At 69.9% G+C, this 56,637-nt stretch carries 56 protein-coding genes and 1 pseudogene (2 of these 57 running past the window's edge); 28 read left to right on the top strand and 29 right to left on the bottom strand.

Annotated features, from left to right (window positions below):
- From ABD987_RS41085 to ABD987_RS41070, 4 genes are all read right to left on the bottom strand, one after another.
- A protein-coding gene (locus tag ABD987_RS41085; protein ID WP_345407747.1) for a B12-binding domain-containing radical SAM protein crosses the window boundary here: on the bottom strand, window positions 1-1,810 show its 5' portion. It extends 503 nt beyond the left edge of the window; the window shows 1,810 of its 2,313 coding nt (coding positions 1-1,810); its start codon is at window positions 1,808-1,810; the stop codon falls past the left edge of the window.
- Between the two features lie 77 nt (window positions 1,811-1,887).
- The gene (locus ABD987_RS41080; protein WP_160148852.1) at window positions 1,888-2,043 is read right to left on the bottom strand and encodes a hypothetical protein; all 156 of its coding nucleotides are present in this window, start codon (window positions 2,041-2,043) and stop codon (window positions 1,888-1,890) included.
- Window positions 2,043-2,375, bottom strand: coding sequence for a PqqD family protein (locus tag ABD987_RS41075; RefSeq protein ID WP_345407742.1), 333 nt, complete (start codon window positions 2,373-2,375; stop codon window positions 2,043-2,045). Before ABD987_RS41075 ends, ABD987_RS41080 begins: the two co-directional genes overlap by 1 nt.
- A complete protein-coding gene (locus ABD987_RS41070) occupies window positions 2,372-3,391 on the bottom strand; it encodes a radical SAM protein (RefSeq protein ID WP_345407740.1) in 1,020 nt (339 codons plus the stop codon). Before ABD987_RS41070 ends, ABD987_RS41075 begins: the two co-directional genes overlap by 4 nt.
- A 183-nt stretch (window positions 3,392-3,574) precedes the next feature.
- On the opposite strand from ABD987_RS41070, the gene ABD987_RS41065 reads away from it, so the two are divergent.
- Together ABD987_RS41065 and ABD987_RS41060 are read left to right on the top strand one after the other, a co-directional pair.
- Complete coding sequence (locus tag ABD987_RS41065; protein ID WP_345407799.1) at window positions 3,575-4,129, top strand: GNAT family N-acetyltransferase; 555 nt, start codon at window positions 3,575-3,577, stop codon at window positions 4,127-4,129.
- Complete coding sequence (locus ABD987_RS41060) at window positions 4,126-5,010, top strand: SAM-dependent methyltransferase (RefSeq protein WP_345407738.1); 885 nt, start codon at window positions 4,126-4,128, stop codon at window positions 5,008-5,010. Before ABD987_RS41065 ends, ABD987_RS41060 begins: the two co-directional genes overlap by 4 nt.
- A gap of 186 nt (window positions 5,011-5,196) precedes the next feature.
- Here the strand turns inward: ABD987_RS41060 and ABD987_RS41055 are convergent, their stop codons facing one another.
- The 6 genes from ABD987_RS41055 to ABD987_RS41035 form a co-directional block, all read right to left on the bottom strand.
- Window positions 5,197-6,768: a relaxase/mobilization nuclease domain-containing protein gene (locus ABD987_RS41055; RefSeq protein ID WP_345407736.1), complete on the bottom strand. Its 1,572-nt coding sequence runs from the start codon at window positions 6,766-6,768 to the stop codon at window positions 5,197-5,199.
- Window positions 6,765-7,169, bottom strand: coding sequence for a plasmid mobilization relaxosome protein MobC (gene mobC, locus ABD987_RS41050; RefSeq protein ID WP_345407734.1), 405 nt, complete (start codon window positions 7,167-7,169; stop codon window positions 6,765-6,767). The genes ABD987_RS41055 and mobC overlap by 4 nt, the downstream gene beginning before the upstream one ends.
- Before the next feature lie 246 nt (window positions 7,170-7,415).
- Entirely contained in the window at window positions 7,416-8,531 is a 1,116-nt protein-coding gene (locus ABD987_RS41045) for an AAA family ATPase (RefSeq protein ID WP_345407732.1), read from the bottom strand.
- Window positions 8,532-9,060: 529 nt separating this feature from the next.
- Window positions 9,061-9,252, bottom strand: a complete 192-nt coding sequence (locus tag ABD987_RS44685; RefSeq protein ID WP_378273139.1) for a helix-turn-helix domain-containing protein — start codon at window positions 9,250-9,252, stop codon at window positions 9,061-9,063.
- A gap of 37 nt (window positions 9,253-9,289) precedes the next feature.
- Window positions 9,290-10,027 (bottom strand): hypothetical protein, encoded by a 738-nt coding sequence (locus ABD987_RS41040; RefSeq protein WP_345407730.1) that lies wholly within the window; start codon window positions 10,025-10,027, stop codon window positions 9,290-9,292.
- Window positions 10,028-10,095: 68 nt separating this feature from the next.
- Window positions 10,096-11,571, bottom strand: coding sequence for a recombinase family protein (locus ABD987_RS41035; RefSeq protein ID WP_345407728.1), 1,476 nt, complete (start codon window positions 11,569-11,571; stop codon window positions 10,096-10,098).
- Between the two features lie 34 nt (window positions 11,572-11,605).
- On the opposite strand from ABD987_RS41035, the pseudogene ABD987_RS41030 reads away from it, so the two are divergent.
- Window positions 11,606-11,797 (top strand): annotated as a pseudogene (locus ABD987_RS41030) (MBL fold metallo-hydrolase); the annotation flags it as partial.
- Window positions 11,798-11,870: 73 nt separating this feature from the next.
- On the opposite strand, the gene ABD987_RS41025 reads toward ABD987_RS41030, so the two are convergent.
- The 6 genes from ABD987_RS41025 to ABD987_RS41000 form a co-directional block, all read right to left on the bottom strand.
- Entirely contained in the window at window positions 11,871-12,314 is a 444-nt protein-coding gene (locus ABD987_RS41025) for a VOC family protein (protein ID WP_345407726.1), read from the bottom strand.
- A gap of 238 nt (window positions 12,315-12,552) precedes the next feature.
- Window positions 12,553-12,675 (bottom strand): PIN domain-containing protein, encoded by a 123-nt coding sequence (locus ABD987_RS41020; protein WP_345407724.1) that lies wholly within the window; start codon window positions 12,673-12,675, stop codon window positions 12,553-12,555.
- A 119-nt stretch (window positions 12,676-12,794) separates the two neighbouring features.
- A complete protein-coding gene (locus ABD987_RS41015) occupies window positions 12,795-13,055 on the bottom strand; it encodes a type II toxin-antitoxin system Phd/YefM family antitoxin (protein WP_345407797.1) in 261 nt (86 codons plus the stop codon).
- Between the two features lie 159 nt (window positions 13,056-13,214).
- On the bottom strand, window positions 13,215-13,820 hold the full coding sequence (locus ABD987_RS41010) for a GNAT family N-acetyltransferase (protein WP_345407722.1): 606 nt from the start codon (window positions 13,818-13,820) through the stop codon (window positions 13,215-13,217).
- A 44-nt stretch (window positions 13,821-13,864) separates the two neighbouring features.
- Entirely contained in the window at window positions 13,865-14,857 is a 993-nt protein-coding gene (locus ABD987_RS41005) for a serine hydrolase domain-containing protein (protein WP_345407720.1), read from the bottom strand.
- Window positions 14,858-14,946: 89 nt separating this feature from the next.
- On the bottom strand, window positions 14,947-15,357 hold the full coding sequence (locus ABD987_RS41000; RefSeq protein ID WP_345407718.1) for a MarR family winged helix-turn-helix transcriptional regulator: 411 nt from the start codon (window positions 15,355-15,357) through the stop codon (window positions 14,947-14,949).
- 85 nt (window positions 15,358-15,442) lie between these two features.
- Here ABD987_RS41000 and ABD987_RS40995 point away from each other — a divergent pair, with 85 nt between their 5' ends.
- Window positions 15,443-16,900, top strand: a complete 1,458-nt coding sequence (locus ABD987_RS40995; RefSeq protein WP_345407716.1) for an MFS transporter — start codon at window positions 15,443-15,445, stop codon at window positions 16,898-16,900.
- A gap of 139 nt (window positions 16,901-17,039) precedes the next feature.
- Window positions 17,040-17,552 (top strand): hypothetical protein, encoded by a 513-nt coding sequence (locus tag ABD987_RS40990; RefSeq protein ID WP_345407715.1) that lies wholly within the window; start codon window positions 17,040-17,042, stop codon window positions 17,550-17,552.
- 16 nt (window positions 17,553-17,568) lie between these two features.
- On the opposite strand, the gene ABD987_RS40985 is transcribed toward ABD987_RS40990, so the two are convergent.
- Together ABD987_RS40985 and ABD987_RS40980 are read right to left on the bottom strand one after the other, a co-directional pair.
- Window positions 17,569-18,000, bottom strand: coding sequence for a nitroreductase/quinone reductase family protein (locus ABD987_RS40985; RefSeq protein ID WP_345407713.1), 432 nt, complete (start codon window positions 17,998-18,000; stop codon window positions 17,569-17,571).
- Between the two features lie 54 nt (window positions 18,001-18,054).
- On the bottom strand, window positions 18,055-18,858 hold the full coding sequence (locus tag ABD987_RS40980) for a DUF1684 domain-containing protein (protein WP_345407711.1): 804 nt from the start codon (window positions 18,856-18,858) through the stop codon (window positions 18,055-18,057).
- Window positions 18,859-18,997: 139 nt separating this feature from the next.
- Here ABD987_RS40980 and rnhA point away from each other — a divergent pair, with 139 nt between their 5' ends.
- The 4 genes from rnhA (at window position 18,998) to ABD987_RS40960 (ending at window position 23,544) form a co-directional block, all read left to right on the top strand.
- Complete coding sequence (rnhA, locus tag ABD987_RS40975) at window positions 18,998-19,468, top strand: ribonuclease HI (RefSeq protein WP_345407709.1); 471 nt, start codon at window positions 18,998-19,000, stop codon at window positions 19,466-19,468.
- Window positions 19,469-19,645: 177 nt separating this feature from the next.
- A complete protein-coding gene (locus ABD987_RS40970) occupies window positions 19,646-20,275 on the top strand; it encodes a hypothetical protein (RefSeq protein ID WP_345407707.1) in 630 nt (209 codons plus the stop codon).
- Between the two features lie 21 nt (window positions 20,276-20,296).
- Window positions 20,297-20,677: a YchJ family protein gene (locus tag ABD987_RS40965; protein WP_345407705.1), complete on the top strand. Its 381-nt coding sequence runs from the start codon at window positions 20,297-20,299 to the stop codon at window positions 20,675-20,677.
- A 164-nt stretch (window positions 20,678-20,841) separates the two neighbouring features.
- Complete coding sequence (locus ABD987_RS40960; RefSeq protein WP_345407703.1) at window positions 20,842-23,544, top strand: glycoside hydrolase family 2 protein; 2,703 nt, start codon at window positions 20,842-20,844, stop codon at window positions 23,542-23,544.
- A 67-nt stretch (window positions 23,545-23,611) separates the two neighbouring features.
- Here the strand turns inward: ABD987_RS40960 and ABD987_RS40955 are convergent, their stop codons facing one another.
- Complete coding sequence (locus ABD987_RS40955) at window positions 23,612-25,036, bottom strand: carboxylesterase/lipase family protein (protein WP_345407701.1); 1,425 nt, start codon at window positions 25,034-25,036, stop codon at window positions 23,612-23,614.
- Window positions 25,037-25,112: 76 nt separating this feature from the next.
- Between ABD987_RS40955 and ABD987_RS40950 the strand changes: the two genes are divergently transcribed.
- The 3 genes from ABD987_RS40950 to ABD987_RS40940 are packed head-to-tail and all read left to right on the top strand — an operon-like array spanning window position 25,113 to window position 27,993.
- On the top strand, window positions 25,113-25,373 hold the full coding sequence (locus tag ABD987_RS40950; protein ID WP_345407699.1) for a nuclear transport factor 2 family protein: 261 nt from the start codon (window positions 25,113-25,115) through the stop codon (window positions 25,371-25,373).
- Between the two features lie 41 nt (window positions 25,374-25,414).
- Complete coding sequence (locus tag ABD987_RS40945) at window positions 25,415-27,280, top strand: Na+/H+ antiporter (protein WP_345407697.1); 1,866 nt, start codon at window positions 25,415-25,417, stop codon at window positions 27,278-27,280.
- Between the two features lie 38 nt (window positions 27,281-27,318).
- Complete coding sequence (locus ABD987_RS40940) at window positions 27,319-27,993, top strand: histidine phosphatase family protein (RefSeq protein WP_345407695.1); 675 nt, start codon at window positions 27,319-27,321, stop codon at window positions 27,991-27,993.
- Here the strand turns inward: ABD987_RS40940 and ABD987_RS40935 are convergent.
- Entirely contained in the window at window positions 27,990-28,739 is a 750-nt protein-coding gene (locus tag ABD987_RS40935) for an ABC transporter permease (RefSeq protein WP_345407693.1), read from the bottom strand. The two genes, ABD987_RS40940 and ABD987_RS40935, sit on opposite strands and share 4 nt — an antisense overlap.
- A 41-nt stretch (window positions 28,740-28,780) precedes the next feature.
- Window positions 28,781-29,287, bottom strand: coding sequence for an MmpS family transport accessory protein (locus ABD987_RS40930; RefSeq protein ID WP_345407691.1), 507 nt, complete (start codon window positions 29,285-29,287; stop codon window positions 28,781-28,783).
- Between the two features lie 241 nt (window positions 29,288-29,528).
- On the opposite strand from ABD987_RS40930, the gene ABD987_RS40925 reads away from it, so the two are divergent.
- The 3 genes from ABD987_RS40925 (at window position 29,529) to ABD987_RS40915 (ending at window position 32,154) form a co-directional block, all read left to right on the top strand.
- Entirely contained in the window at window positions 29,529-30,506 is a 978-nt protein-coding gene (locus ABD987_RS40925; RefSeq protein ID WP_345407795.1) for a LacI family DNA-binding transcriptional regulator, read from the top strand.
- A gap of 354 nt (window positions 30,507-30,860) precedes the next feature.
- Entirely contained in the window at window positions 30,861-31,442 is a 582-nt protein-coding gene (locus ABD987_RS40920) for a DNA-binding protein (RefSeq protein ID WP_345407689.1), read from the top strand.
- Window positions 31,443-31,497: 55 nt separating this feature from the next.
- Window positions 31,498-32,154, top strand: a complete 657-nt coding sequence (locus tag ABD987_RS40915; RefSeq protein WP_345407687.1) for an RES family NAD+ phosphorylase — start codon at window positions 31,498-31,500, stop codon at window positions 32,152-32,154.
- Between the two features lie 81 nt (window positions 32,155-32,235).
- On the opposite strand, the gene ABD987_RS40910 is transcribed toward ABD987_RS40915, so the two are convergent.
- The gene (locus ABD987_RS40910; protein ID WP_345407685.1) at window positions 32,236-34,194 is read right to left on the bottom strand and encodes a S9 family peptidase; all 1,959 of its coding nucleotides are present in this window, start codon (window positions 34,192-34,194) and stop codon (window positions 32,236-32,238) included.
- A gap of 21 nt (window positions 34,195-34,215) precedes the next feature.
- The gene (locus ABD987_RS40905) at window positions 34,216-35,199 is read right to left on the bottom strand and encodes a TerC family protein (protein WP_345407683.1); all 984 of its coding nucleotides are present in this window, start codon (window positions 35,197-35,199) and stop codon (window positions 34,216-34,218) included.
- 291 nt (window positions 35,200-35,490) lie between these two features.
- Here ABD987_RS40905 and ABD987_RS40900 point away from each other — a divergent pair, with 291 nt between their 5' ends.
- The 3 genes from ABD987_RS40900 (at window position 35,491) to ABD987_RS40890 (ending at window position 39,995) form a co-directional block, all read left to right on the top strand.
- Window positions 35,491-38,358, top strand: a complete 2,868-nt coding sequence (locus tag ABD987_RS40900; protein ID WP_345407681.1) for an alpha/beta fold hydrolase — start codon at window positions 35,491-35,493, stop codon at window positions 38,356-38,358.
- Window positions 38,359-38,378: 20 nt separating this feature from the next.
- Entirely contained in the window at window positions 38,379-39,302 is a 924-nt protein-coding gene (locus tag ABD987_RS40895) for an ABC transporter permease (RefSeq protein ID WP_345407793.1), read from the top strand.
- A gap of 273 nt (window positions 39,303-39,575) precedes the next feature.
- Complete coding sequence (locus ABD987_RS40890) at window positions 39,576-39,995, top strand: hypothetical protein (protein WP_345407679.1); 420 nt, start codon at window positions 39,576-39,578, stop codon at window positions 39,993-39,995.
- 10 nt (window positions 39,996-40,005) lie between these two features.
- Here the strand turns inward: ABD987_RS40890 and ABD987_RS40885 are convergent, their stop codons facing one another.
- On the bottom strand, window positions 40,006-40,524 hold the full coding sequence (locus tag ABD987_RS40885) for an SRPBCC family protein (protein WP_345407677.1): 519 nt from the start codon (window positions 40,522-40,524) through the stop codon (window positions 40,006-40,008).
- A 236-nt stretch (window positions 40,525-40,760) separates the two neighbouring features.
- Between ABD987_RS40885 and ABD987_RS40880 the strand changes: the two genes are divergently transcribed.
- Window positions 40,761-42,179 (top strand): S28 family serine protease, encoded by a 1,419-nt coding sequence (locus ABD987_RS40880; RefSeq protein ID WP_345407675.1) that lies wholly within the window; start codon window positions 40,761-40,763, stop codon window positions 42,177-42,179.
- Window positions 42,180-42,186: 7 nt separating this feature from the next.
- On the opposite strand, the gene ABD987_RS40875 is transcribed toward ABD987_RS40880, so the two are convergent.
- The 4 genes from ABD987_RS40875 to ABD987_RS40860 form a co-directional block, all read right to left on the bottom strand.
- Complete coding sequence (locus ABD987_RS40875; RefSeq protein ID WP_345407673.1) at window positions 42,187-42,588, bottom strand: type II toxin-antitoxin system VapC family toxin; 402 nt, start codon at window positions 42,586-42,588, stop codon at window positions 42,187-42,189.
- The gene (locus tag ABD987_RS40870) at window positions 42,585-42,857 is read right to left on the bottom strand and encodes a type II toxin-antitoxin system VapB family antitoxin (RefSeq protein ID WP_345407671.1); all 273 of its coding nucleotides are present in this window, start codon (window positions 42,855-42,857) and stop codon (window positions 42,585-42,587) included. The genes ABD987_RS40875 and ABD987_RS40870 overlap by 4 nt, the downstream gene beginning before the upstream one ends.
- 36 nt (window positions 42,858-42,893) lie before the next feature.
- Window positions 42,894-45,050, bottom strand: coding sequence for an excinuclease ABC subunit UvrB (gene uvrB / locus ABD987_RS40865; protein ID WP_345407669.1), 2,157 nt, complete (start codon window positions 45,048-45,050; stop codon window positions 42,894-42,896).
- A gap of 69 nt (window positions 45,051-45,119) precedes the next feature.
- Window positions 45,120-46,502 carry a DUF5685 family protein gene (locus ABD987_RS40860; RefSeq protein ID WP_345407791.1) on the bottom strand — a complete coding sequence of 461 codons (1,383 nt, stop codon included), beginning with the start codon at window positions 46,500-46,502 and terminating at the stop codon, window positions 45,120-45,122.
- Window positions 46,503-46,631: 129 nt separating this feature from the next.
- On the opposite strand from ABD987_RS40860, the gene ABD987_RS40855 reads away from it, so the two are divergent.
- The 7 genes from ABD987_RS40855 (at window position 46,632) to ABD987_RS40825 (ending at window position 54,042) form a co-directional block, all read left to right on the top strand.
- Complete coding sequence (locus ABD987_RS40855) at window positions 46,632-47,150, top strand: ribonuclease FAU-1 family protein (protein WP_345407667.1); 519 nt, start codon at window positions 46,632-46,634, stop codon at window positions 47,148-47,150.
- A 141-nt stretch (window positions 47,151-47,291) separates the two neighbouring features.
- The gene (locus tag ABD987_RS40850; RefSeq protein ID WP_345407665.1) at window positions 47,292-48,197 is read left to right on the top strand and encodes an ABC transporter ATP-binding protein; all 906 of its coding nucleotides are present in this window, start codon (window positions 47,292-47,294) and stop codon (window positions 48,195-48,197) included.
- 17 nt (window positions 48,198-48,214) lie between these two features.
- Entirely contained in the window at window positions 48,215-48,958 is a 744-nt protein-coding gene (locus ABD987_RS40845; RefSeq protein ID WP_345407663.1) for an ABC transporter permease, read from the top strand.
- A gap of 2 nt (window positions 48,959-48,960) precedes the next feature.
- Window positions 48,961-50,484, top strand: coding sequence for a glycosyltransferase family 39 protein (locus ABD987_RS40840; RefSeq protein WP_345407662.1), 1,524 nt, complete (start codon window positions 48,961-48,963; stop codon window positions 50,482-50,484).
- Window positions 50,485-50,594: 110 nt separating this feature from the next.
- Window positions 50,595-52,115 (top strand): ArnT family glycosyltransferase, encoded by a 1,521-nt coding sequence (locus tag ABD987_RS40835; protein ID WP_345407660.1) that lies wholly within the window; start codon window positions 50,595-50,597, stop codon window positions 52,113-52,115.
- Window positions 52,112-53,419 carry a sensor histidine kinase gene (locus ABD987_RS40830; protein ID WP_345407658.1) on the top strand — a complete coding sequence of 436 codons (1,308 nt, stop codon included), beginning with the start codon at window positions 52,112-52,114 and terminating at the stop codon, window positions 53,417-53,419. The genes ABD987_RS40835 and ABD987_RS40830 overlap by 4 nt, the downstream gene beginning before the upstream one ends.
- Window positions 53,416-54,042, top strand: a complete 627-nt coding sequence (locus ABD987_RS40825) for a response regulator (protein ID WP_345407656.1) — start codon at window positions 53,416-53,418, stop codon at window positions 54,040-54,042. The genes ABD987_RS40830 and ABD987_RS40825 overlap by 4 nt, the downstream gene beginning before the upstream one ends.
- A 14-nt stretch (window positions 54,043-54,056) precedes the next feature.
- On the opposite strand, the gene coaE is transcribed toward ABD987_RS40825, so the two are convergent.
- The gene (coaE, locus tag ABD987_RS40820) at window positions 54,057-55,244 is read right to left on the bottom strand and encodes a dephospho-CoA kinase (RefSeq protein ID WP_345407654.1); all 1,188 of its coding nucleotides are present in this window, start codon (window positions 55,242-55,244) and stop codon (window positions 54,057-54,059) included.
- 214 nt (window positions 55,245-55,458) lie between these two features.
- On the opposite strand from coaE, the gene ABD987_RS40815 reads away from it, so the two are divergent.
- Window positions 55,459-55,671: a hypothetical protein gene (locus tag ABD987_RS40815; RefSeq protein ID WP_345407652.1), complete on the top strand. Its 213-nt coding sequence runs from the start codon at window positions 55,459-55,461 to the stop codon at window positions 55,669-55,671.
- A gap of 323 nt (window positions 55,672-55,994) precedes the next feature.
- Window positions 55,995-56,637 carry the 5' portion of a TetR/AcrR family transcriptional regulator gene (locus tag ABD987_RS40810; RefSeq protein ID WP_425551101.1) on the top strand. 2 nt of this gene lie beyond the right edge of the window, so the window shows 643 of its 645 coding nt (coding positions 1-643); the start codon lies at window positions 55,995-55,997; the stop codon is cut by the window's right edge — 1 of its three bases falls inside, at window position 56,637.

The following is a 56,637-nucleotide window of genomic DNA, read 5'->3' as shown; positions in this document are numbered from 1 at the left end:
CAGCCAGCCGCAGTGAGGCACCGGGAAGAGGGGCGAACGCCGCCGGGTGCGCGGCCGGACGTCCGGGTGGAACCCCGGTGCGGTGAACGCAACGCAGGAACGCGTACTCCTCGGACTCGCCGACGAGACCCCGGTGATGCAACGGCGCCGAGCGGCCCGTATCAGGCAAGGCGTCGGCCTCGGCGGCGAGCCGCGCGGCCTCGGCGCCGGCCAAACCTGCGCCCGTGAGGTAGTCCACGCTCAGCGCAAGGTCTTCGTGCGGGCCGGGGTGGAGCACGGTCACCCCGTACTGCTCCGGGTGCATGCCGACAGGGGAAAGCAAGTCGAGGATGAATGGCCCGTTCACGCTCGTCGAGTACGGCAAGGCGAACTGCTCTGTCGAGCGGCGCAGCACCCGTTCCACGAATTCGGCGGTGCGGCGGGCCTCTTCCTCCGTTTCGCCGGGAAAACCGGTGATACAGAACAGGTGCACGGGAACACCCGCACCCAGCAGCGCCTCGATGTTCGCCTCGACGTGCTCGACCTTTGTGCCTTTGCGCATCCGGTCGAGCACTCGTTGGTTGTAGGATTCGAGGCCCAGGTCCAGCCGACGGCAGCCGGACGCGTGCAGCTGTGCGGCAAGCTTGTTGTCCAGCCCTGCGGAGAAGCGGGTCTCGCCGTACCAATGCAAGCCGGCGTCCCGGCGCACCAGCTCGGCGCTGACTTCGCGCAGTGTCCGCTGGGTCATGATCTCGTCGACGAACATGAACGACGTCGTACCGTGCCGTCGCGCCAAGTGCTGCATCTCCTCGGCGACGGCGGCGGCGTCCCGGTGGCGGTAGCGGTTGCTGGCGAAGGGAATGGAGCAGAACGCGCAGTCCCAGGCGCAGCTGCGGGAGGCGAGCACGGGCAAGACCGGGCCGGGAGCGAGGTAGGAGCCGAGGTCGTAGTCATCGAAGTCGGGGGCGGGCAGGGTGGCGAGGGAGACGTCGCGGGCTGGGGCGAAGCTCAGTTGTCCGTCAGGGGCCAGGGTGCTTCGGCCGGGGACGGGATGAGTACTGCCTTCGAAGAGGCTTTCGCACAGTGCGACGATCGCGTCCTCGCCCTCGTACAGCACGAAATCGTCGACGAGGTCGAAGAACGGGTGCCGGGTGCGCCACCGGCCCGCCACCCGGGTGATGTAGTTGCCGCCCATCACAATCCGCAGGTCCGGCCGGTGCTCGCGAACCAAAGCGGCCACAGTCATCGCCGGGATCAGCTGAGTGTCGGCGGACACCGAGATGCCGACCAAGCCCAGACTCGGGTCGGCCAACCGCGGTGGGAGCAGTTCCTCGAACGCCCACCGGTAGGGATTGCGATCGGGATCGCCGCTCGCAGCCAGCACCGACGCGCTGGATCGCTCACTGTAGTACTGGCGATTGGACCGCAAGTCGCAGCGGAAGCCCTCGAATGCAGCGGAATGGCACACCAGAGCGTTGCCGATGGTGCGGGTCGCGGCGGCGAAGGCAGCGTGGTCGTGCAGGCTCGCGGTGTCGTGGATCGTGACCCAGGCGTCCTCGATCCCATCGTGCACCGAGGGCAGGAGTAGCCGAGCCTCGTCCACTGCCACAGGGTCGAGGCCCAGGTCGCCGACGCGGTCGTAACGGTCGGCGAGACCGGCCACCGTCTTCGCTGACAGCATCCATCGCAAATGAGTGGCGCTCAGGTCGAAGGCGGTGACCGGCCACCCGCGGTCGCGCAGCACGGCGGTCAACAGCGGCACCGCTAGGTGCGGCGCGTAGACGTTCCACAACGGGGGATTCACCAGCAGCGTGCGTGGACGACGTGCCACGGAAACCTCCGTATGCCTGGAGAAAAAGGGATCATCGGACCCAGCGGGGCGGGCAGCCACGCCGGGCGCCCGTCAGCTCAGGACTCGTCCTCCAACGCGGACATGTCCTTGGGCTCAGGGAACAACGCGTACTTGGAGGTCCGGACCTGGGGGTCCAGGGTGGATACTTCCGGTCGCTCGTTGTCCTCGGCTGCGATCGCCTTGAGCTTTTCGATGTCGATTCGGTTGCGCATCAGTTCGTCACCTCCTCTCCGGCCGGAAGCACTCCGGCGGCATTGCTCGTGTGGACTAGGCCCTTCTGCTCCAGGTCTTCGAGACAGTCCTTAGTGGAGGCGAGGACGTCGTCGCGATCGGGCATGATCTCAGCGATCGCCGCGGAAATCTCCTCGAGGCTGCGGTCTTCGCAGAGTTCGAGCACGAGCCACGAGTACGAGTTGAGCCAGTGGAGCGCGGGCTTGTCCGGGGTGTAGGCCATGACCGCGTGCCACGGCTCGAACGGACGTAGGCGCAATCGCGCGTTCTGCACATACATCGTCTGATGAAGCGATTCGACGGACACGGTCACACTCCCATCATGGTCTGCGGGGCACCGAACGGGAGGTCGACGATCCGGTCCGGCAGCCGTGTCAGGTCGGTGCCGTTGTTCATGTGAGTGCAGTACGGGTCCGGCGCGTCCCAAGCACCCCCGAAGGCGTAGGAGGTGGATCGGCAGCCGCCGGAGCGGTTGCGGTCGTTGGCCGCGCATTCCGGGCAGGCGTCGGCTGCGCTGGCAGCGCGGACCTTCTTGTAGGCCGGGTTGCGCCAAGTATCCATAAAGGACACTTCGCGGATGTTGCCATAGTTGGCGAAGTCGCGCAGGTATGGGCAACCGATGCTGTTGCCGTATGCGTCGACGGCGGCCATCTGCCAGCAGCAGTTGGGGTCATTGGGGTGCCAGGACTGCATGAGCTGCACGCCCGTCGGCACGGAGATCGCTTCGAGCGCGGACATCTGACGGGGCAGCGGCACGGACAGCTTCGTCCAGTTCTTGCGTGCCAGTCCGAGCGGGTAGAGGCGCAGCACACCGAGCTTCTCGGCGCCGGTCGCGGCCGTCAGGTCGGCCAGCATCTGCAGCTGGTCAACGTTGTAGCTGGTCAGGATGGTGGTGATGAAGGTCGAGATCCCGGCCTCGACCAGGTGCCGAACTCCTGCAACGGCGCGATCAAAGGCGCCGGGCAAGCCGACGAGGGTGTCGTGCGTGGCGGCGTCGCCGCCCTCGATATCCACGCATACGACGCCGACACTGGCCGCCTTGAGAGCACGGGCTACTTCGGCGGTCACCAATGTGCCATTGGTGCGAATCATCGTGAATGCGTTGGGGGTGGCGTACTCGACCATGTCGAGGAAGTCCTCGCGTAGAAGGGGCTCGCCGCCCTCGAAGAACACGCTGATGACATTCTGGTCGAACATCTCCTGCATGGAACGCGTGATCTCGTCGAAGGTCAGCTCGACCCCGGTTGGATCACACACGTCGTACGCCATTTCGCTATTGAGGTTGGTGCGCTTCGTGGGTTGCACCCAAAAACTGAACGGCGCAGGCATTTGAATGACCAAAAGAACCCCCTCATTTGTGGATCTCGCGTTCTTTGCTCTGACAAGCGAGCTCAAGTTCTAGCGAGTCCCCCAACGTGCCCTCCGCGATCAAAGCTACTTGCTAGGCTGGCAGCTGGCAAGCATCTTGCCGAGCCGGTGAGAAACGAACTGCGCCCGCGGGCCGAGGGGAGAATGGTGTTACTGAACGTGATGTTGTCCGGCAGTCAACAGGCTCGTGCGCTGGAGTCCGAAGATGGGCCCGCGTTGCAGGATCTGCTGGAAAGGTGTGATGACTACTCCCGCCTGAGTTTCGGAATTCCCACGGGTTCAGCGGATGCGCAGAGTCAATTCCTGGAGGGGCTACAGTACGTTCCTGCGGAGCGCAAGCACCTGTTGGGGTGCTACTCGGGCGACCGATTGGTCGCGGCCGTGGACCTGCTAGAGGACTACCCGGAACACGGGACGGCCGTGCTGGGCATGGTGGTGGTGGAACCCGAGCGGCGCGGTCAGGGGCTGGGCACCGACATTCTGCTCGGCCTGAGCTCGGAGCTGGCCGGGCGGGGCATCAGGCGGCTGCGAGTCGACTGCCACGTCGCCGAGAACACCGAGGCGGTGCGCTGGCTGGAACGGCTGGGTTTCGAAGAGCTGTCTCGCGCCCAGATCACCGTCGCCGCAGGGCAGACCCGCAGCAGGGTGCTGTGGATGGCCGAACTTCCCCTGCGCACCAAGGAGGGCACGGGCTCGTGACCGCCAGATCCGACTACAGCCGCGCCGGGACACCGGCGGCGGCCCCCGTCCCGCCGCTAGACCGTCTGCTCTACTTGCCCGGAGTCACAGCCACGGTCGAGCCTTACTACTTCGACTCACCGCTGTTCGACGACTACGAGCGCGATGTCGAGCGCCGGACCGGCGAGACCGAATGGGACTTCGCCGGCCTCGCCCTGGCGATCGGTGACGGCGCTCGCGTGCTGGAGGTCGGCTGCGGGATGGGGCGTGCCCTGGTCCATTTGGCTGCCACCACCAAAGCGGCCAGCCTGGTCGGGATCGACACCTCGGAACCTGCGCTGCGACGCGCTCGCGCTCGTGCCGACGCGGCCGGGGTTGATCGAGTGGAATTCGTGGTGGGCGACTTCCTCGCCTATAACCCGGGTATCACGTTCGACGCGGTGCTCCTCGCCGACTGCACTCTGAACGGCTTCACCGAAGAGGATGCAGTGGTAGCCCTGCTCGCACAAGTCCGGTCCCTGCTTTCCCCGGAAGGCCGCGTCGCGGTGAGCATTTTCGACGACGGCGCCCCGTTGACGATGGCCCATCTGGACGGTCGCGTGGTCGTGGATTCGTTCACTGATCGCGACGATGTCAACCATCTCATCATCTGGTCGATGCGTTTCGACTCCACCACCGCACTCTTGCACCGCACAGCCGCAGTGCCGAAAGCGGGGGCGACACCAGGCGAGCCGGTCCCTTGCGTCGTGTCGGACATGAACGACCGTATCTGGACGCCGTCGACCCTTTCCCCGCTGTTCGCAGCAGCAGGCCTGTCAGTCGTCGGCAAAGAACCAGCCATTCTCGACTCTGGTGCAGCCGACGGTGCCCCCATGACAACTCTCCTCCTCGCAGTGGCGTAGGCAGGCGTCGCGGTCCTTGTGCGTGCCGAGTGATCTCGGTGGCCGTGCTCTCCGGCGCAGGAGGAGAGCGCGGTGGTCGGTGTCAGGGCATGAATCGGATGATCAGACCGTTCGTGTCGGTTTCTTCGGCGTGGAGGTGCGTGGCGCCGCGGGCGAGGTGCCGGTCGGCCAGCTCCTCCGGAGTGACTATCGAGACCGACCGCGGTGAGTCTCGGCCGGGATTGGACGCACCGGCGTCGCCCGACCGAGCCGTGCACCGTTGTCCTGATGACTGCTTTTCTCGGGCCTGGATGAGGAGGTCGGGTTGTTGGCAGGGCGCGCACCAACGACCGTACCGCTCTCCGCGCCACTAACCTCAGCCTGGACAGCGGGATGGGCACGTAGTTCGTTCCTCGCGGCAGCGATTCGCTCGCGGGCGGCGGCCCGGACGTGGTGTTGCTCGGCGAAGTGGTTCAGCGCCTTGATGATGCCGTAGAGCAGCAGCACGACGGCGGCCAGCACGAACGGGGCGGGGTCCTTGCACACAGCGGCGAGTCGGGCGGCCTTGATGAGCGCTGGCGCGACGACGCCGGGCTGCCGGTGGGCGCGGGGGCGTTGGGCGGCGCGGGTGAGCTGGTCGTGTACGCGGTGCAGGCGTGCGGGCGGGTTCTCGAAGCGGAGCAGCACGACGGTCACGTCTGCGGTGTACTCGACGGCCTGGTGCCAGCGCGCCGGGTCGGTGGAGTCGGCGAGGGCTTGGTGCAGCTCGGTCTCCGCGTAGGCAAGTTCGCGACGGACCGCCCGCGGGCTGGTGTGCCGAGTTTCCTTGCCGGTCGCGAGGGACTGCTTGCCGGTCCACGCTGACAAGGCGATGTTGTCCCATATGGCGGGTGGCTTCTCCCACCGGGCGCGCAGCCGGGGCAGGGATAGGTCGCGGCGCAGGCTGGACCCGGCCAGCCAGAACGGCTCGGCGCCGTCGCCGCGTTCGAGGGCGACCTTGTATCCGGCGACCTGGCCGCCGGAGATGTGCGGCGCGAACAACACCTTCGCACCATCGACCCGCGCCTGCTCAAGCGCCGCAAGGAATGAGCCCTCGCTGTGTGCCTCGGCTGCGGCGTCGCTGACCACCCGGGTCAGCAGTTCCCGATCGGTGGCGCCCGCGGTCTTGGCGCGTTCGAGTTCGGGACGGGAGGTGGCCTTGCGGCCTTCGCCGGCGGGTGCGGTGCGGGTGATGTCGAGGCGTTCTTCCACGGCGTTGCACCATTCCCGCCAGCGGGGCCAGTCGCGGTAGGTGTTGGCGATCCGGCCGTCGCCGCGGACGAGGTTGACCACCAGGTGCACGTGGTCGTTGCCTTCGGCCGAGAGTCCGTGGTGGACCGCGACCCAGCGGCATCCGCCGGTCCCGTCCGGGTCCGGGCCGAAGCCCATGTGGACGATCGCCTCCTCGACCAGCTCGCGCCAGAGCGTGTCGCCGAAGAACCCGGCCCCGGCGTTGCTGTCGGCGGGCGGGACCGACAGCGCGACGTGGTAGACGTGACCGCCGTCCACGTCGACCTCGTGACCGGTCATCGCCGCGTCGATATCCCGGCCAAGCTTGGCCAGCCCGCCGTGCTGTCCGATCAGCTCGGCGAACACGCCGCCCGCGAGCCATTCCGGGTCCCACGCCGCGATCAGATGCGGATGGGTGTGCTCGTTCGCCGCGCCGGGGCCGAACAGGTATCGCAGCAACCCGGTCGTGTCCGTCCCGCGCTTGCCGTTCTGCGGGGCTTTGGCGATCACGGCTGCGGGCGACGCTCGGGGTCGGACGTGTCGATCGCGTCCAGGATCTCTTCGTGCCGCTGCAACGTGGCGCGGAGGTAGCCGAGCGCACCGGCCAGTCCGGGGTCCAGCTCGCCGGTCGCGTTGGCCACCGCGGCGATCTGGTTGAGGTTGACTCCGATCCGGATCAGCCGTGTCTCGACCACGTCGAGCCGTTCGGCCCACCATCGTTGCTGGCGCAGGCTCCACTGCCCGGCCTCGTCTCGCAGACCCGACTCGATCAGGTACCGCGGCAGGCTCAACCCGGCGGCCTCGGCGCGGCGCTCCAGCCGTCGGTAGGTGGGCTCGATGGTTCTGCAGTTGATCCGCTTGTGCGACCCGCCCGGCACTCGCCGCTGCCGTCGCTGAGCATGATCCGCCATGACGCGTTCCCCCTGAAGCGTCAGCGTGGGCCGCCCCCGCGACCCACCAGTGATCGCGACTCTACGTGACGAAAGGCGGGTGGCGCTACGTGGTGTGCGGCCGGAGGCTGCACACCACGTAGCGTTTGGTCAGGACACCGTCAGGTGTCCTGACCTCTAACTTGCTGGCCCCATCCACGGGGCCAGCAGACGCACGTCCACGCCCGTGCGCGGCTTCGTCACGACACTCGCGAGCATCTCGGACAACTACCCATTGTCACGAGCTCGGTCGAAGGGAGCACCAAGGGCGGGAAGGGAGCCGGGAGGATCTGTGCCGCTCTCTTCGCTTCCTTCGGCGCTCCCTTCGCGCTCGGTCGGCCACCGCCAGATCCAACCACCGTGGTAGCTGGACTTGCACGAGAAGATCTCGTACTCCGTATCCTTCGTTCTCTTCTTGGCTCGTTTGAGGACGTCCCAGCTGAATCCTGCTGCCTCGCCATCGGCCTTTATCTCAGTCGAGGGAGCTCCGCCGCCGTGCTCGTCCAGGTATGCCTGTAGCCACTGGAGGGGCTTGTCCCGGTCCTTGTTCTCACCTTGCGGCACGCGTTGCAGCAGTTCGCGCACCGAGGTCGATGTCTCACCGAGCCACGTGAGGCGGCCGACCTTGGTGGTGCCTCCATCGTCAGATTTGACCTGGACCTCTTCCGCGCTGAACGCCAGGGACGGGGTGCCAGCGACCGAGCGGACGTTGGACTTGATCAGTGACAAGACCATCGTTTCTTCCTCCTCGTCCGCGGCGCAGGCCAGGGCCTGGCGTACAACCTGGCTGTAGGCTCCGGCCCCGCCGATCGCGTCCACGGGGTCGACGCCAAAGGTCGCCTTCTTGAAGTGCCCCACCCCGAGGACCGTGGTCGAGGTCGCGTGCGCCAGCGCCTTGAGCCGTTCCAGCTGCGGCCGGACCGAGGAGTTGTCGTTGAGCTGCCCGACCAGCGACGAGTTCAGGGCATCGAGAACAAACAACGCGGGGTTCCACTTCTCGATCTCCGCCCGGACCGCGTCCAGATCGACGTTGATCAGCAGCGGAGAGCCGTCCCCGACCTCACCGTGAACGACATCGACTAAGTGCACGTAGTCCACGTCCCCGCCGGCCGCCACGAACCGAGCCTTGAACATCGACTCCGAATCCTCCGTGATCGAGTAGAGGACATGCCGCTGTTCGCCCTTGCAGTCCCCATCAAGCTGCCCCCTGGTGAGCTTCGCCGCCAAGTCGACGGCAAGGGTGCTCTTGCCGATCCCGGGCTTGCCGACCAGCAGAGTGACCTCGCCGAGCGGCAGGTAGTCGGTCCACAGGTAGCTCGTGGGCAGAATCTCGACCTCCCGCAAGGACCGCGTCCGCACACGACGGCCCCCTGGCTCGGCCGCAGCCTTCTCCTGAGGTGGCTTACTGAACGCGGTCTCGTCGTCCGCCGTGCGCTCGTTCGGGGGACGGTCGGGGGCGCCTGTCCGAGTAGCGGACTCCTCCAGGTATGCGTCCTGCCAGGGCTGGAGGTCAGCTTCGTCGCTGCGTCCTGCAGGAAACTGAGCGGAAACGGGCTGGCCGGTAGTATTGCTGTTGGCTGAACTAGGGATGTGGGCGGCGGCCCCCGGCATGGGGCCGCCGCCTTCGTACGCTTGAGTCAACGCGCCTCCCTCACGCGCTGGGAGTTCCGTCGACACTCACCGGAGCCACCGGCGTCGCGGCCACCGAGGACCGCAGAAATCCGGGCTCGTTGCCGTTCAGTGAACCTTGGCGCTCGCCGCACGATCTGATCGACGTACTCGTCAAGGATGGCGTCGAGTGGCGTGAATCCGGACGTACGCATGGTCGTCCGGCATCGCGGGTTCGGGCTCTTAAGCGATTGCTTGCGTCCCATCACACACCCCGCGTGGTACGACGCACAGCAGCGAACGTTTCGAGATCGGACGCGGAAATCCGCACCAGTCGTCCTATTCGGACGTACGGGAGTTGCCCGGCTCTGATGGCGCGCCGGACGGTGACCTCGGAGACCGATAGGTGTGCCGCTGCCTCCCGTACGGAGAGGTAGGCGGTTGTCTTGTGTGCCACGGTGTGGCCCTTCCTGAACAGGAAGAGCCGCGGCGAGCTAAGTGAGTGAAGCGCTCCCCCAAGGCGCGCCCAGCCCGGCGCGGCCCTCACTGCGGTCAGCGGTGAGGGACGCGAGACGCCCGGGAGCTCGGGTGACACGCGGCTCGGCTAGCACCAGTTGGCCGGGTGGCCGCGTCACGCGCACTGGTGCAGGAGCGGCCACAAGTCGCGCTGCTGCTTCTCCTGCGGCGAAGCTCGTGCTGATCAGCAGGAACAGCAGGAGTAAGGACAACGATGCGGGGAAAATTCGCCGCGCAGCGACGGCCAGGATCGCGAGGAACTTCACCATCAGCAAGGCTGCCTCGGCGTCCTCTACGATCGCCTCCATCTCGACGTTGCTCATGTAGGCATCGGCCGAAAACAGCCCCGACAGGTCCTTCAGTGTCGCCCGGCGCAAGTGCTCCGGCGACACCCTCAGCAGGTCCTCGTGTGAGGTGAAGGGAAGCGCTTCCATTGCACCCAGCAGCTCTCGACGTTTGCGATGGTTGCCAGCAAGTCGGTCAGCCGCGTCGTCGGCGAACTTGAGGACGGCTTCGAAGCCTCCGAGCAGCCCGCGGGGCAACTGCTCTTTGAACTCGCGCTGTTCACGTTCCGTCAGCGATTCGAGAGCAGCGTTGATCGCTCGCGTCGACTGCCGTATCTCATGGACGCTGTACTCGTTGCGCCGAGCGGCAGGGACTATCAGGTCGACCGGCGACTGTTTCCCCTTGCGCTGACTAGTGCTTCGTGCCCCCATATGACCACTGTAGACAGTTCAGGGATAGCCGTCGACCGACAGGAACGACAGTAAGCACGCGGGTACAGTCAGTCAGTAGCCACGTCGTCGTCACGGAAAGTGATCTTCACGGATTCGGGTTTGAAGCCCGGACCGCCTCGGGACCCATAAACCAGTTCCAACTCGAAGCCCATCGCCGCGAGCAGCACTCGACGCTGCGCTGGTTCGAGAGTGCGCCATCGATTCTCGACGTCTGATCCGACCAGCTCCGCCACCAGTGCTGGCGGCACCCCCGTCACCACCTTCTGGGCGTCCTTCTCCAGTTGCGCGAGCCGGGTCCGGTGCCGAGCGGTCGAGCGGTGGAGCTGCTCACGCGTGATCAGGTTGGCGTCATGGTCGTCCATAAGCTGAAGCAGCATGCCGTCGATGACCCTGATCTCCTCGCGCGCCTGCTTCGCGGCGGAGTCGTCTCGACGGAACAGATCACGTGCGTCCGGTCGCGACAGCCGCTTGATCACCACCCGCTCGACCAAGTCGTCCACCCAAGCCTTGCGCCGACCGGTACACCCGTTGTCCTGACACACATACGTCGGGTGACCACTCTTCCGAACAACCCGGAGCTTCCCTTTGCACTTGCCGCAGCGGGCGATCTCAGGCGCGAACGTGAGGTAGTGCTGGCGTGCGCCGTTCCTACTGGTCCTGCGGGACGGATCGCTCAGGAACGTCCGCAGCTCGATCTGCTGCTCCTCCGACACGATCGCCGGCCACTCTGCCGGAAGCACTTGCTCGTCCTCACGGCCCCGATGATGCACTCTCCGGCCGCAGTTCGCCCACCGCATCGCGATCGCACGCACCGATGAGGTGCTCCACGTGTCGGGCCGCCCGTGCTTGGGTTCCCGACCCGCTGCGACCCGCGGAGGGGCGATCTTCCGCTTGTTCAAGTCCTCCGCGATCCGCGTCAAGCTCTCCTTCGCCAAGGCGCGTTCGACGATCTCCTTCACGATCATGGCCTGCTCGGCATGCAGCACGTCCTTGAAGCTGATCCGCTTGCCGCCGCGCCCGAACTCGTTGATCCGCTCCCACCCGTAGAGCACGTGACCGGACGCCTGCCCGGCCTGCGCGCGCTCCAGGGCCGCTGACGCCACCCGCTCGCTCTTCAGCTCCGACTCCAGCGTGTCGGCCTCGCCGAGTTGCGCGGCGAACGACCGACCCATCGGCGTCGTCAGGTCGAGGTCGGTCCCCTTGACCAATGTGATGGACACTCGTCGGCGCGACAGCAGCTCGATCGCCTCCGCGCGCTCGCGGCGGTTCCTCCACAGTCGCGCCAGCTGATAGGCGACGATTCGATCGATCTTGCCCAGCTCGGCGGCTTCGAGCATCGCCTGGTATTCGGGCCGATACTCACCGTGCAGTGCTGAGATGTCGTTGTCGGCGAACTCCGCCGCGACGGTCCAGCCGCGCGCGCTGACCAGCTCGTTCGCCTCTCGGAGCTGCCGCTCAACGCCCTGCTCAAGGCCAAGGACGTCTTCCGAGATCCGCGCGTAGATCGCTACTCGTTCCCCCATGCCGCTAATCCTACGCGGTGTTGACCGCTGATGCGATACTCTGTTCCCGGGCGGGGTGGGCAAGACGGGCTCCCCCGAGAACTTCAAGTCATTGCTCGACGACGTCGAGACGCGGATCTTCGGTGAGCTTCCGGACGACACGTGGTTCTATCCGGGCCACGGCGACGACTCCACGCTCGGCGAGGAGCGTCCGAAGATCTCGGAGTGGCGCGAACGCGGCTGGTGAACAAACATCATCACGAACGGGGCTTCCTATTACCAGGTGGCCCCGTTTGCCATTAGGGCCGTGGCTATCGGCGTCAATTGATATCGAACTCGTTGCCCTCCGGATCCTTCATCCCGACCGCGTAGTGATCGAGCCCCTCGTTGGCCAGGGCGCCGGTGATGGTGGCGCCGAGGCCGGCCAGCCGGTCGGCCTCGGCGTCGACGCGCCGCCGACGAGTCTCGATCGGGTCGGTCCGCGCGCCGCTGGCGTGGATGTCGAAATGCAGCCGGTTCTTGACGACCTTGGGGTCCTGGACCGAGTTGAACCAGATACTCGGGCCGTTGCCTTCCGGGTCGCTGATCCGGTCCGCGCCGTCGCCCAGGTCCTCTTCGGGTATCCCGAGGTCGCGGTAGTAGTCTTTCCAGGTGGCGAAGCCGGTCGGCGGCGGCGCAAGCTGATATCCCAGCGCGACGGCCCAGAACCGGGCCAGGCGGTCCGGATCGGCGCAGTCGATCACTACCTGGAAGCGGACAGGCATCGGGGTTCCTTTCGCTGGGCGCGTCGGCCATCCTGCCAGGTGGCTCGCGGAGTCAGCGCCACTTTGGGTTTTCGCAAACCAACGGCTGATGATCCGCCGTGCGATCAACGGCACCGCCGACAACCATCTCAGCGAGGGAAGCACCGAAGATGCCTGAAAGCCCAGACCGCATTCACCGAACAGTTTGAACGGTCCGAAAACCTAGTTCAACCAGACCAGCAAACAAGGGCACAACCGCTCAGACAGCGATGACTTCGACGATGTTGCCCAGGCCTTTGAAGTCGTCGGCGTTGCAGGCGTAGAGCGGCAGCTCTCGCGAGGAGGCGATGGCAGCACCGAGCTTTTTCGGTACGCCGCACATACGACGGCGTCCTTTGCCGTCGCCACACCCTGATGCAGCTCAGCCACTGCGACTGCGGTGAGCTGTCGAAGTAAGTACAGGTGTCGAGCACACCTGACTCACTACGCTCAGTCACGAGGCTACTCCCACCTGGCGTCAGAGTCCACGCGATCTTCGGTCCCGAAGTGCTCATCAGCTTCCCGCCGCATCTGAGCAGCCTCAACCGCGGGCAACCTTCGATGTCGTTCCACCAACTCCTCAGCAGCAAGGCGACGCCTACGCGGTATCGGCCGCAACTCGGCTACCTCGACACCGTTGCGAGTGACGTGGTAGGTCTCGCCTGCTTCGACGGCGTCCATGACGGCAGCGGAGTTGGTGCGGAACTCCCGCTGAGTGATCACCTTCACGAAGGCAGCGTAGAGCCACAGGTAACTCACCGAGCTACATCCGCCTGTCCGCCACGCCTGGCGACGCGGGAACTCTCAACCCATCGGCGACAGGTCAAATATGTGGCGACAGGCTGTAGCCCGCTGAACATGCGGGCGCGCGGCCCAGGTTCGTCAGCGGCGCGGTGCGCGTCGGAGAGCCCACGTCGTCGGGCCGCCGTCCGGCAGCTCGACCTCGGCGGTCACCTCGAACCCGAGCTTGCGGTAGAACGCGACATTCCCGGCCTCGGAGGTCTCCAGGAACGCCGGCACGCCGGCGGCGTCGGCGGCCGCGAGTCCGGGCTCGACGATCGCGCGCCCCAACCCCTTGCCCTGGTGCGCGGGATGAACGCCGACCGTGGCGAGGAACCACACCGGCTCGGTGGGCCGATGCGGGGTCAACGCCTTCTCGGCGGACGTCGCGGCGAAGGCCCGGTCCCCCGCCAGTGCGGGCATCAGTCCGGCCAGGTCGGCGAAGGCCGCACCGGCGCCGGTCGACTCCGGAGTGGTCCAGACCGCGGCGGCGACCACGTCTGCCGGGCCGTTCGCCACCCACACCCGGCCGTGCGGGAGCCCGATGCGCTCGACGAACAACCGCTGAAGATCCCGTACCCGGCGGACATGGTCATCGGCCGAGATGGTGTGCCTCGTCCACGCGTAGTCGGAGAACGCGGCGGCCAGTGTGTCCGCGACACCGTCGGTATCACCGGGGTCACCCGGGCGGATTCGATTGCCGGTCATCGGACGCGATGCTACCGATTCGTGCCCATGGCCGGACGTCCGGCTCAGCCGAAGGCGGCGAGGACGGCGTCACTGACCTCGGCCAGATGGCGCGACCCCTCCCCGCTGCTCGGCAGCCGGTTCGTCAGGTAGGCCAGCACGAGCTGACGCTCCGGATCCGCCCAGCCGAGGCAACAGTGCGAACCGTTGTGCCCGAACGTGTTCCACCCGCTGCGACGCCCCATCGGATGCGCGCGGGCGGAGCCGGCGCCACCGAGCTGGAAGGCCTGGGACCATCGGATGGGCAACCGCAGCACCCGGTCGACCTCGCCCTCGGCCGACGGCCGACGCGCCTCCGCGACGGTGGCCGGAGCGAAAACACGGACGCCGCCGAGTTCGCCGCCGGAGAGCAACAGCTGGTAGAAGCGGGCCAGATCGCGAGCGGTGCTGGACATCGTCGCGGCCGGGATGACGGCTTCGCGGACCGAGCGGCGGTTGAACACCAGGCCACGCAGTCTCCCGTCGAAGCCACGCGAAGCCACCGGAATGTGTTGCGCCCACAAGGAAGGCGGGGTACCGAGATAGGTGTCGGCCAGCCCGAGCGGGTCCAGCAGTTCCGCACGCATGAACTCGCCCACTTCGGTCCCGGTGACGCGGCGAACCAGTTCGCCGAGCAGGAATCCGTAGCTCAGGACGTGATAAGCGGGCACCTCCCCCGGCCGCCACGCCGGGCGCGCGCGTTCGAGGGACCGGACCGAGCGGCGCCAGTTCGTCGCGACCAGCGCGTCCCCGTGGACGCTGCGGGCGAACGGAACGCCCGACCGGTGCCGCAACACCTGGCGGATCGTGACCGCGTCTTTGCCACGTTGCCCGAACTCGGGCCAGTAGCGCGCCATCGGATCGTCCAGCGCGAGCAGTCCCCGCTCGGCGAGCAGGTGGACGAGCATGGCCACGAACGGCTTACCCGCGGAGAAAAGCAGAAAGGGCGTGTCCGCGGCACAGCCGACCGAGCGATCGAGAACGACTTCGCCCTTGTGCAGCACGCAGAGCTGAGCCACCGCCCCGCGCGTACAGACGCGATCAAGGATCACCCGGGTCGAGACACTCGTCGGCTCGGGCGGCAATCCCGCTTCGCCCGCCACGGCGCTCAGTCGTCGGCGGGGGTGCAGACGACGCAGTCGCCGTCGCCGATGGTCTCCTGGAGCACCGCGCGATGTGTCGGCTTGGCTTCCTGGTAGCGCTGCGCGCCCGCCTCGGTGAGGGTCACGAAGATCCCCCGGCGGTCCATCTCGCACAGCGCCCGCTGCACGAGCCCTTCGCGTTCGAGCCGCGCCACGAGCCGGGAAGTCGCGCTCTGGCTGAGGTGCACGGCCTCGGTCAGGTCCGCGGACCGGCACTTGTGGTCACAGGTGGCGAGGCGTTCGAGCGCTTCGAACTCACTGACCCCGATGCCATGGCGCTCCTGGAGCGCGACCTCAAGGGCGTTACACACGGCGGCGTGGCGGGCCAGCAGCCCGTGCCACTGCTGCACCAAGCCTCGTTCGACGACATCGCTCACGACGTGAAGATAGCATGCAGGTTAATGTGATGCAAACACATTAAATGTGTTGTCATTAGATGCGTGCGCATGTAGTGTCCGGATCATGAGTTCTTCCGCGCACCTGTCCACCTCTTCGACGCGGTGGGACGCACGTCTCTGGGGTGTCCTGCTCACCGTCTCCACCGTCGTCGGTCTCGACGCGCTCGACGTCTCGATGGTCGGCGTCGCGCTGCCCTCGATCCGGGCCGACCTCGGCCTTTCCACCAGCGCGCTGCAATGGGTCGTCAGCGGCTACGTCCTCGGCTACGGCGGGCTTCTGCTCCTCGGCGGGCGCACCGCCGACCTGCTCGGCAGGCGCAAGGTCTTCCTGGTGGCCGTTGCCGTCTTCGCGGTCGCGTCGCTGCTCGGCGGCGTGGTCGACGACGGCGCGCTGCTGATCGCGAGCCGGTTCATCAAGGGCCTGGCCGCGGCCTTCACCGCGCCTGCCGCACTGTCCATCATCACCACGACCTTCCAGGAAGGCCCGGCCCGCAACCGCGCGATCAGCATCTTCGCGGTGTTCGGCGCCAGCGGTTACTCGGCAGGGCTCGTCTTCTCCGGGCTGCTGACCGAGGTCGGCTGGCGGTGGACGTTCCTGCTCCCGGTGCCGATCGCGCTCGCGGCACTCGCCGCCGCGATCAAGGTGATCCCGGCCTACGAGCGGGACGCTTCCGGCGGGGGCTACGACTTCCCGGGTGCCATCACCGGGGCCGCCGGTTCGCTGCTGCTGGTGTTCACCGTGGTCGAGGCGCCCGAGGTCGGCTGGGCCGCCCCGCGCACGTTGATCGGCTTCGCCGTCGCGGCCGCCTTGATCATCACATTCGTCCTCATCGAGAAGCGCAGCAAGCACCCGCTGCTGCGGCTCGGCATCTTCCGTTCCGGCCCGCTGGCCAGGGCCAACATCGGTGCCGCGTTGTTCTTCGGCGCCTACATCGGGTTCCAGTTCGTCGTGATGCTCTACCTGCAGTCGGTGATGGGCTGGTCCGCGCTGCAGACCGCGCTCGGCTTCCTGCCCGCGGCGGTGATCGTGGCGTTCGGCTCGCCGAGGATCGAGCCGCTGATCGACCGGATCGGCACCCCGGTCACGATCTTCGCCGGTGTGGTCGCGCACGTCCTCGCCTACGTGCTGTTCCTCCGTGTCGACGAGCACTCCGGCTACGCGGGTTCGGTCATGCCGAGCATGATCCTGCTGGGCATCGGCTTCACGCTGGCGTTCTCCTCACTGAACATCCAGGCGACGGCGGGGATCTCCGACGACGAGCAGGGGCTCGCCGGCGGCCTGCTCAACACCTCGCTGCAGGTCGGCGGCGCGATCGGGCTCGCGGTGGTCACCGCGGTCCTCACCGCCAACGGCGGCGCCGAAGCCTCCGCCTCGGCGCTGCTCACCGGCCTGACCCCGGCGCTCACCGTGGTCACCGGCATCGCCGTGCTCGGCCTGCTGGTCGCGGCGTCCGGCGTCATCCGGCGGCGGCGCGGCGAAGCACCTTCGGCGGAGCGTGAGTTCGCGCTCGCGGCCGAGTAGATCCATTCACCCCAGGTGGCCTGTCGCTCCCGGAGCGGCAGGCCACTTTCTTGTGCTCTGTTCGGGCGAAACCCCTTGGCCTTCACCTCGACGGCCGGGAAGTATCGGCGATTCCGGACTTGGGGAGGGACGGATACCGATGTCGTGGAAAAGCCAACCACGCGGCCCGGACGGCCGATGGATCAAGAAGGGCACACTCGCCGCCGCGGCCACCGCGGGCGTGGTCGTCGCGGGAGCCGCCGGCGGCATCGGCGGCGGAGGTGCCGCTTCGTCGGTCGGCCAGGGCGCGCGATCGGTTACCTCCCAGGCGAAAACGTCCAGTAAGGACTCCGCGCGCAAAGGACAGCGGGACACCGCCTGGCGGCGCATGGGGCTCAAGATCGCCCGGAAGGCGGCCGAATCGGAACTGCGGTGCGCGAGCCGGTCGTTCGGTCAGGCACAGCAGTTCTTCCTGCGCACCCCGTGCCGCAAGCTCGACCGGTTGCTGCTGGCGCTCGGCCTCGCCGAAATCCGCTTCACCGGCCGGTACTACGACTCGCACCGGGAGGGGACCTTGGTCGTCAACGCCGAGGCCACGCCGATCGGCGGGCGCCCCGGCGAAGAGTTCCTGCGCGACGTCGCCGATGTCGCCGACGAGTTCCCGCCGCCGTAGCACGAAGACGGACGTCCTAGACGGCCGGTTCGAGCAGGACGAGCGGGATCTCGCGGTCGGTCTTCGTCTGGTAGTTCGCGTAGTTCCGGTAGGAAGCGGTGATATTCGGCCACAGCCGCTGCCGCTCCTCCGGTGTCGCCACCCTGGCGCGCATCGGCCGCCGCGGCTCCTTCTCGAAGGCGACCTCGACCTCGGGATTGGCCTGGAGGTTGAGGAACCACGCGGGATGGTGGTCGTCCCCGCCACGCGAGGCGACGACGACCACCGCGTCACCGTCCCGCAGCGGGGACGTGAGCAGCACGGAGCGGGACTGGCCGGACTTGCGCCCGACGGTCGTCAGCTCCAGCACCGGCATGTTCGCCACCCGCCAGCCCGCCCGGCCGCCCGTGATCTTGAGCAGGCCGCGGTGGACGGCGTTCATGGTCTTCAAAGCGAAGTCACTGGGCATGCCCGCAACGTAGCCTCATGACCACGCCACGTCGAGTACGCCCACGCGGCCGGGTCAGCCCTGCCGTTCGTGGGGCAGCTTCTCCCCCGCCTCCACGGCGAACGGCAGCCGGTTGCCCTCCGGCGGCAGCGGACACGTCGCGAAGTCGGTGAAGGCGCACGGCAGGTTGCGGGCGCGGGTGAAGTCGAGGACGACGGACCCGTCCGCCGCCGGAGCCTCCACGGCGAGCGACCGGTTCGCCGCGTAGGTGGTCACCCCGCTCGTGGCGTCGGTGAACAGAATGCTCAGCCCGCCGTCGTGGCCGTTGAACGCGGTCAGCGTGTGTTCGGTGCCCTCATGGGCGAAACGCACCACGCCGGGCGCGGTGTAGACGTGGCTGAGCCCTTCGACGACGGCTCCCACGGTCGTCGGGCGCGGCGCGTCGAAGGCTTCGAAGCGACCCTGGAGCACCCAGGACGGGTCGGGCTCGTACGCGGGGACGCCCCGGAAGTCCCGCAGTACCGGCGCCTTCGGGTCGTGCACCCGGATCAGGTAGCCGGAGCGGCGCGCGACCTCGACTTCGACGTCGCCGGTCCGCACGCGGGTGCCGGCGCCACTGTTCACCAGTTCGAACCGCCGCACGCCGACGACCGGCTCGCCCTCGTGGGAGAACTCCGCGCCCTTCGGGTCGAGGTAGGCGGCGTCCTCGTCCTGCCACCACCGGCCGGGCAGGCCGGGATATTCGCGAGGCTCGTCCTCCAGCCAGTCGAGCGAAACCAGTGCCAGCCAGCCGTAGGGCTCGGCGAGCTCCCGCTCGCGCTGTTCCCGCCAGTCCCGCCACTGCTGGACGAACTCCCCGGATCGCACACTCGTGCTCATCGCCTGTCCCTTCCCGGATCTCACCGACGCCGGTGCCAACCGCGCGCCGCGGCCGGTATTCCGCGTCCCACCATGCGGTCGCCCGTGCCTCGCGGGCCGCGCGATCGGCACCCGGCGGCCCGTTGGGTAGGGTCGCCGGGTGGTGGACAAGGAGGCCGTCGTCGAGATCTACACCGACGGCGCGTGCAGCGGGAACCCCGGGCCGGGCGGCTGGGGCGCCGTGCTGCGTTACGGCAGGCACGAGAAGGACCTCTACGGCGCCGAACCCGGCACCACCACGAACAACCGGATGGAACTCATGGCGCCCATCCGCGCGCTGGAAACCCTCACGCGCCCGTCGGTCGTCCGGGTCTTCACCGACAGCACCTACGTCCGCAACGGCGTCACCCAGTGGATGGACCGCTGGAAGGGCAACGGCTGGCTCACCCAGGCGAAGCAACCGGTGAAGAACGCCGACCTGTGGCAGCGGCTCGACGCGGCGGCCGCCCCGCACGAGGTGGAATGGCGCTGGGTCAAGGGACACGCCGGGCTGCCCGAGAACGAGCGCGCCGACCGGCTCGCCGTCCGCGGGGCGCGGGAAGCGGCCGGGAACGTCGCCGCCCGCGGTTAGCCGAGGCAAGGCGATCGTCACGATCGTGTGGCGGGAACGCACGGGAAGATCCACGTGGCGTTGCGAAACGATCACAGCACTGGGCCGTTCGGGGGAATTGCCTCGAACGGCCGTTTGACGTCCTCCTCTCGACAGGAATCATCAACTCTACGAGGTCATCCGAGGACGGAGAGTGACATGGCGGATCCTGAATTCTTCCTCGGCCCGGACGGGAAGCTGCACCCCGTCACCCCCAAGAAGACCGGCGGCGTGGCAGCCGTGGCCGCGATGGCACTCGGCGCCGTGGTCGCTGTGAGCGGCACGTCCCTCGAAAACACGGCCACGTCCTCGGACACGGGCGGTGGTTCCGGCGGTGGCGGCAAGGCGTCCGGTGAAGAGTCCGCGCGCGCGGAGCATCCCGCGGAAGCCCTGCGCTTCCTGGGACTCACGACGGTCAGCACGCTCGGCAGCCGCCGCGAACCCACGTGTGTGCCACACACCTCGGGCCAGCTCCGGCAGTTCCTGCAGCGCCATCCGTGCGCCTCGCTGTCGCGGATGTCGCTCACCGCGGGGGACGGCGCGGGCACCACGATCGCGATCACGGTCGCCTGGATCCACATGCCCAGGCCGGAGCAGGCGGCCGAACTCGAGACCCGCACCGGCGACGTCGAGCCATTGCCCGGTGGCGTGCACACCGGCGAGCATCGGCAGTCGCGAAAGGACGGTGCGACCGCCGTGGTGGCCGAGGCCGTCGCGACGAGCGGGAACCCGGACGCGCGGACCCTCGACGGCGTGGCGGGCGCGGCGGTCCGGTTCCGGGCGCCCTGAGCCGCCTGACACAATCCGGGCGTGCCCGAAACTCCGTGCCCCTGCGGCCTCGGCGAGCCGTACGACGCCTGCTGCGGCCGTTACCACCGGGGCGAGCAGCACGCCCCGACCGCCGAACTGCTGATGCGCTCGCGATACAGCGCCTTCGCCGTCGGGGACGCGGGGTACCTGCTGCGGACCTGGCACTCCTCGACCCGGCCCGCCCGGCTGGACCTCGACCCCGGCCGGCGGTGGGTCCGGCTGGAGATCCTCGGGCACACCGGCGGCGGTCTCCTGCAGGCCGAGGGCACGGTCGAGTTCCGGGCGCACTCCCGGCACGACGGGCAGCGCGACATCCTGCACGAGCACAGCCGTTTCGTCCGCGAAGACGGGCAGTGGCGATACCTCGACGCGAACGCCTGACCGCGGCCGGGGAGCATTCGGGCGAAACGTGACAACCGGGGACTGTTCCCCCGGTGATCGGGCGGCTACCATCACCCTCGATTGTTAGGGACCTTTACTAACGATCGCTGTTCGACCCGTCCTTTCCCGATCCCGCCGCCGTGTGCCCAACGAGGAGGCGCGCCTTGAGCCATCGGCACGCAAGATTCCGGATTCCGTTACGCCTGCTGGCCGTGACGACACTCGCCGTCGCGGTGGGCGGTGCCACCGTCCCGGCGGCCGCCGGCCAGGAACCCGCCCGCGCGGCGGTGCCGGTCGGTGCCGCGGCGGGAACCGCGACCCCGCTCCCCGGCTATCTCATCCAGACCTCCGCGCAGGTCGGCGACGACGCGGCGGTTTCGAAGCCCGGATTCCCGACCACGGGCTGGTATCCGGTCGAGAGCCGCAGCACGGTCTTCGCGGGCCTGCTGCGCAACGGCAAGTACTCCGACCCGTTCTATTCCACCAACATGAAGAACGTGCCGAAGTTGGACTTCGCCGTTCCGTGGTGGTACCGCACGGACCTCAAGCTCGACGACACCTCGTCGCGCACCTACCTGGACTTCAGCGGCGTGCTGTCCAAGGCGGACGTCTGGGTCAACGGCACGCGGGTCGCGACGAAGGACCAGGTCAACGGCGCCTACACCCGGCACGACCTGGACATCACCGACCAGGTGCGCACCGGCGTCAACAGCGTCGCGTTCAAGGTCTATCCCAACGATCCGAACAAGGATCTGTCGATGGGCTGGATCGACTGGGCACAGACCCCACCGGACCAGAACATGGGCATCGTGCGTGACGTCCTGGTCCGTCGCGGCGGGCCGGTCGCGCTGCGCGGCGGGCACGTCGTCACGAACCTCGCGCTCCCCGGTCTGAAGCACGCCGACCTCACCGTGAAGGCCGACGTCCGCAACGACTCGGCGAACGCGGTGCGGGCGACCGTCTCCGGGACCGTCGCCGGACGGCCGATCAGCCAGACCGTTTCCCTGGCGGCCAAGGAAAAGAAGACCGTCACCTTCCCGGTGGTCGGGATCGACGACCCGAAGGTGTGGTGGCCGGCCGGGATGGGCGAGCAGCCGCTCCACGACCTCGTCCTGACCGCGGACGTGTCCGGGTCCACTTCGGACACGTCGCGTTCACGGTTCGGGATCCGGGACGTCAAGGCGCCGCTGAACTCCAGCGGCGGGCGGCAGTACTCGATCAACGGACGCCCGCTGCTGATCCGCGGCGGTGGCTGGTCACCGGACCTGTTCCTGCGCTGGGACGTGCGGAACGTGGCAGACAAACTGGCCTACGTCAAGGATCTCGGGCTCAACACCGTCCGGCTGGAGGGCCACATCGAGCCGGACGAGTTCTTCGACCTCGCCGACTCCATGGGCATCCTGACCATGCCGGGCTGGGAATGCTGCGACAAATGGGAGGGCCAGGTCAACGGCGACGAGCCGGGTGAGAAGTGGACCGCGGCCGACTACCCGATCGCCAAGGCCTCGATGACCGGGGAGGCCGAGCGGCTGCGGAACCACCCGAGCGTCGTCTCCTTCCACATCGGCAGCGACTTCGCGCCGGACGCCAAGATCGAGAAGAACTACCTCGACGCGCTCAAGGACGCGGACTGGCCGGCCCCGGTCGTCCCGTCGGCGAAGACGAACTCGTCCCCGCAGCTGGGCAGGTCCGGGATGAAGATGAACGGCCCGTACGACTGGATCCCGCCGAACTACTGGTACGACAAGGCGCACTCGAACGCGGGCGGCGCGTGGAACTTCAACTCCGAGACCAGTGCCGGGCCGGACATCCCGACGATGGACACGCTCAAGCGGATGATGACCTCCGGTGAGCTGGAGACGTTGTGGAAGAACCCGTCCGCGCCGCAGTACCACCGATCCTCGTCCTCGACGTTCGGGAACCTGAAGCTGTACGGTGACGCGCTTTCCGGCCGGTACGGCTCACCGGCGGACCTCCCCGACTACGTCCGCAAGGCGCAGCTGGCGCAGTACGAGAACGTGCGGGCGGAGTTCGAGTCGCACGCGCGGAACTACACCGACAGCTCGAACCCGTCCACCGGGCTGATCTACTGGATGCTCAACAGCCCGTGGACCTCGCTGCACTGGCAGCTGTTCGACGCCTACCTCGACCAGAACGGCGCGTACTACGGGGCGAAGAAGGCGAACGAGCCACTGCACATCCAGTACTCGTACGACTCGAAGTCGGTCGTCGTGGTCAACTCGACCCCCGCCGCGGCGAAGGGCCTGACCGCCAGGGCACAGCTGTTCGACCTCGACGGCACGGAGAAGTTCAGCCAGACCAAGGCCGGGCTCTCCGTCGGCGGGGACGGCGCCAAGGCCACCGCGCTGACCATCCCCTCGGTGAGCGGGCTGTCCACGACGTACCTGGCGAAGCTGGTGCTCACCGACGCCGCGGGCAAGGAGGTCAGCCGCAACGTGTACTGGCTGTCCACCAAGCCCGACACGCTGGACTGGGCGAAGACCGACTGGTACTACACGCCGACGAAGAGCTACGCGGACCTGTCCGGGCTGAACAAGCTCGGCAAGGCGACGGTGGACGTCACCGCGAAGTCGGCCGAGGGCACCGACGGCACCACGACCACGACGGTGACGTTGAAGAACACCACGGGCGGCAGGCTCCCGGCGTTCTATGTGGACAGTCACGTGGTGGACGCGAACGGCAAGCCGGTGCTGCCGGTCCGGTGGAACGACAACGCGGTCAGCCTGTGGCCGGGTGAGTCGACGACGCTGACGGCGACCTACCGGACCGCGGACCTCGGCGGTTCCGCGCCGTCGGTCCGCGTCTCCGGCTGGAACACCGGCACGCAAACCATCCCCGCGCGGTAGGTGACCGAAGGTCCGTGGGGGCCTCCTTGAGGGACTCTAGGTCCCTCAAGGAGGCCCCCACGGACCACTACAGCGAGTCCCAGAGCAGGCGCTGGTCGCGATCGGGGTCGCCGACGGGCGCGCTCTCGTCGTCGAAGAGCATCGTGACGCGGTCCGCGGGCGTGTAGCGCGCCCATCCGGGGTCGCCGGTGGTGACGAACCGGACCCACGCGTCGAACATCGTCGCCGCGATCGCCCGCACCCGTTCGCGCGGCGGTTTGGCCGACGCGAACAGGAAACGCCAGTTCACGTTGCCGATGTCGTCGAACACCAGCGGCAGGTCGAGCCCGTGCGGCGCGCCGAAACCCTTGCCGCGCGGGGCGATCCGCCAGTCGAGCCGGTACATCCACGCCGCTCCCCCCGCCCCGTGCTGCGCCTCGGCGAGCCGGATCGCGGGCAGCCACCAGTCGCCCGCGGTGAGCGCGCGGTTGCGGACCTGGTCCCCGGGCCAGTCCGGCAGTACCTCCCGGTAGGCCGCCGTCGCCTTCTCGATCGCGTCCGCGTCGAGCATCGTCGACCCGGTGCCGAGCGGGTTCGCGCTCCCGGTGGCGAGCCACGCGAACAGGTCGTACTCGTCGGCCGTGGTCCCGGTCAGGATCCCGACGTCACGGGCGGCGCCGGCCGCGATCGCCTCGCCCGGCCGCTCCGGCAGCACCTCGCCGTCGACCACCACCCGATACGTCACCAGCGTGCCCGAAGCGGCCGAAACCCGTTGCTGTGCCTCGAGAATCCGCGTCGCCGGCAGCGTCGCCAGCCGCTCCGGGCCGACGCCCAGTTCGGCCAGCACGGCCCCGGCGACCCGGTCCGCCTCGGCCGGGGTGTGCACCACCGCGCCGACCCCGGTCCCGCTCTGCACGATCGCCCGCCGGAACAGCCCCCGCGCCGCGGGCACCGCGAGCAGCGTCCCGACCGTGCGGCCGCCGTTGGACTGCCCGGCGAGGGTGACCCGGCCCGGGTCACCGCCGAACGCCGCGACGTTGTCCCGCACCCATTCCAGCGCCGTGACCTGGTCCCGCAGCGACAGATTGCCGTCGGCGATCCCGGGCAGCCGCAGCATGCCGAGCACGCCGAGCCGGTACCCGACGGTGACCACCACGACGCCCCGCCGCGCGAACGCCGACGCGTCGAACTGGTGCGGGGAGCCCATCACGCCGCCCCCGCCGTGGATCCACACCAGCACCGGGTGCGGGCCCGGTGACGTGGGCGCGTAGACGTTGACGTACAGGCAGTCCTCGTCGCCGAGAAAGCCCTTTCCCGTGATGGCGGGCTGCGGGGCCCGCGCGGCGAACCGCAGCGTGTCCCGCACCCCCGCCCACCGGGCAGGGCGCCGCGGGGCGCGGAACCGCAGCTCCCCCACCGGCGGCTCGGCGTACGGGACGCCGAAGAAGACCCGGATCCCCTCGCGTTCCCTGCCGCGCACGGCCCCTGCGGTTGTCTCGGCGACGATCTCCACCCGGCCAGCCTAGTTCGGGGCTTGCGCTGGACCGCACTCCAGGATGTTGACGAGCGGCGACACTGGGGAGGAATTCTTGAACGCCACCGAAAACAAGCAACTGTTGCGCGACGTCTTCGCCGCGTGGGCGGCGGGCGACACCCGGCCGTTCCTCGCGGCCCTCGCCGACGACGTCACGTGGACAGTGCCCGGCCACAACGCCTGGTCGGGCACCTACTCCGGGAAGGACGCCGTGCTCGGCGACCTCCTGCGACCGCTCGCCGGGCAGGTCGCGGACCGGCACACGAGCACGGCGAGCCGGTTCGTCGCCGAGGTGCTGGCCGACCCCGCCCGCTAGCCCGATGGGCCCCGGGCCGCCCGCCGGGGAATGATGTCCGCGTGGAGATCGCAGCAGAGATCGTCGCCCTGGTCGTGGCGGTGCTCGTGGTGAGTGCCGTGGCGCGGCGGCTCGACTGGCCGGCACCGCTGTGCCTGATCGCGTTCGGCGTCGCCGTCTCGTTCGTCCCCGGCATTCCGGAGTATCACCTCGAACCCGAGGTGGTCCTGCTCGGGCTGCTGCCACCGCTGCTGTACTCGTCGGCGATCCAGGTGTCGCTGATCGACTTCCGCCGCAACCGGGGCCCGATCGCGCTGCTGTCGGTCGGGCTGGTCGTGTTCACCACCTTCGGGGTCGGCGTGGTCACCTGGCTGGTCGTCCCGGGCCTGCCGCTGGCGGCGGCCATCGCGCTCGGCGCCGTCGTGGCGCCGCCGGACGCGGTCGCGGCGAGCGCGGTCGCGCGCCGGGTCGGGATGCCCCGCAAGCTGGTCCGGCTGCTCGAAGGCGAGAGCCTGTTCAACGACGCCGCCGCGCTGGTCGCCCTGCGGACCGCGATCGCCGCCATCGCCGGGTCGGTGAGCCTGTGGCAGGTCGGCGGCGATTTCCTGCGCGCGGCGGTGTTCGGCACGCTGGCCGGGCTGGTGGTCGGCTTCGCGGGCGCGTGGGTGCGGACCAGGATGGACGAGCCGGTGCTCGACACCGCGCTGTCGTTCGTGCTGCCGTTCATCGCCTACCTGCCCGCCGAGGCCGTGCACGGATCCGGGGTGCTCGCGGTGGTGATCGCCGGGCTGATCCTCGGGTACAAGACGCCGACCATGCTGTCCGGTTCGTCGCGGCTGGCCAGCAGGCTCAACTGGCACACCATCCAGTTCCTGCTGGAGAACATGGTGTTCCTGCTGATCGGCCTGCAGTTGCGGCGCATCCTCGCCGAGGTCGCCGACACCGGCATCGGCATCCTCGGGCTGGCCGGGATCTGCGCCGCGGTGCTCGCGGCGACCATCCTCACCCGGGTGCTGTGGCTGGTCGGGATCGGCCTGGTCCGCCGGGTGATCGGCACGAAGAAGAAGGTCTGGCCGTGGCGGTACTCCGCGGTACTCGCCTGGGCCGGGATGCGCGGCGTGGTCACGCTCGCCGCGGCCTTCGTGCTGCCGCAGGACACCCCGCAGCGTCCGGTGCTGGTGCTCGCCGCGTTCGTGGTCGTGGCCGGGACCCTCGCCATCCAGGGCACGACGCTGCCCGCGCTGATCCGGCGGCTCCGGCTGCCCGCGCCCGACCCCGCCGAGGACGCGCTGCAGGAGGCCGCGGTCCTCAACGACATGACGCACGCGGCGCTGGCGAAGCTGCGTGAGATCCGGCGGCCCGAGGACCCGGACCACGTCGTGGAGCGCATCCGCGACCGGCTCCAGTCCCGTTCGGACGCCGCGTGGGAACAGCTGGGACGGCAGAGCGCGCTCGCGGAGACACCGAGCGACGCCTATCGTCGGCTGCGGATCCAGCTGCTCGAAGCCGAACGCGAGGTGTTCCTGAAGGCGCGCGCCGCCGGGACCGCCGACGACGACGTGCTGCGGCGGGTGCTGGAACGGCTCGACATCGAGGAGTCGATGCTCGACGCGGACGAGGAGGAACCGCCGATGGAAGGCCGCGAACTCCGGACCCCGGCCGCGACGGCGGGCTCCTGTAAGCACCTGGCGCACGCCTGGCCGGATCACCGGCCGGAAAGCACCGACTCCTGCGCCGAGTGCGTCGAGGAAGGCAGCACCTGGGTGCATCTGCGGATGTGCCTCAAGTGCGGGCACGTCGCCTGCTGCGACTCCTCGCCGAAGCGGCACGCGACCCGGCACTTCCACGACACCCGGCATCCGGTGATGCGCAGCGTGGAGCCCGGCGAGACGTGGCGCTGGTGCTTCGTGGACAAGCAGCTCGGCTAGACGCTGAGGTCCGGTCGGCCGCTGTTATGTTCGACGACATGAGCACGCCCGAGCAGGAGATCGAATACCGCCAGCACCGGTTCACCCCGCCGCCCGGCGCTGCCGACATTTTCCTGGTGCGGCACGGCGAATCGGCCCCCGCGCGGGTGAGCTCGCCCCCGCCGATGCTCGACGGCCAGGCCGATCCCGCCCTCGCGCCGGAAGGACGGGAGCAGGCCGAACGCGTCGGCGCGCGGCTGGCGCACGAAGGGCTCGACGCGCTGTACGTGACGTCGCTGCGCCGGACCGCGGAGACCGCCGCGCCGCTGGCGGCCAAGCTCGGCCTCACACCGCGGGTCGAACCGGACCTGCGGGAGATCCACCTCGGCGACTGGGAGGGCGGCCTGTTCCGCAAGAACACCTCCGAAGGTCACCCGATCGCCGAGCGGCTCTGGACCGAACAGCGCTGGGGCGTTCTTCCCGGCGCCGAAGCCGACGAGGCGTTCGGTGCCCGGGTCTGTGCCGCGATCGGCCGGATCGCCGCCGCGCACCCGGACCAGCGGGTCGCGGTGTTCACCCACGGCGGGGTCATCGGCGAGGTGTTCGCCCAGGCCGCGGGCGCGGGCGAGCGGTTCGCGTTCCTCGGCGCCGACAACGGCTCGGTCTCGCGCCTGGTCGTGCTGGGCGGTAACTGGCTGGTGCGCGGCTTCAACGACGTCACGCACCTGGGTTAGGGCCGGCGGACGTACCCCGTGGCGACGAGTTCGACCGCGACGAGCACCGAGACGGCTTCGGCGGCGACCAGCCCGATCAGCACCAGCACCTGGGTCATACCCGCCTGCAGCGGCGAGGCACCGCCGAGCAGGACGCCGACGTAGGCGCCGGGCAACGTCACGAGCCCGACCGTCCTGGTCTGGTCGAGCGCCGGGATCAGCGCCTGCCCCGCCGACGGGCGGCAGATCTCCAGCGCGGCGGGGCGCGGGGTGAAGCCGAGTGCCAGCGCCGCCTCGTATTCGCCGTGCCGTGCCTTGAGCTCGTCCAGCGCCCGCCGCGCCGCCTGCGAGGTCGCGGTCATCGCGCCGCCGATCACGATCCCGGCGATGGGCACGACGGCGATCGGCCGGAACGGCACCACCCCGGCGGCGAGCACGAGCCCCAGCACCGGGGCGACCCCGGCCGCGATCGCCGTGGCCGCCCACCGCAGCACCCGCGCGGCGCCGGAGCCCCCGATCCGGCGTGCCGAGGTGTACGCCGCGATCCCGAACATCAGCAGGACGAACAGGCCGGTCAGCCAGCCCGAACGCAGGATCGCGGTGATCACCAGCGAGACGAGGGCGAGCTGGACGACCGCGCGCACGGCGGCGACGAGCACGGTCCGGCCCCGCGCGAGCCCGCCGAACCGCACGACGAGCGCCCCGGCCACCGCGAGCACCACCAGCACCGCCACCAGCGCGGGCCCGAACGTGATCACGGCGTTCATTATCGGGCGCGCCGGCGCCCACGCCGGGAAGGCGCGGCGGCCTACGCCGTGCAGATCAGCTGGCTGCCGTCCCCGTTGACGACCTTCTCGGCGACGACGACGCCGTCGACGAGGACCCGGCAGCGCAGCGTGCCCTGCCCGGCGTGCTGCGCGGAAAGGCTGTAGAACTCGGTCCGGTCACCCGGGCCGGTGCGGGTGAAGGAGGTCGACCACGGCGTGGTGACCTCGGCGGACTGGACGAGGTCGGTTCCCCCGCCGACGTAGGTGAGGTTGCGGGCCCCGCCCGTGCCGGTCAGCTCGTAGACCACGGCGTGCCTGACCGGTGCGGCCGCCACGACCGGCGCCGCCCGCGCCTGCTCCGGTGGCGGCGGTGCCGCCTGCCGCGACGTCGTCCCGGGCAGCACGTACCAGGCCAGGGTGATCGCGACCGCCGCGACGCCGACGACGACCACGACGTTGCCGAGCGTCCAGACCCGGCCACGGTCCCCCGGATCCGGCACGGCTCCCGGCGACGGCGGTACCGGCGAAGCCACGGTGCGAACACGCATGGAGAGGTCATCCCTCGTTCGGGCGCACTCCGGTCGAGTACGATGCCTACTTCTCGTCCGGTATAGACGGCGTGTTAGCCATTAGGCCCGAGAACTCTCATATTCACCCTTTCGGGCGCCCTCTGCTCACGCAATGTCGCTGGTCGGCCGCGTCGCCGGTTGGCCCGGGGTAAACGACCGCGTTGCCGTTAGGGTCTTGGGCGAAGGAGCCATGCCCAGCCGGCACTGCAGGGAGGTCGCGGTGGCCACCATCACCGACGTCGCGTCCAGGGCGGGCGTGTCGACCGCGACCGTGTCCAGGGCGCTCAACGGCAAGTCCACGGTGGACCCGGTACTCGCCGCCCGGGTGCGGCGCGCGGCGGAGGAGCTCGGCTATCACCCCAACGGACTGGCCAGGAACCTGCGCCGCCAGGAGACCGCGGTCCTCGCGCTCATCATCTCCGACGTCGAGAACCCGTTCTTCACCGCGATCGCGCGGGGCGTCGAGGACCTCGCCCAGACCTCCGGCTACTCGGTGGTGCTCTGCAACACCGACGAGAACGCCGACAAGGAACGCCGGTACCTCGACGTCGCGCTGCAGGAACGGGTCGCGGGCGTGGTGCTGTCCCCGACCGGGCACGCGACCAGCGTCGACCGGCTGCGCAGGCAGGGCACCCCGGTCGTCGCGGTGGACCGGCCGCTCGCCGGGATCGTCGGCGACCAGGTGCTCGTCGACACGCGCCGCGCCGCGGGCGAGGCCACCACGCACCTGCTCGGCAACGGCTACCAGCGTGTCGGCTGCCTCAGCGGCCCCACCGGCGTCCGCACCGCGGACGACCGGCTCGCCGGGTACGTCGACGTCGTCGGCGGCCGGTCCGCGCTGTTCCGCCGGTCCGCCTACCGGGCCGAGGGCGCCCGCCTCGCCGCGCTGGACCTGCTCGACGAACCGGCGCCCCCGGACGCGCTGCTGGTCGCGAACAGCACGATGGCCATCGGCGTACTGGAGGCCCTGGCCGAGCGCGGGCTGCGCCCTGGCAGGGACGTCGGGCTCGTGGCGTTCGACGACGCGCCGTGGACGACACTGATCGACCCGCCGCTGACCGTCGTCGCCCAGCCCGCCTACGACGTCGGCCGCGCCGCCGCCGATCTCCTGCTGGCGCGGATCGGCGACAGCACCCGCGAGCCCGCCACCGTGACCCTGGAGGCCCGGCTCATCGCCCGGCACAGCTCACGACGCTGACCTCACGCGCCCGGGTGAGTAAGCGCTATCCGCACGAACGTGCCTGGGGGCCGGCGCGACGCCGGCCCCCAGGCACGCCCCACCCCCTGTGTCCCCCAGGTCCGGCGGCCCGTGACCGCCGGGGCCGGTGAAGCACGAAGGCAGGAAATCGATTTCCACCGGAACGTAGATCCCGCACTGTGGAGTGTCAAGCGTCTCCGGCCCTGGACAAGCTCGTCCGATGGAGGCAAACTGACCCGCAGTCCCCTACCGTTCGTGTTGAGTAATGTGCGGTCTGTGTCGATCTTTGGTGAATTCACCCACAAATCAGGCGAGATACCGCACGAACCCGCACATCCGGGTTAGTCTAGGCGCATGTCTGTAGCACTGGAGAACGTCCTCGCCAAGGCCGGCCTCAAGGTCGACGCCACCGAGTTCCTGACGATGGTCGAGGACGCGGCGCGCAGACTGTCCCCACCCAACCCGGATCCTTCGCACTACTTCTCCCCCGACCAGCGGGCCGCGCTCACCGACGTCGGCCTCGACCTGACACCCCGCGCCGAGGGCGAGCCCGACTTCCGCGCCCGCACCGTCGCCGCGCACGCCGTGCTCGCCGAATCCGCGCTCAGCGTGGTCGAGGCGGCGCGGGTCCTCGGCGTCGACGACAGCCGGATCCGCCATCGCCTCAAGGAAGGCAGGCTCACCGGCTGGAAGGATCAGGGCTGGCGGCTGCCGTCCTGGCAGTTCGCGGGTTCGGGCGTACTCCCCGGCCTCGAGGTGATCCTGCGCGCGCTGCCCGAGGACCAGCCCGCGCTCGTGGTCGCCGCCTTCATGAGCACCCCCCAGACCGATCTCGTCATCAACGACCATCCCGCCACTCCCCGTCAGTGGTTGCTCTCCGGGGGTGACCCGGAACACGTCGCCCGGCTGATCGCCACGTTAGGCTCGCCGTTCTAGGCTGATACGTTCGCAAGTAACGATCTCTCCGACAAGGACGGACGACTCCCGACGTATGGCCCGGCTCCCCATGCCGCCCGCACGGTCTGTCCTGGTCAAGGAGCTGAACCGCACCAAGGACGTGGTGCCGGTCCAGCCCGACACCAGGCTGGTCAGGATCTTCACCGCGCACGGCAACCACCCGCAACAGTGGAATTCGTTCCGCTACACCGGCCCGCTCCCGCACGGCCGGTTCGACCAGCAGTCGCCAGGACGTGGCGGCCGCCCGGTCACCGACCCGGCCAACGGCGTGCTCTACTTCGGCCTGACCGTGCGCACCAGCGTCGCCGAGGTCTTCCAGACCAGTTCCACCGTCGACCGCAAGACCCGCGGTCCCCGGCTGGTCGTCGTCCGTCCCACCCGCACCCTCCAGCTGCTCGACCTCACCGGGCTCTGGCCCACCAGGGTCGGCGCGTCGCAGGAGATCTCCAGCGGGCCGAAGAAACTCACCCAGGCCTGGGCCCGCGCGATCCGCGCCGCCTTCGGCGATCTCGACGGGCTCTGGTACCGCTCGTCGATGGACTCCGGCGGTCCCGCGATCTGCCTGTGGGACCCGCCCGCCGGCGCCGCCCTCCCCATCGCCCCGGACGTCCTGCTGCCGCTCGACCACCCCGGTCTCGACGTCCCGCTGGGCCGCGTCTGCGAGGAGCTGAACTACACGCTGCTCTCGTGAATCACGCGAGTGCGCCGCCCAATCACACGAGTTCTCCGTCCCATCACGCGAGTGCGCCGTTCAATCACGCGAGTACGTCGTTCAGAGGTGCCGTGCCCACCAGTCGAGGACGGCGTCGAAGCGCTGGACCCGGTGGCGGGGCTTGCCCGAGCGGGTCAGCTCGTGCCCTTCGCCGGGGAACAGCAGGAACTCCGTCTCGGTGCCGTGCCGCCGCAGCGCCACGAACATCCGCTGCCCCTGCTCCAGCGGGCACCGCCAGTCCTGCTCCGAATGCACCACCGCGAACGGGATGTCGATCTTCTCGGCATGGGTCAGCGGGCTGCGGTCCCGCTGCGCCTCGGGATCCTTGCCGACGTAGACGTCCACGAACTCGTAGCCGATGTCCGAGCTGCCGACCATCGACACCCAGTCGTTCACCGCGCGCTCGCTCCACGCCGCCTGGAACCGCTCGCCGTGGTGGGCGGCGAGCCAGCCGGTCATGAACCCGCCGTAGGAACCGCCCATGATCCCGACCCGCCCGGCGTCGAGATCGGGCCGTTCGAGCGCGGCGTCGAGCAGGGCGAGCACGTCGTCGGCGTCGACCGTGCCGAGACCGCGGAGGACAGAGCGCCCGTGGCTCTGCCCGTATCCCGCCGAACCACGCGGATTCCCGAGGACGACCGCGTACCCGGCCGACGCGTACACCTGCGCCTCGTCGAACACCGCCCAGTCCTGCTGGGCGAACGGCCCGCCGTGCACCACGCGCAGCACCGGGTGCGGGCCCTCGCCCCCGGGCAGCACCAGCCAGCCGTGCACGGGATACCCGTCCGGCGCGGTGGTGTCCAGCTCGACGACCTCGCACAACCCCTTGGCACGCAACGGTGCCGAGTAGTCGGTGAGCGTCCGGGGACCGTCCCCGGCGAGCAGGACGACGTCACCGGAACTGACCGGCGTCGCGACGACGGCGACCACGACCGGGCCCGCCGCGGCGAACCCGCGGACCACGACCTTGCCGTCCAGGAGCACGGGAAGATCGGCCGGCGGCGCGGTTTCCGCCGTCACCGGCACCGCGCGCAGCTCCACCGCGCCCCGGTTCCGGACCGCGACGAGGACGTCCTCGCCACGCGGCACCGGCGCGCCCGCCGGGGCCTCGCAGTCGACCGACTCGGTCTCGGTGAGCCGGCGCGCCTCCCACGGCCCGTCGCCGCCGGACGGGACCGCCGCGTAGAGACCGGTGTTGCAGACCTCCCACACGCCATCCACAAAGGACTGTCCATAGAAGAACAGGGTGCCGTCGGGACCGAACACCGGGAGTTCGAGGAATCCCTCGCCCCGCACCAGAAGCTCGGGCTCGCCGCCCTCGGGCCCGACCGTGTACAGATCGCGTCCCTCGGTCTCCACCCGGCCCCAGTCCGCCGGTGCGGTGAACACGATCCGCCCGCCGTCGGGTGTCCACACGGGATGGTCGACATCGACCGCGCCGTCGGTCAGCGGCGCGGGCCCGCCCGGTTCTCCCGCGACGAGGTCCGCGGCCGGGTCGATCGCGAACAGCCGCTGCGGCCGGTCGCGCAGGAATCCGATGTCGTCGATGCGGTAGTCCAGGCGGGTGATCCGGCGCGGCGCCTCGGCGGCGGGGTCGAGCACCTCGCCGTCCGAGCCCGGCACACCGTAGCGGCCGGGCTCGGGGATCCGCGCGACGAACGCGATCCGGCCGGAGTCCGGGGACCACGCCGGTGCCGACACCCCGAGCGGGAGCGCGGTGAGCCGCTTCGCGTCCCCGCCGTCGGCGGGCATGACGTGCAGCTGCGGACTGCCCTCGGCGCCCTCCCCCCGCCCGGCGCGCAGGAAGGCCACCCAGCGCCCGTCCGGCGAGATCACCGGCGACGTGTCGCGCGGCCCTTGGGTCCAGGCGCGTTCGCCGCCGCCGAGCGCGATCCGGCGCAGTGACCGCCGCTCGGCGTTGGACTTCAGGTCGGGCCCGCCCACCGCGACCAGCAGCAGGTCGCCGTGCAGGGCGGGATGACCGGGGACCACCAGGGATTCGATGTCGGAGGGGCGCATCCCGCCGACGGTACCGGATCGTTAGCCTGCCGAACTACCGCTCTTCGTCGTGACTCCGGCGCGTTCGTCACGCTTGGCCTTCAGCAGGCTGGCGACGGTGGTGGCGGTCAGCACGACCACGATGACGCCGAGCGAGATCCAGTTGTTGATGTCCGCCCAGTCCGGGACGACGTGGTACTCGTGCAGCGCGTGCAGGACCAGCTTGAGGCCGATGAAGCCGAGGATCACCGCGAGGCCGTAGGACAGGTAGACCAGTTTGGTCACCAGACCGCCGAGCAGGAAGTACAGCTGCCGCAGTCCCATCAGGGCGAACGCGTTGGCGGTGAAGACCAGGAACGCCTCCTGGGTGATGCCGAAGATCGCCGGGATCGAGTCGACCGCGAAGAGCAGGTCCGCGCTGCCGATCGCGACGATCACCACGAACATCGGGGTGATCATCCGCTTGCCGCCGACCTTCACGAAGGACTTGTGCCCGTGGTACTCGTCGGTGACCGGGTAGACCTTGCGCACCCAGCGGGTGACGGCGTTCTCGTGGTACTCCTCTTCCTCCCCCTTGCCGCGCAGCATGCTCACCGCGGTCCAGACGAGGATCGCGCCGAAGAGGAAGAACACCCACACGAACTGCGCGATCAGCGCCGCGCCGACGGCGATGAACACGCTGCGCATGGCCAGCGCGAGCAGGATGCCGACGAGCAGCACGCGGTGCTGGTGGATGGCGGGCACCTTGAACGAGGACATGATGATCATGAAGATGAACAGGTTGTCCACGCTGAGCGAGTACTCGGTGATGTACCCGGTGAAGAACTCGACGCCGGGGTCGTGCCCGGCGAAGAAGAAGACGCCGATACCGAAGAGCACCGCGCACGAGATGTAGAAAATGACCCACCGGGCGGCCTCACCGGTGGTGACCTCATGCGGCTTGCGGTCGACGATGACCAGGTCGAGCGCGATGAGCGCCAGCAGGCCACCGACCGTGGCGATCCACAGCCACAAGGGGACGAACATCGACGAAACCTCCGGATAGTGCGCAGCAGCAACTAACCGGAGGTCTCTCCCGCCGGTGCGGACACCGGCCGACGGTGCCGGGGGCGCTGGGCCACCGTGCTGACGACACCGCCGCGAAGGAATACTCCCCTCACAGCGCGTCTAGTTTGACCGTTACGGACCGCGAACGCCAGTGATGGTTGCCCGTGTCACCGTCTTGGTGGTGTTAAGAGCGTCACGTGCGAACGCTCGGTGTCTGATCTCTGTTAAGGCCGCGACGCGTTCTCAGTAAACTTCACATACGGTCACCTCGTGCCCCGACTCCCGATCCCGCGCACCCGCGGTGCCCGGCTCACCGCGCTCGGCGCGGTCGTGGTGGTGCTCGCCGCCGCGGCCGTCGTCTGGTCGACCCGCTCCCCCGCGCCACCGCTTGCGCGGACCCAGGACGCGGTCCTCGACCTGCCCGCCGCGCCCGGCTCCGCCGACAAGGTCGCCATCGACACCACCACCTACTTCCCCGAGCGGACCCCCGCGCCCGCCGTCCTGCTCGCGCACGGATTCGGCGGCACCAAGAACAGCGTCGCCGACCAGGCCCGCGAACTCGCCGGACAGGGCTTCGTCGTCATGACGTGGTCGGCCCGCGGGTTCGGCCGCAGCACCGGCAAGATCGGCCTCAACGACCCGGACGGCGAAGTCGCCGACGCGCGCGGGCTCATCGACCACCTGGTCTCCTCCCGCGAGGTCGTCACCGACGCGAACGGCGATCCGAAGGTCGCGGTGACCGGCGGTTCGTACGGCGGCGCCCTCGCGCTCCTGCTCGCGGGTACCGACAAGCGCGTCGACGCCATCGCCCCGGTGATCACCTACAACGACCTCGCGCAGGGCCTGCTCCCGAACGCCGCCGCCACGACGGCGCCCACCGCGGGCACCCCGGCGGCGGGCGCGTTCACCGCGGACGGGGTGTTCAAGAAGTCCTGGGCGGGCAACCTCTTCTCCGCCGGATCCGGCCAGGCGGGCTCCGGCGCCGGGCCCGCGATGGAGGCACCCGAACCCGGGCAGCAGACCAGGGACACCGGTCAGCAGACCGGCGGGACCGGCGGCGGGGCGGCGCCGCCCCAGCCGGGACCGCGCGCCGCGCCTCCGGCGCCCGCCGACCTCTGCGGCCGCTTCACCGCGCCGGTGTGCGCGGCCTACACCGAGCTGGCCACCACCGGGAAGGCGAGTTCGCGGACGACCGACCTGCTCCGGCGCGTCTCCCCCGCGTCGGTGACGAACCGGATCACCGTGCCCACCCTGCTCGTGCAGGGCGAGAACGACACCCTGTTCGGCCTCGACCAGTCCGACGCGACCGCGCGGCAGATCACCGCGGCCGGCGGGAAGGTCACCACGGTCTGGTACACCGGCGGGCACGACGGCGGCTCGCCCGGCCCGAAGCTGCGCGGCAGGATCGCCGAGTTCCTCAGGTACTCGCTCACCGGCGAGGGTTCGCCACCCGCGAACGGGTTCAGCTACGACGTCCAGGGCACGTTGCGGGCCAACGGAACGCCGTCGGTGCGCACCGTGGCGGCCCCGGCCTACCCCGGCCTGACGACCGCGCCCGCGGAGCGACGGTTGTTCCCGCTGACCGGCCCGGCCCAGCCGGTGGTCCGGCCCGCCGGGGCCAGTCCCTCGGCGGTGAGCGGGATTCCCGGGCTCAACGGGCTGGTGAGCGGCAATTCGCGGCTGAGCGCGGTGCTCGGCATCGATCCGCCCGGCCAGTACGCGCAGTTCGGCACCCCGCCGATGGACAGTCAGGTGGTCGTGGCGGGGTCGCCGACGGTCCGGCTGCGGGTGTCCGCCGACCCCGCGCACCCGGAGCCCGAAGCGGTGCTGTTCGCCAAGCTCTACGACGTCGGCCAGGACGGCACCCGGGTGCTCCCCGCCAACGCGGTGGCGCCGCTGCGGGTCCGCGGGCTGCCCGCGGACGGCAGCCCGGTGGAGGTCACGGTGACCCTGCCGGGCATCGTGCGGCCCGTCGAAGCCGGGCATTCGCTGCGGCTGGTGGTCGGCACGACCGACCAGGCGTACGCGGTTCCTGCCACGCCGTCGGCCTTCCGGATCGCGCCCGCCGAGGACACCGCGCTCGCCGTGCCGGTCGTGCCGGGCACCTCCGTGGGCGCCGGGGTGCCGGTGTGGCAGCTGGCCGGCATCGGCGTCACCCTCGCGATCGGGCTCGTGGTGGTGGTGTTCGCCGCGATCCGGCGCCGCCGGGCCCACGACGTCGATCCGGACCTGGCGAAGACGCCGATGGTCATCGACGGGCTGCGCAAGCGGTACTCCGGCGGGTTCGTCGCCGTCGACGGCCTGTCCTTCCGGGTGGAGCCGGGCCAGGTGCTCGGCCTGCTCGGACCCAACGGCGCCGGGAAGACGACGACCCTGCGCATGCTGATGGGCCTGATCACCCCGACCGAGGGCAGCATCAGGGTGTTCGGCCACCGCGTCCGGCCCGGCGCGCCGGTGCTCTCCCGTATCGGGTCCTTTGTGGAGGGTTCGGGTTTCCTGCCGCACCTGTCCGGCAAGGCGAACCTCGAACTGTACTGGGCGAGTACGGGACGTCCGGCCGAAAAGGCGCATTTCGCCGAGGCACTGGAGATCGCCGGGCTCGGCGACGCGGTGCACCGCCGGGTGAAGACCTACAGCCAGGGCATGCGGCAGCGGCTGGCGATCGCGCAGGCAATGCTCGGGCTGCCGGAGCTGATGGTGCTCGACGAACCCACCAACGGGCTCGACCCGCCCCAGATCCACCAGATGCGCGAGGTGCTGCGCCGGTACGCGGCGACCGGGCGCACCGTGGTGGTGTCGAGCCACCTGCTGGCCGAGGTCGAGCAGACCTGCACACACGTGGTGGTCATGCACCGCGGCAGGCTGGTCGCCTCGGGCGAGGTCGGCGAGCTGGCCGCGGCCGGCGGCGAGGCAACGTTCCGGGTGGACACCCCGGAGGCGGCCGCCGAGGCGCTGCGGGCCACCGGCGGCGTCACCGACGTCGCGGTCGAGGGCGACCTCGTGCACGCGAACCTCGACGGGGTCCCGCGCGCCGAGGCGGTGGCGCTGCTCGTCCGCGCGGGTGTCGCGGTGGAGCAGGCCGGGCCGAGGCGACGGCTGGAAGACGCTTTCCTGCAGCTGGTCACGGAGGAGTCATGAACAGTCAAGGGACCGACGGGATGCACGGGGGCGTGCACACGGATCCGGCGGCGCTGACCGAACTGACCGACGTCGCCTCGCACGAGCCGACGGAGGTGGGACCGGACGGCGCCGTGGCCGGGTACCGGGCCGACCGGACGCTGCGGCTGGGCGTCGAGCTCAAACGGCAGCTCCGGCGGCGCCGCACCCAGCTGCTGCTCGGGTTCGTCGCGGTGCTGCCGTTCGTCCTGGTGCTGGCGTTCGAGCTGGGCCAGTCCAGCCCGAACCGGCGCAGCGGCGGGTTCGTGGACCTGGCGACCGCGAGCGCCCCGAACTTCGTGGTGCTCGCGCTGTTCGTGTCCGGTACCTTCCTGCTGCCGATGATCGTGGCGTTGTTCTTCGGTGACACCATCGCGAGCGAATCGTCGTGGTCGAGCCTGAAGTACCTGCTGGCGATCCCGGTGCCGCGGCACCGGGTGCTGCGGCAGAAGGCGATCGTGTCGGGGATCCTGTCGGTGGCCGCGCTGGTGCTGCTGCCGCTGGTGTCCCTGCTGGTGGGGCTGATCTGGTACGGGGCGGGCGACGCGATCAGCCCGACCGGGGACGCGGTGCCCTTCGGCAAGAGTCTCGTCGCCATCGGACTGTCCACTGTGTACGTCATCGCGCAGCTGGCGTGGGTGGCCGGGCTCGCGCTGTTGCTCAGCGTGTCCACGGACGCGCCGCTCGGCGCGGTCGGCGGGGCGGTGCTCGTGGCCATCCTGTCCCAGATCCTGGACCAGATCACCGCGCTGGCCGGGTTGCGGAACTACCTGCCGACGCACTACTCGTTCTCCTGGATCGATCTGATATCGACCGATATCGACTGGACGAACATCGCCTCCGGGCTGTTCTCGGCGGCCGTCTACGGCACCGTTTTCCTGGTGCTGGCCGGGCGCCGCTTCGCCACAAAGGACGTCACCAGCTGACATTCGGTACACCGGTGCCGCCGGTGCGCCGACGGCCGGTGTCCCCCGGGGAGAGCAACAGAACTCCTTGGGGGACACCGGCTTTTCACCGCCTGTGGCGATGTTCACCCAACCGAGCGGACACCGCGCGGAATCCGGTCGCTGATTACGATTCTTTTCGCCGCGGCCCTCTTCGGGTGAAAACCCCGCCTGCCATGGCCGATCCGGCGAAAACGCTCTATCTTCGTGAAGTGACGACGCGGCGAGGGCACTAAGAACGCAGAGGATGTCGCCATGACCCAGTCTGTGGAAGTTCCGCTTCAGGAATTCGTCCTCGATTGGACGCTGCCCGCACCGGACGGCAGCCGGATCAGCTTTGTCGCCTCGGGCCAGGTGACGTTGCTGAACGGCAAGCGCGCCTACAAGATCGACGGCGTGCTCTACATCGCCGAGGGTGGCGATCGCCTCCGTGACATCGGAAATCCCAAACTGTTCGTCCGCCGTAACGGCGTCGAGTCCAGCGGACGGTATTGGGGCTGGGAAACCATCACCCGGCAGTCCGGCACCCGGCTGGCCGATATGGACGCGTACTTCATCCGCACCGGGTACTGGGCTCCCGCGGATCGCTCGATCCTGTTGAGTCTAGGCGCGGAAACGGGCTGGACCAAGAAGAAGACCTACAGTCCCACCGTCCGCGTCCGGCTGGTCGACTGACCGGCCGGGCTCAGGCCGCCCCCGCCGCCTCGGGGCGGGGGCCCGCCTCGGCGAGCGCCTTGATTCCCTCGACGGTGGCGAGCATGTTGGTGCGGAACTCACCCAGTCGCATCTCGACGAGCTGTTCCTCCTGGTCCGGCATCTTCGCGATGATGTCGGTGAGGTTGGAGGGGCCCGGCCCCATCTGCCCCCGCTGCCGCAGCACGGTGCCGTCGCCGTCGGGAATCAGCTCGAACCGCCACGCTCCCGCCGGGTTCCGCACGTCCTCGACCGCCCAGGCGAACAACCGGGCCGGTTCGAAACCCACCACCGTCGAGGTGGTTTCCCACTCGCCCGCGTACGGGTGGAGGTTGCGGCCGCGGAACCGGGCGCCGAGCCCGGGTTCGGCGTCGTCGAGCCAGTAGCCGCCCTGGAACTCGGTGGAGAACCGGGACGGCAGGTCGACGTCGATCAGCCACGACCACACCTGCTCGGGCGAGGCGGCGATCCGGATTTCGACCTCGATGGACGGGCTTTCCGAGTACTTCATGGCTCTCCCCAGGGCTTCCGGCACTTCCGGCGTGCTCAGAAACCTAGCCGGGGCGACGGGGCAGGGACAACTCGCAGCGTGCGTGCACCGCGGCGGCGGGGAAGACGACACCCCGCCGCGCGCCGCCCCGCCGAAAGTCGGGGGCCGCCGGTTCTTCCGCCGGTCGGCGCTTGTCCGGCCCCGCGCCCTTCTGTGAGGATCCTCCGACTGGGGAATTCCTGGAGCCGGAGGTGCGGATGCGCGGGCTGCTCACCGTCTGCTCGGCGGTTCTGGTCACCGTCCTGACCGTGGCGGGCCCGGTCCCGGCCGCGAAGGCGGCGGAGCCGGGCGGCGGCGACATCGGGGAGGCGTTGCGGCACGTCCCCGGCCTCACCGTCGTCGACGAGGCCCCGGCACCGGACGGGTACCGCTTCTTCCGGTTGACGTTCACCCAGCCCGCCGACCACCGCGATCCGGACGCGGGCACGTTCGAGCAGCGATTCACGTTGCTGCACAAGGATTTCTCCGCACCGACGGTGGCCTACACCAGCGGCTACAACGTGTCGGCCGCGCCGAACAGGTCCGAGCCGACCCGGATCGTCGGTGGCAACCAGCTGTCGATGGAGTACCGCTACTTCACGCCATCGCGGCCACGGCAGGAGAACTGGGCCGATCAGCTGACGATCTGGCAGGCCGCGGCCGACGAACACCGCGCGGTACAGGCGTTCAGGGCCCTCTACCCCGGGAAGTGGCTGGCCACCGGGGGCAGCAAGGGCGGGATGACCGCGACCTACTTCCGGCGGTTCTTCCCGCACGACGTCGACGGCACGATCCCCTACGTCGCGCCCAACGACGTCATCGACGAGATCGACAGCTACAACCGGTTCCTCTCGCGAGTCGGCGACGATCCCGGCTGCCGCACCGCGCTCAAGGCGATCCAGCGGGACACGCTGAAACGTCGTGACGAGTTCGGCGGGCTCGCCACGGCCGACGCCGCGAAGAAGGGATACACGTTCACGACCGTCGGTTCACTGGACAAGTCACTGGAAATCGCCGTCATCGACGCGTACTTCGCCTTCTGGCAATACCAGAAGCAGTCGGACTGCGCGACGGTGCCGAAGGCGGGGGCTCCCGCGGCCGAGGTCTACGCCTGGTTCGAAAAGGTGGAAAGCCTCACGACCTACGCCGACCAGGCGCTGGCCCCGTACGTCCCGTACTACTACCAGGCCGCCGTCCAGCTGGGCTCGCCCGAGGCCTACGACGGGTACCTGCGGGATCTGCTGCGGTACCCGGGCGCCGACGTCCCGGAGTCGTTCGTGCCGAAGTCGATCGAACGGCCGCCGTTCGACCACTTCGCCATGCCCGACATCGACTTCTGGGTCCGTACCCAGGGCAGGCGGCTGTTGTTCGTCTACGGCTCGAACGACCCGTGGGGTGCCGAGCCCTTCCGGCTCGGGCCAGGCTCGCGCGACTCGTACCGCTACTTCGTGCCGGGCGGCAACCACGGCGCGAACGTCGCGCAGCTGCCCCCGGACGAGGCCGCGGCGGCGACCGCGACGATCCGCCGCTGGGCGGGGCTGCCGCCCGCCGGCCCGGAAGTGACCGCGCGCTCCGCGCCGGCGGGTTTCCCGGACTTCGACGCCGACCCGATCATGACCGCCCGGCCCCGGCTGTGAGGCCGGGCTACCGCTCGCCGAGCTTGACCAGCGGCAGGTCGGTCTGCGGGAAGTCGTCCCCGATACACAACAACGGCTCCCCGGCGACGAACGCCGCGGCATAGGTCAGGCAATCACCGAAGTTCAGCGCGGCCGGATGCCGTCCCTTGCCAAACCGGAGGTAGGCGACCTGCGCGGCTCGCCAATGCGCGTCGCCGAAGGACAACACGTCGAAGTTCCGCTGTTGCAGGAAGTCGGCGAGCAACGTCTTGCCGCGGTTGCCCTCCTTGTGCACGAGCACGATCGTCGTCTCGACCAGGATCGGCGAACCGATGCGGCACACCGGAGCGGCACCGATGGCCGCACCGATCTGCTCGGCTCGTGGCTCGCCGAGAATCGCGGCGATGATCGCGGAGCTGTCCAGGATCACACGCCACCCGGCCCGTACCCGAGGATCTCTTCACGCTCCGCCTTCGTCACCGGCACGCCCCGGTTCTCCGGACTGACCTGTGGCCAGATCTCCTCCCGGAGGAAACGCACGAACTCCTCGCCGTTCCGCTGCCCGTCCCGTTCGGCGACCAGCCGATCGCGCAGGAGCCGCAGTCCGTCACGTACCGCCGCTGTCTTGCTGCCACCGGTCATAGCCGCCACCTCCTCGGCAAGTCGCTCCGCGTCCGGATCCTTGATGTTCATCGGCATGGTGTAATGATACCCGGGTATGGTGTAAATCTACCATTACTTGATGCCTGCGGCGTCCATGCCGCGAAGCTCCTTCTTCAGGTCGGAGACCTCGTCCCGCAGGCGGGCGGCCAGCTCGAACTGCAGATCGCGCGCGGCCTGCATCATCTGGTCGGTCATCTGCTGGATGAGGTCCGCGAGCTGGGCACGCGGCATCCCCGCGACGTCCTTGTCCACGAGCATCCCGGAGCTGCGGACCTTGTCCCCCTGCTCCGGCTTCTTGCCACGCGAGACGTTGCGGCCCGAGCCGCCGACCGCCACCGACTCGGTGTCCTCGGCCTCGCTGTAGACCCGGTCGAGGATGTCGGCGATCTTCTTCCGCAGCGGCTGGGGGTCGACGCCGCGCTCCTCGTTGTACGCGATCTGCTTGGCGCGGCGGCGATCCGTCTCCTCGATCGCGTGCTGCATCGAGTCGGTGATCTTGTCCGCGTACATGTGCACCTCGCCCGAGACGTTTCGCGCCGCGCGGCCGATGGTCTGGATCAGCGAGGTCCCGCTGCGCAGGAAGCCCTCCTTGTCCGCGTCGAGGATCGCCACGAGCGACACCTCGGGCAGGTCGAGGCCCTCACGCAGCAGGTTGATGCCGACCAGCACGTCGAAGTCGCCCGCGCGCAGCTGCCGCAGCAGCTCGACCCGGCGCAGCGTGTCCACCTCGGAGTGCAGGTACCGCACCCGGATGCCGAGTTCGAGCAGGTAGTCGGTGAGGTCCTCGGCCATCTTCTTGGTCAGCGTCGTGACCAGGACGCGCTCGTCCTTCTCCGCGCGCTCGCGGATCTCGTGCACGAGGTCGTCGATCTGACCCTCGGTGGGCTTGACGACCACCTTCGGGTCGACCAGGCCGGTCGGCCGGATGACCTGCTCGACGAACTCGCCGCCAGCCTGGCCCATCTCGTACGGCCCCGGCGTGGCCGACAGGTAGACGGTCTGGCCGATCCGGTCGGTGAACTCCTCCCAGGTCAGCGGGCGGTTGTCCACCGCGCTCGGCAGCCGGAAGCCGTACTCCACCAGATTCCGCTTGCGGGACATGTCGCCCTCGAACATGCCGCCGATCTGCGGCACCGTCTGGTGCGACTCGTCGATGACCAGGAGGAAGTCGTCCGGGAAGTAGTCGATCAGCGTCGCGGGCGAGGACCCGGCCTCACGGCCGTCGATGTGCCGCGAGTAGTTCTCGATCCCGGAGCAGAAGCCGACCTGGCGCATCATCTCGATGTCGTAGGAGGTGCGCATCCGCAGCCGCTGCGCCTCCAGCAGCTTGCCCTGCTTCTCCAGCTCGGCCAGCCGCTCCTCCAGCTCGGCCTCGATCCCGCGGATCGCCTTCTCCATCCGCTCCGGGCCGGCGACGTAGTGCGTGGCCGGGAAGATCCGGACCTCGTCGACCTCCTTGACGATGTCCCCGGTCAGCGGGTGCAGGTAGTAGAGCTTCTCGATCTCGTCGCCGAAGAACTCGACCCGGATGGCCAGCTCCTCGTACGCCGGGATGATCTCGACCGTGTCGCCGCGGGCGCGGAAGGTGCCACGCGCGAACGCGATGTCGTTGCGCGTGTACTGCACGTCGACCAGCGCGCGCAGGAAGACGTCCCGGTCGAGCTGTTCGCCGACCTTCAGCTTCGACGACCGGTCCAGGTAGGACTGCGGCGTGCCGAGGCCGTAGATGCAGGACACACTGGCCACCACGATCACGTCCCGGCGGGACAGCAGGTTCATCGTCGCCGAGTGCCGCAGCCGCTCGACGTCGTCGTTGATCGACGAGTCCTTCTCGATGTAGGTGTCCGTCTGCGCGATGTACGCCTCGGGCTGGTAGTAGTCGTAGTAGCTGACGAAGTACTCGACCGCGTTGTGCGGGAACAGTTCCTTCAGCTCGTTCGCCAGCTGGGCGGCCAGTGTCTTGTTCGGCGCCATCACCAGCGTCGGCCGCTGGACGCGCTCGATCAGCCACGCCGTGGTCGCCGACTTGCCGGTACCGGTGGCACCCAGCAGCACGACGTCCTTCTCGCCCGCCCTGACCCGGCGTTCGAGCTCGTCGATGGCCGCCGGCTGGTCACCGGCGGGCTGGTACTCACTGACCACCTCGAACCGGCCGCCGGTGCGCGGGATGTCGGTGACCGGGCGGAAGTCGGACTGGGCGAGCACGGGATGTTCGGTTGCGAAAGCCACGAGAACCAGGGTAGGCGCCACCCCCGACAGTTTCTCAACCGAGCGGCCGCCGGCGGCGCGGTCTCCTCGTCAGTTGCAGTCGCAGCAGGAACAGCACTCGCAACAGGTGTCACACCCGCCACAGTCGCACCCGTCGCACGCCCTGCCGACCGGCTTGCCGCTCCACGGGCCGGGGTAGGGATCGCGGCAGCAGAACTGGCAGCTGCAGCACATGTAGGCCGCGACACCGCAGCCGAGGAAGAAGTTCCGTTCGCGCGGCGGGACGGCGAACTTCGGCTGCCAGCACCAGCCGCCCTGGCCGTCCTCCGGCCCGTGGTCCTTCGGCGGCTCGGGCGGCGGTCCCGCCGGTCCGTCGGGGCCGCCGGGACCGGTGGGTCCTCCGGGACCGCCGGGGCCGGGTGCCCCGTGCGGCCCGTACCCCGGCGGCGGTGTCCCCTGGCCGGGTGACGGCACGTACCCGGGTGGCGGACCGTACCCGGGCGGACCGTAGCCGGGCGGCGGGCCGTAGGGCGGCTGTCCCGGCTGTCCCGGTTGGTGTGGATGCTGCTGGGGATGTGGTCCCGGGCCGATCCACCCCGGCGGTGGCTGCTGGCCGTGCAGATGGTGGTGCCCGAACGCGCGGCGCACCGCCTGCCGCAGCTCGTGCACGAGCAGGGCGTGCACCAGCGACCCGTCGGTGAACTCCGCCTCGCGCAGCGCGAGTTCGACCCCCAGCACCGCGTCGTCGCACAGCCGCCGGGCCTCGGCGAGGTCGGTACCCGTCACCGACAGCGGGTTCCACGCCCCCGCGGCCTCGTCCTCGGCCAGGTCCTCGACGGCGTCCAGCAGGTGCGCGACCCGGCCGAACAACCGGCCGGCCTCGGCGAGTGGCGCGCTGTTGCCGGGACGTCCGGCGAGCACGGCGGTCTGCGCGAACGCCGCCGCCGTCGCGAGTTCGGCTGGTTCGGTGGCCAGCAGGGCCGAGTCGCCGAGCCGGACCGCGCCCTCGATCTCCGCCTGGCGGCCGACCGCCTCGGTGAGCACCGTGGTGTCGAAGCCGATCCGCGCCCCGGTGCGCCCGCCCTGCTCCGCCCACCGGGTGGCGACCCGGCGCGCGGCGAGGGCGACCGGGCGCCGCCGGAAGGCACCGTCGCGGTCGGCCACGTGATCGCCGACCTTCGCGGAGGCGAGCACGAGCGAGACCGCCGCCGCGAGCCGCGCGCCACCGCCTTCGGCGACCGAGGCCGGGCGCATCGCGCGCAGCGCGCACGGACCCGCCCGCCGGCGCCCGTGCCGGGGCGCCTGCGCCTCCACCAGCGCCGAGACGATCAGTCCGTCGTAGTTGGTGACCAGGCGGGCGAGCTGGCCGTGCTCGTCGCGCAGCGCGAGGCAGAGCCCGCACAGGTGTGCCATCCAGTCGGCGTGCAACCGGCCGGCCAGCCGGTGACGGCAGGGTCTGATGATCCCGAACAACTCCCGCTCCCCCACACTCGTGACGGCACCTCGCGCCGGTGCCTCGCGGAACCCTAGCGCCCGCGACGGCGCCGCACCGGCGTTCGGCGGTTTTCCCCGGGACGCGCCGGGAACGGGCAGGATGGGGCGATGACCGACCTGCACCCGCCGAAGCTCGAGATCTTCGACGTCGCCGCCGGGACCAACATCGATCCCAAGGGTGTGCCCCGCGACGTCGAGGAGTACCGCGAGGCGCCGTTCGGGCTGTACCTGGCCCGCCCCACCCCTGGCAGGCCCCAGTTCCGGTACCTGGAGTCGTGGCTGCTGCCCGGGCTCGGGCTGCGGCTGACCGACTTCTGGTACAACCCCGGTCACGAACGCGACCAGGACTTCTACGCCGACGTCGTCCGCGTCGACCGCGAGGGGAGCCGCTGGAGGACCACGGACCTCTACCTCGACCTGGTGCTCAAGGACAAGGTCTCGGCGCGGGTCATCGACACCGACGAGCTCGTGCTCGCGGTCGCGCGCGGGCTGCTGTCCACTCAGGACGCCGAGTACGCGCTCGAAACCACCTACGCCGCCGTCGAAGGGCTCGCCGCGCACGGCTACGACCTCGCGGCCTGGCTGTCCACAAAGGACATCACGCTCACCTGGAAACGGCACCCCTGAGCGCTGCCCGCCATCCACCGATCGGTTGAGGGCGGTGGCCCGCCGGTGGATCCCGGTTCTGGCCGCTCCGCCGATCCGCCGCGCCCCCGGCACGCGGGATTCTCGATCACGACGAGAAGCCCGACGAGAGGGGACGACCGGATGCCGGTCATCGAGGTGCGCGGACTGCACAAACGCTACGGGGAGAAAGTCGCCGTACGGGACGTTTCGTTCGCGGTGGAACGCGGCGAGATCTTCGGGATCCTCGGGCCCAACGGCGCGGGCAAGACCACCACGGTGGAATGCCTCGAAGGCCTGCGGTCCCCCGACGGCGGCACGTTGTCGGTGCTCGGGCTCGACCCGCACCGCGACAGGGACGAGCTCCGCCAGCGTGTCGGGATCCAGCTCCAGGAGAGCCAGCTGCCCGACAAGCTCCGTGTCGGCGAGGCACTGGACCTGTACGCGTCCTTCTACCGCACGCCGGCGAATCCGGAGAAGCTGCTCACGACGCTCGGGCTCGCCGACAAGCGCGACACCGCGTACAAGAAGCTTTCCGGCGGCCAGAAGCAACGCCTGTCCATCGCGCTCGCGCTCATCGGCAGCCCGGAGATCGCCGTGCTCGACGAGCTCACCACCGGCCTCGACCCGCAGTCGCGGCGCGACACCTGGGACCTCATCGAAACGGTGCGCGACCAGGGCGTGACCATCCTGCTGGTCACCCACTTCATGGAGGAGGCCGAGCGGCTCTGCGACCGGCTCGCGGTGATCGACGGCGGCCGCGTGGTCGCCATCGACACCCCGGCCGGACTGGTCGCCGGGGTGAACGACGAACAGCGCATCCGCTTCCGCCCGTCCCGGCCGATCGACCGGCGGGAGCTCGAAGCGCTGCCCGAGGTGCGAACCGTCGAGGAGCACGGCGGGCAGCTCGTCGTCACCGGGCGCGGCAACGTGCTGCACGCGGTGACCTCCCTGCTCGCCCGCGCGCAGGTGATCGCCGGCGACCTGCGGGTAGACCAGGCCAGCCTCGACGACGCCTTCGTCGCGCTGACCGGCCGGAAACTGGACTAGGAACAAGGACCGACACCATGGCCGCACTGACCAAGATGACCGCCGTCGAGGCGAAGCTGTTCCTGCGCGACCCCGGGGCGCCGATCACCGTGCTCGGCATCCCGCTCGCGCTGCTGCTGGTGTTCGGGCTGATGCCCGACAGCAGGAACCCCGACCCGAAGTTCGGCGGGCACGCGCCGCTGACGTCGCTGATCGCGCCGATGTCGGTGACGATCCTGCTCGCGATGCTCGCGCTCACGCTCTTCCCGACCGCGATCGCCACCTACCGGGAAAAGGGGGTCCTCAAACGACTTTCGGCGAGCCCGGTGCCGCCGACCAGGCTGCTCACCGCGCAGCTGCTGGTGAACCTGGTGGCCGCCGTGCTCGTGGTCCTGCTCATCGTGGGGGTGGGCAGGCTCGCGCTCGGCGTCGCGCTGCCGGGCAATCCGGGCGGTTTCGCGCTGTCGATCGTGCTCGGCACCGTCTCGCTGTTCTCCGTCGGCCTGCTGGTCGCGGCGCTCGCGCCGACCGGACGGGCCGCGGGCGGGATCGGCGCCGCGGCGTTCTTCCCAATGCTCGCGCTGGGCGGCGTCTGGGTGCCGAAGGAGGCCCTGCCCTCATTCCTGCAGGGCGTCGCGGACGTCCTGCCACTGGGCGCGACGCTGAACTCGTTGCGGGAGACCTGGAACGGCAACGCGCCCGGCGTCGTCCAGCTCGTCGCGATGGCCGTGTTCGCCGTGGTGGGCATCGCGCTCGCCGCGCGGTTCTTCCGCTGGGAGTGAGCGTGACCGCCACGCAGGAGAGGACCGGGGACCCGGTGGTGCCGGCGCCGATCCCGGCGTTCGCGGCGAAGCCGGTGCTCACGGTCGCCGCGCTGCTCGCCGTCCCGCTCGCGCTGACCGCGGACCGGTACGGCTACTTCGGGGACGAGCTCTACTTCCTGGCGGCCGGACGGCATCTGTCCTGGGGGTATGTCGACCAGCCGCCGCTGTTGCCGCTGCTGGCCAGGACAATGGACGCGATCGGCCCCGGATCCCCTTTCGTACTACGGATTCCGGCGATGGCGGCGACACTCGCCGCGGTCGTGCTCACCGCGCTGATCGCCCGGGAGCTGGGCGGCCGCGGCAGGGCGCAGACGATGGCCGCGGCGACGGTCGCGGTGGCGGCCCAGTTCGTCGCGGGCGGGCACTACCTCGCGACGTCCACCCTCGACCCGGTCCTGTGGACGCTGCTGCTGTGGTTGCTGGTCCGCTGGGTCAGGACGCGGCGGGACGGTCTCCTCGGGTGGGCCGGGGTGGTCACCGCCGTCGCGCTGTACACGAAGTTCCTGATCGGGGGCTTCTGGATCGTCGCGGGAATCGCGCTCCTTGCCTGCGGCCCGAGGGAGCTGCTGCGCCGTCCGGCACTGTGGTTCGGCGCGCTGCTCGCCGCGCTGGCACTCGTGCCGACGCTGCTCTGGCAGGCCACGCACGGCTGGCCGCAGCTGGGCGTGGGCGCGGCGATCTCCCAGGAGGTCGGGCGCACCTGGGGCGGCCGGGTGGTGTTCCTGCCCTCCGCGCTGCTCGTCGCCGGGATCCCGGTCGGCGCGGTCCTGCTCTGCTACGGCCTGTGGCGGCTCCTGCGCTCGACGGAGCTGCGCGCGTACCGTTTCCTCGGCTGGACCGCGCTCGGCCTCGCGGCCGTCTTCTTGGCCGTGAACGGCCGTTACTACTACGTCGCGGGCATGTTCGCGCCGTGCTGGGCCGTCGCCGTCGTGGAACTCGAACGCGGGCGGGCCTCGCGGTGGTGGCGGTGGCTCGCCACCTGGCCCTGCTACCTGGTCGCCGCGATCCTCGTCGTCCCGATCTCGCTGCCGGTGTGGCCGCGGACCTGGCTGGCGGAACATCCGGGCCTGCCGTCACCGGCGTTCGCCACCCAGGAGATCGGCTGGCCCGAGGTGGCGAAGTCAGTTGCCGGGGCCTACGCGACGCTCCCCGGACCGGACCGCGCCCGCACCGCGGTGGTCACCGAAAGCTATTGGGGCGCGAGCGCGCTCGACCGGTTCGGCCGTGACCTCGGTCTCCCGGAGCCCACGAGCCCGAACCGGGGTTACGCGACGCTGGTGACGCCGCCGGAGAGCGCGACGGACGTGCTGTTCGTCGGCGAGGACCCCCGCCCATTGCTCGGACATTTCGCCCACCTGCGACCGATCGGGACCGTCCACACCGGACTGCCGGTGGCGAACTCCATCGACGGGAACCCGATCTGGCTGGCCACCGGGCGGAACGAATCGTGGACGACGTTGTGGCCGAAACTGGCGCGCGACTGAGCCCACCCGCCAAGGGGGTGCCCGGCGCCGTGGTCCCGGCCACGGCGCCGGGCCGGGCACACGTAGGGTGCGAGGACGGCCCGACACCGACCCCGAACGCGAGGAGCAGCATGGAAGCCGTCCCCACGGCCCCCGCGAAGCCACGCGCCGACGTCGCGACGTTCGCCAAGCTGCCGGTGGCCCTGCTGGCCGCCGGGACGGCCACCGTCCTGCTGCTCACCGCGGGCAGATACGGCTATTTCGGGGACGAGCTGTACTTCCTGGCCGCGGGCAAGCATCTGGCCTGGGGCTACGCCGACCAGCCGCCGGTACTCCCGGCGCTGGCGTGGCTGATGAACTCGGTCGCGCCGGGATCGCTGGTCGCGTTCCGGATCCCGGCGATCCTCGCGACCGCGGGCGGGGTCGTGGTCACCGCGCTCATCGCCCGCGAACTCGGCGGCGAACGCCGGGCGCAGACGCGGGCCGCGGCGGCGTACGCGATCTGCGGCCAGTTCGTCGGCAGCGGCCACTACCTGGCGACCTCGACCATCGACCCGCTGCTGTGGACGGCGATCCTGTGGCTGCTGGTCCGCTGGGTCCGCACCCGCGACGACACGCTGTTGCTGTGGCTCGGCGTGGCCACCGCGGTCGCGCTGAACATCAAGGTTCTCATCGGCGCGTTCTGGCTCGTCACCGCGATCGCCGCACTGGTCTTCGGGCCACGCGAACTGTTCCGCCGTCCCCAACTGTGGGCGGGCGCGGGAATCGCGGCGCTGTCGCTTCTCCCGACCGTGCTCTGGCAGGCCACCAACGGCTGGCCGCAGCTGGGCATGGGCGACGCCGTCAGCAACGAGGTCACCGAGGCCGGGGGCCGGGGCGCGTTCCTGCCCGGTCTGCTCACCGGCGCGGGACTGGTGACCGGCGCCCTCGGTGTCCTTTATGGACTGTGTGTGCTGCTCGGGAGCGAACGGCTGCGGCCGTACCGGTTCCTCGGCTGGGCCACGCTGGGTGTCGTCGCGGTGTTCGTCCTCGCCAACGGCCGCGCCTACTACGCGGCGGGCATGTTCGGCGTGCTGTGGGCCGCGGCGGCGGTACACCTGCAACAGCGGCGTCCCGCGCTGTGGTGGCGCTGGGTGCCGACCTGGCCGGTGTTCGCGCTTTCCGCGCTCTACAGCCTGCCGTACGCGCTTCCGGTGTGGCCGGCGCACTGGATCGCCGATCATCCCGAAGCCCCTCGCCCGGCTTACGCGGCCGAGGAAATCGGCTGGCCCGACCTCGCCGACTCGGTCGCGAAGGTCTACCGGACCCTGCCGCCGGGGCAACGGGAGCACACCGCGCTCGTCACCGCCGGCTACTGGCAGGCGGGCGCGCTCGGCCGGTACGGCCCCGAGCGCGGGCTCCCCGAGGCGTACAGCCCCAGCCGCGGGTTCTGGTACTTCGGCCGGCCGGGGGACCACGTCGACACCGTGCTCTTCGTCGGCTACGACCCGAGGAAGCTGACCCGGCACTTCACCAGCGGCCAGATCGTCGGCAGGGTCGACAACGCGCTCGGGGTGCGCAACGCCAGCAGGCACCTGCCGATCTGGCTGGTCACCGGCCGCACCGCGGCATGGCCGGAGATCTGGCCCCAGCTCAGAGACATGAAGGCGTGACCGGCGGGAAGACGGACTGGCGGGCGCCGCTCTGGCCGCCCGCGCTCCATTCCGGGGTACCGACGGCGTGGCAGTACTGGCTCGGCAGGTCGGAGCGGATCCTGCCCTACGTGCTGCTCGCGGTGCCGACCCTGCTGCACCTGTCCCACCAGGACGGCACGGAGCCAGGGAACACGCTCTGGCTCGTCGTCGCGGCGCTGGCCTGCGTCGTGCTCACGGTCACCCTGCCCCCGCCGAGGTGGCAGGTGAACCCGGTGTTCGCGCTCTTCGCGTTCGTCTGCTTCGTCGCGCTGGCCTCGGCGCTGGAGGCACGCGACCTCTACTTCCTGATCTTCATGATCTTCGGGTTCTTCCAGGCGATGAAGTTGCGGCCCGTCCCGGTGGCGATCCTCGGCGTCGCCGTGGTGTCCCTGTTGATCAACACGCTGCCCAACGGCGGCCCGCTGCGCGCGCTGGCGGCCAAGCCGGGCATCTGGCTCGCGGTGATGGTGGTGCAGACCGTGGCGATCGCCGGGGGCGGTCTCCTGTCGGCCGCGGTCGCGCGGCAGAACGAGGAGCGGCGGCGCATGCTCGACCAGCTGACCGCCGCGGCGGAGGAGAACGCGGGCCTGCACCGGCAGTTGCTGAGCCAGGCCCGCGAAGCCGGGGTACTGGACGAGCGCCAGCGGCTCAGCCAGGAAATCCACGACACCCTCGCGCAGGGTTTCACCGGCATCATCACGCAGCTCGAAGCGGTCGCGCAGGCCAGGGAACACCCGGAGAAATGGCAGCGTCACCTGGCCGCCGCGACCGCGCTGGCGAGGGAGAACCTGACCGCGGCACGGCGTTCGGTGCACGCGCTGCACCCGGAGCCGCTCGAATCGGCCACGCTGCCCGAAGCGCTGGCGGAGGTGTCGCGGCAGTGGAGCGAACGCACCGGCATCGCGACGACGTTCACCACCACCGGCACCGCTCAGGTGCTGCATCCCGAGCTGGAGGCGACACTGCTGCGCATCACCCAGGAGGCTTTGTCCAATGTGGACAAACACGCCGCCGCGGCCAGGGTGGGTCTCACCCTGTCCTATATGGAGGACGAGGTGACGCTGGACGTGCGCGACGACGGCGTCGGTTTCGACACCCGCGACACACCGCGGCCCGCCGAGAAGGAAAGCGGGTTCGGTCTGCCCGGGATGCGGCGCCGGGTCCAGCGGCTGGCCGGTACGCTGCACGTCGAGTCCGAACCGGGTGGCGGCACGGCGATCTCCGCCGGTCTGCCCGCGATCGGCGCGCAACCGGTCGCCGCGAACGGGGAGGGGGACGAATGACGATCACCGTGCTGATCGCGGACGACCATCCGGTGGTCCGCGACGGGCTGCGCGGCATCTTCACCGGCGAGCACGGCTTCGAGGTCCTCGGCGAGGCGGGTGACGGCGCGGAGGCCGTCACTCTGGCGCAACGGCTGCGGCCCGCCGTGGTGCTGATGGACCTGCGGATGCCCGGCACCGACGGGGTCGCCGCGATCACCGAGCTCGCCCGGCTGGGCAATCCGGCCAGGGTGCTGGTGCTGACCACCTACGACACCGACTCCGACGTGGTGCCCGCGATCGAGGCCGGGGCCACCGGCTACCTGCTCAAGGACGCGCCACGCGAGGAACTGTTCCGCGCCGTCCGCGCGGCGTCGCGGGGCGAGGCGGTGCTCTCCCCCGCCGTCGCGAGCAGGCTCATGGGCCGGATGCGCGAACCCGCGCGGGAACCGTTGAGCCAGCGCGAGATCGAGGTGCTGGCGCTGGTGGCCCGCGGGTCGACGAACAAGGAAGCGGCGAAGAAGCTGTTCATCAGCGAGGCCACCGTGAAGACCCATTTGCTGCACGTGTACGCGAAACTCGGTGTCAAGGACCGCGCCGCCGCGGTGGCCGTCGCCTTCGAACGCGGCCTGCTCGGCGGCTGAGCGGCACGACGCCGTCAGGGCGTCCAGTCGACGGTTTCCGCCCACGCCCCGGCGCGGACGAACGCCGCGTTGACCCAGCCCTGCTTCTCCTCGGCGTAGTGCTCGACCGTGCCGTCGGCAGCGTGCTCGTCCGCCAGCCGCCGCTTGAGACCGGCGTAGGCGTCCCGCTCCTCGGGGTGCACGCGCAGCCAGTCGCGGAAGAGCAGGGCGAGCCGCCACGCCGGCGTCTCCGGCGTGCGGACGTGCAGGTTGACCGGACGGCGCGGATCGGCGCCCATGTGCATCCGCTTCCACCACGGCTCGGTGCCGCCGTCCTGCGGATCGTCCCACCAGTCGCCTTCCGCGCGGGGGAATCCGGCGTCCGAAAGGGCGTCGGCGATCGCGTCCGCGTCGTCCAATGTGGACACGGTGAGCTGGAGGTCGAGGATGCTCTTGGCGGGCAGCCCCGGTACCGAGGTCGACCCGATGTGGTCGGCCCGGACGAGCCGGGCGCCCGCGGCCTGCCGGATCCGCGCCAGCTGCCGTTCGGCGTGGACCGGCCAGGCCGGGTCGTACTCGTCGATCCTCGGCGACATCGGCGGGCGGGGGCGGCGCAGGCGCAGGTTCGCCTCGAACGGCACGAGCCGGTCGGCCCACAACGTGTCGACCTCGGCGAGCACGACGTCGGCGGCGCCGCCGTTGTCGAGCCACACGTCGGCGGCGGCGCGGCGCTGTTCGTCGCTCGCCTGCGCGCGGATCCGCGCCCGCGCGTCCTCCTCGGCCATCCCCCTGGCCGACACCAGCCTGCGTACCCGGGTCTCCACCGGCGCGTCGACCACGACGACCAGGTGATACGCGGCGGCCAGGCCGCCCTCGACCAGCAGCGGGATGTCGTGCACGACGATCGCGTCCGGCGCGGCCGCGGCCATCAGCTCGGCCGTGCGGACACCCACGCGGGGGTGGACGATCGCGTTGAGCCGCTTGCGCGAGTCCTCGTCGGCGAACGCCTTCGCGGCCAGCGCGGCGCGGTCCAGCGAGCCGTCCGGGGACAGCACGTCCAAGCCGAAGGCGCTGGCGATCTCGGCGAGGCCGTCGGTGCCCGGCTCCACCACCTCGCGGGCGATCCGGTCCGCGTCGATGAGCACCGCGCCGTGCTCGGCCAGCCGGTCGGCCACCGTCGATTTCCCGGCGCCGATCCCACCGGTCAAGCCTACTCGCAGCATGGGTTCACCCTAGCCAGCCCGGACCGCCACTCGATCAGGGGACGGGTCACTGTCCGCACGTGCACCCGCACGGTCCGCTGCACACCTGCTCCGGAATGGCAAGATGCTTGTGGCGCGTGATGGAACTGATACGGGTGACACGCCGCGTGATTACCACGGATGTGCGCGGCCATTGCGTACCGTGCGCGGCGAAGGTCGCCCACACGGAGGAACGATGGCGGACAGCAAGCGCGTCGGGAAGCACCGGCTCGGCACGCCGGGGCTGGTGCACTGCCTTCAGTACCGCCCCGTCGCACTCGCGCTCGAGGAGTACCGGCGCACGTGGTGGAGCGCGCTCCTGGTCCCGGCGAAGCACAGTCTCGCGGGCTTGCGGCGGAAGGCGCGGGCGGCGGCGATCGAACGTATCTGGGTGCCCGCCACATCCTGATCGGTCGCCATTCGGAAACCGTGCCGGACCAGTGGTCCGGACCACTGGTGTACCAGGAGAACCGAACCGGCCGAAAACAAGCGGGGCACGCGGTCCGGCGGGCTTCGTGGATCACGCCCGTTTTCGATCTCGTCGATACCGTGCCGGTGGATACCGGGCCGGCCGAAAGCAACCAGTCACGCAGGTCGGCCGGTTGTGCTGGTCGGCCTATTTTCGATCTCATCGGCAAACGGCAAGTTCCCAAGCGGGCCCGGATATCGTATCTTCTGCACCGAGGCGGACTTCGACGCCGGTGAACGGCGGATGCGAAGGGGGTGCGGGTCGTGGCCATCCGGCACCTGTCCATGCAACCTGCGGAACACCACAGTCGTGAGCGTTTTCTGGACGCGGCACTCGCCGTGCTGCTGGATCGGGGCCCCACGGCGCTCACCATCCGCGGCGTCGCGGAAGCGGCAGGCGCCTCGACTATCGCGGTCTACACCAGGTTCGGCGGGCGAAGCGGTCTGTACGACGCGCTCTACGAACGCACCTTCGACCTGCTGCGGGAAATGCTGGAATCACTTCCGCCGGAGACCGAAGACGGACTCGCGGATCTGCTCGGTCTCGCCATGGAGTTCCGCGCGTTCGCGTGGGCGAACCCGGCCCGATACGCGTTGATGTTCGAACGACCGCTGCCGGATTTCAATCCCGATCCCGGTCTGCGCGCCGTGGTACTGCGGACGACGTTCGAATTGTTCATCGACAAGGTGCGCAGAGTTTCCCCGCCGGGAATCGACGCGCGAACCGCCGGATACCAGTTGTGGTCCACAATGCACGGTTTGATGAGCATGGAGCTGACCCTGCGCTCGCGACCGCCGGTGTCCGGCTGGTTCCTCTCGCCGACGGACGAGGCCTACGAAGAGGTCTACCGCTCCGGTGTCCGATCGACGATCACCGGTCTCGGCCTGCGGAACACCGACGGCTCCT

This window comes from Amycolatopsis samaneae, from assembly GCF_039541975.1.
In the GTDB taxonomy this organism is placed as follows: Bacteria; Actinomycetota; Actinomycetes; order Mycobacteriales; family Pseudonocardiaceae; genus Amycolatopsis; species Amycolatopsis samaneae.
This window is presented reverse-complemented; position numbering and strand designations above follow the sequence as displayed.

Bases quoted from the DNA above. Each gene is read 5' to 3' on its own strand.
- ABD987_RS40990 (WP_345407715.1), top strand. From the start codon at position 17,040: ATGTCGTGGAAAAGCCAACCACGCGGCCCGGACGGCCGATGGATCAAG.
- ABD987_RS40835 (WP_345407660.1), top strand. From the start codon at position 50,595: ATGGAAGCCGTCCCCACGGCCCCCGCGAAGCCACGCGCCGACGTCGCG.
- ABD987_RS40845 (WP_345407663.1), top strand. From the start codon at position 48,215: ATGGCCGCACTGACCAAGATGACCGCCGTCGAGGCGAAGCTGTTCCTG.
- ABD987_RS41025 (WP_345407726.1), bottom strand. From the start codon at position 12,314: ATGCCTGTCCGCTTCCAGGTAGTGATCGACTGCGCCGATCCGGACCGC.
- ABD987_RS41070 (WP_345407740.1), bottom strand. From the start codon at position 3,391: ATGCCTGCGCCGTTCAGTTTTTGGGTGCAACCCACGAAGCGCACCAAC.
- ABD987_RS40995 (WP_345407716.1), top strand. From the start codon at position 15,443: ATGAGTTCTTCCGCGCACCTGTCCACCTCTTCGACGCGGTGGGACGCA.
- ABD987_RS40940 (WP_345407695.1), top strand. From the start codon at position 27,319: ATGAGCACGCCCGAGCAGGAGATCGAATACCGCCAGCACCGGTTCACC.
- ABD987_RS41035 (WP_345407728.1), bottom strand. From the start codon at position 11,571: ATGGGGGAACGAGTAGCGATCTACGCGCGGATCTCGGAAGACGTCCTT.
- ABD987_RS40910 (WP_345407685.1), bottom strand. From the start codon at position 34,194: ATGCGCCCCTCCGACATCGAATCCCTGGTGGTCCCCGGTCATCCCGCC.
- coaE (WP_345407654.1), bottom strand. From the start codon at position 55,244: ATGCTGCGAGTAGGCTTGACCGGTGGGATCGGCGCCGGGAAATCGACG.
- ABD987_RS40985 (WP_345407713.1), bottom strand. From the start codon at position 18,000: ATGCCCAGTGACTTCGCTTTGAAGACCATGAACGCCGTCCACCGCGGC.
- ABD987_RS40935 (WP_345407693.1), bottom strand. From the start codon at position 28,739: ATGAACGCCGTGATCACGTTCGGGCCCGCGCTGGTGGCGGTGCTGGTG.
- ABD987_RS41080 (WP_160148852.1), bottom strand. From the start codon at position 2,043: ATGCGCAACCGAATCGACATCGAAAAGCTCAAGGCGATCGCAGCCGAG.
- ABD987_RS40920 (WP_345407689.1), top strand. From the start codon at position 30,861: ATGTCTGTAGCACTGGAGAACGTCCTCGCCAAGGCCGGCCTCAAGGTC.
- ABD987_RS40880 (WP_345407675.1), top strand. From the start codon at position 40,761: ATGCGCGGGCTGCTCACCGTCTGCTCGGCGGTTCTGGTCACCGTCCTG.
- ABD987_RS40890 (WP_345407679.1), top strand. From the start codon at position 39,576: ATGACCCAGTCTGTGGAAGTTCCGCTTCAGGAATTCGTCCTCGATTGG.
- ABD987_RS40970 (WP_345407707.1), top strand. From the start codon at position 19,646: ATGGCGGATCCTGAATTCTTCCTCGGCCCGGACGGGAAGCTGCACCCC.
- ABD987_RS41020 (WP_345407724.1), bottom strand. From the start codon at position 12,675: ATGTGCGGCGTACCGAAAAAGCTCGGTGCTGCCATCGCCTCCTCGCGA.
- ABD987_RS41010 (WP_345407722.1), bottom strand. From the start codon at position 13,820: ATGACCGGCAATCGAATCCGCCCGGGTGACCCCGGTGATACCGACGGT.
- ABD987_RS40930 (WP_345407691.1), bottom strand. From the start codon at position 29,287: ATGCGTGTTCGCACCGTGGCTTCGCCGGTACCGCCGTCGCCGGGAGCC.
- ABD987_RS40980 (WP_345407711.1), bottom strand. From the start codon at position 18,858: ATGAGCACGAGTGTGCGATCCGGGGAGTTCGTCCAGCAGTGGCGGGAC.
- ABD987_RS40815 (WP_345407652.1), top strand. From the start codon at position 55,459: ATGGCGGACAGCAAGCGCGTCGGGAAGCACCGGCTCGGCACGCCGGGG.
- ABD987_RS40855 (WP_345407667.1), top strand. From the start codon at position 46,632: ATGACCGACCTGCACCCGCCGAAGCTCGAGATCTTCGACGTCGCCGCC.
- ABD987_RS41040 (WP_345407730.1), bottom strand. From the start codon at position 10,027: ATGGGGGCACGAAGCACTAGTCAGCGCAAGGGGAAACAGTCGCCGGTC.
- ABD987_RS40850 (WP_345407665.1), top strand. From the start codon at position 47,292: ATGCCGGTCATCGAGGTGCGCGGACTGCACAAACGCTACGGGGAGAAA.
- ABD987_RS40905 (WP_345407683.1), bottom strand. From the start codon at position 35,199: ATGTTCGTCCCCTTGTGGCTGTGGATCGCCACGGTCGGTGGCCTGCTG.
- ABD987_RS40895 (WP_345407793.1), top strand. From the start codon at position 38,379: ATGCACGGGGGCGTGCACACGGATCCGGCGGCGCTGACCGAACTGACC.
- ABD987_RS40885 (WP_345407677.1), bottom strand. From the start codon at position 40,524: ATGAAGTACTCGGAAAGCCCGTCCATCGAGGTCGAAATCCGGATCGCC.
- ABD987_RS40870 (WP_345407671.1), bottom strand. From the start codon at position 42,857: ATGCCGATGAACATCAAGGATCCGGACGCGGAGCGACTTGCCGAGGAG.
- mobC (WP_345407734.1), bottom strand. From the start codon at position 7,169: ATGGCGGATCATGCTCAGCGACGGCAGCGGCGAGTGCCGGGCGGGTCG.
- ABD987_RS40915 (WP_345407687.1), top strand. From the start codon at position 31,498: ATGGCCCGGCTCCCCATGCCGCCCGCACGGTCTGTCCTGGTCAAGGAG.
- ABD987_RS41065 (WP_345407799.1), top strand. From the start codon at position 3,575: ATGGTGTTACTGAACGTGATGTTGTCCGGCAGTCAACAGGCTCGTGCG.
- ABD987_RS40825 (WP_345407656.1), top strand. From the start codon at position 53,416: ATGACGATCACCGTGCTGATCGCGGACGACCATCCGGTGGTCCGCGAC.